This window comes from Candidatus Villigracilis saccharophilus (genome assembly GCF_016711665.1).
Genome location: NZ_JADJSO010000021.1, coordinates 57,672 through 98,579, shown reverse-complemented (window position 1 = coordinate 98,579; position 40,908 = coordinate 57,672). Strand labels below are relative to the sequence as shown.

Here is a 40,908-nt window from a genome sequence, read left to right as displayed (position 1 = left end):
TTGACCTTTCGGGCGGGGTTTCGATGGGCAACATGTTCGCGGACTTTTACAATATGACAAATAAAAGTGCTAATATGAAAGTGGCGTTGGGTGTTCGCCCGCGCGATTTTATGGAGCTATTTTTGGAAAGGATGGAAAAACTGGCAGAATCCATTACGTGACCTTTGAAATAGAACAGTGTTGTTATCGATAGAAATTCATCAATTAACTCAAAGGAGAAAATAAAATGGAAATAATTTCCCAAAACGTAACCTACTTTATTGTTGTTATAGCAATAATGATTCTTTTATTTGCATGGGCATATGTTACCAAGCGTGCGCAGAAAGATTTCGTTACTATGACATGGGTGCTCATCCCAGTGGCAATTGCAATTAATTTAACAATTGGACAAATAGTATTGGTTCTAAAGTTGCCTGTCTATCTGGACAGTATTGGCACAGTTTTGGTAGGCGTAATATGCGGGCCTTGGGCGGGTGCACTTACTGGTACACTCTCTAACATTATCGCTGGTATCATACTTGACCCCGGGTGGTTTCCTTGGTTCCCTGTTGCCGCCGCCATCGGGGGAACAGCGGGTGCAATGGCAAACATCGGTTATTTCAAAAACTGGTGGAAAGTGGTTGTTACGGGCTTTGTAATTGCCATTGTTGCCACAATCGTTGGAACTCCGATCAGCATTGCTGTTTTTGGCGGTATCTCGGCCAGTGGTTCCTCAATCATTACCGCGTTTTTGCTTGAGACCGGCCGAAGTCTGGTAGCTGCTGTTTTAACTACTAACTTCATTTCTGAGCCACTCGACAAGATAGCGACCAGTCTTTTGGCTTTTGCGATTATTGATGGTCTTTCAACACGATATTTATCCCGATTCCCTCGTGGCGAAAATGCGATGGTTGAAAAGGGGCAAAAACAAACCCAATTGATCATTGCCCTGGTGGTCGTTGTGTTGCTTATTCTATTTGGTATTTTCGTATTACCGCGCATTACCGGCGGTTAACAAGCCGCTTTTGCGGGAGGAGAAAAAATCTCCTCCCGCATTTTTATTTTCAGGTAAGATATACATTAATGAGTCTCAATCGTTCTTTTTTCGTTCCAATAAACAGTCGCTTGCATAAGCTAAATCCATTGACAAAACTCACCTTTGTTTTTGCAATGATAATTCCTGCTTTCATTTCCCTGCCTAAATTGGCACCCGTTCTTGCAATTCCAATTTTTATTGCGGTGGTTGTAGGGAGAGTTCATAAGCAATATCTGAATTTATTGATTAAGCTTGTACTTCCAACCACATTATTTATGTTCATTATGCAGAGTCTGTTTTTACCTGGCGGAGAAACGATTCTTTTCACCATCGGCATTTTTGAGGTCGCCAGGGAAACGATTTTGTCTGCATTTTTAACAGTATCCCGTATTTTTGTAATGATTTCTTCTTTTGCCATATTGTTATTAACCACGCATCCAAGTGAATTAATGTCTGATCTAACCCGTCGCGGTCTGCCCTCTCAATTTGCATACGTCATTATTTCGACCTTGCAGATATTGCCTCAAATGCAAGCCAAAGCACAGACCATCATCTCTGCGCAAAGATCACGCGGAATGGATACAGATAGCACATTCCTCAAACGGGTTGGTTCAGTTCTACCGCTCGTTGGTCCGTTGGTCTTTGGTTCTTTGGCGGAAGTGGAGGAGCGCGCCATCGCCATCGAAGCGCGCGGCTTTACATCCAAGAAAGTCAAAACTTCCCTGTACGAAATCCCCGACCGAAGTTCAGATAAGATCATTCGCTGGGTTCTCATCATTCTTGTCATCATCTCCATTGTGTTAAATCTATGGCCTTTGTAAACCTGCAAAACGTCACGTATAAATATCCGCTCACGAAAACGCCTGCACTGCAAAATATCAATTTGCAGATCAATGAGGGCGAGTTCGTTGCGGTCCTTGGCTCGAACGGCGCGGGCAAGTCCACGCTGTGTTATGCGCTGGCGGGATTCGTACCGCATTTTTTCAAAGGCGAGATCAGCGGAAGCATTGAAGTGGCTGGCATGGAATCCAGCAAGTCCACGCTGGATGAATGGGTGTTGAATGTCGGCCTCGCGTTTCAGAATCCGTTCAATCAGATCTCTGGCGCAAAATATACCGTCTTTGAAGAGATCGCTTTCGGATTGGAAAACAACGGCGTGCCACGCGCAGAAATTCGTCCGCGCGTGGAGAACGCCATGAAATTGACCGACATCACTAATCTGGCAGACCGTTCCCCCTACTCACTTTCCGGCGGACAGCAGCAGCGCGTCGCTCTGACCTCGATCCTGGTCATGCAACCCAAACTGCTCGTCCTCGACGAACCGACCTCGCAAATGGACCCGATCGGCACACGCGAAGTCTTTGGTGTGGTACGCAGAATGGCTGAAGAGGGCATGACTGTTGTGATGGTCGAGCACAAAATGGAATGGATCGCGAACTTCGCAGACCGAGTCATTGCGCTGAAAGACGGGCAGATCCTTATGGAAGGAAAACCCAACGAAGTTTTGACCTCTGATGTTCTGGCGGAAAACGGATTTGGAATATCTCGTTACACATCCACAGCCAGGGAAGCCAGGAAACAAGGCTTGTGGAAAAAAGAAACTTTACCTGTCACATTGGATGAGGCGGTGGCAGGGTTTGCAGGAAACGCACGATGAAAATAGAAATCAAAGACCTCCGTTTCACATACCCCACAGGGCTGGAAGCCCTGCGCGGCATATCGCTCAGCATTGAAGCAGGCGAACAGGTTGCCATCGTCGGTCAGAACGGCGCGGGCAAGACCACCCTCGTGAGACACTTCAACGGGCTGCTGCAACCCACTGCCGGGTCGGTTCTGATCGGTGATTGGGATACGAAGAAAAATTCAGTTGCCAAGCTCGCGTCACGGGTCGGCTATGTATTTCAGAATCCAGATGAACAATTATTTTCAAAGGATGTGGAGACCGAGATCAGGTTCGGCCCGCGCAATTTGGGATATTCAAAAGAGAGAATTGACGAGTTGGTCAAACGTGCGCTGGCATTGACCGAGTTAAGCGACAAGACCGAGACCAATCCCTACGACCTATCCCCCACCTGGCGCAAGATGGTCGCGCTGGCTTCTGTCATTGCAATGGATACGCCCATCGTTATCTTTGACGAACCCACCACGGGTCAGGATGCAGTCAATGTGGCGCGCATCGCGCATGTCATTGCAGAACTGCGCAGAGAAGGCAAGACCGTCATCACCATTACACACGACATTGATTTCTGCGCGGAAAACTTCGAGCGCGTGATCGCTTTTTCGGAAGGACAAGTGTTGTTGGACGGAGGCAGCCCGATGTGTTTGGTCAGGAGGAAATTCTTGCGCAGACATATGTCGATCCGCCGCAGCTGACTCGTTTGGGGAAAAGGCTGGGATTGAAAGAGACGGTCGGAAATCAGGAAGAGTTCCTAACGTCATTGCGAGGAACGAGCGATAGTGAGTGACGAAGCAATCCCCAACTCGACAAGGAGGTTGCTTCGGGCGGACCCGCCCTCGCAACGACATGTTATTTTTTATAAACCACCAATTCTTCATACCCCGAATCATTTTCCAATTGCTCGCGCTTATAGATCACATCATCAAACTCGGCAATGACAATTTCTGCTGTGGTGTAAATTTTGCATCCTGAAACAAGATGCCCGCCGATGGTTACACCGTCGCCGTTTGAGATGGAAATATGAAGGTGTGAACCATTGGTTGAGACCGTGCCCGTCATGGACACGATCTCAAAATATCCGTCATACTCATTGGGCCGAGGGCGGTTTGCAAGGCGCAGGGTCGCATGGGTCAGGCTTCCCACTGAAGAAAGCACACAGCCTGCGTCTATTTTATTTTCTGAGACAAATGCCTCGATGGAATCAAACAGATCCTGCCCGGGTTTGAGACGAAAAGTATATGATTGCATATGAATCTCCTAAATAAAAAAGAAGGTCAGGTTTGAAGCCTGACCTTTGATTTCACCAAAGCACGAAGCCGATCAACCCTTCCAGCCAATCCACCATCGGCGGATAGATTTGCAGGCCGATCAACCCGACGATACTGCCGAGGACTCCGCCCGCAACGACGTCAGATACATAATGCACGCCCATCGCCACACGGGCAAGCGATACCAGCGGCGCCCAAACCCAAAGAAGAATAGCAAGCCAGGGCGGAGCGAGAGCCGTCCCAACGACTGCGATCAAAAACGCGCGGGCGGCATGTCCAGAGGGGAAGGAATGCGGATCGGTGTTGCGGTAAATTCCGCCCCACTCGCCTTGCGGCCTTTCGCGTCGAACCAGAAATTTGATCGCCAGCACCACGCCAGCCAATCCAAGAATGCCAAAGAATTCAACCACTTCCCAATGTTTCCAGCCGGAGGTGCTGAAGAACCAGGCTATGATCAGCGCGGCCCACCAAAACCACGAGTCACCGGAGTGGGCGAAGAAGACCGCCAAAGTACGCAAAACGCCCGGCTTTTCGGCCACGCGTAATCGGTCGGAGAGCCGGGCGTCGAGTTCAAGCAAAGACCGTAAACTCATTTTTCCTTGGCCGCTGAATTCAATTTTTTATTTAATCTTTTCTCAGCCGCGACGGCTTTCTTTTTTTGACGGGCAAGGTCTTCGCGCATGATCTCCAACTGGTGGGGTTTATCCACATCCATGCACGGTTCAGCCTGCGACCAGAAAATGGCGCGCCCCTTGAGCCCGATCCTGGCTGATGCTTTTTCCACCAACTCCTGCAATGTGATCTGGCGTATGAACATCCTGAACAGAATGTCAAAACCAATGACTGCAGCCGAACGCAGCGGACTCTTGCGGCTTCCGATCAATTGTTCCCATGTATCGAGATGCGTGGTCGCCATGCTGACGTGGATCACATTCATATCGGCACCGCAGACTTGCGCATCTTTCAATTTGGTGTAGGTGCGATGAGATTCGGGATAACGAGTCTCCATCACTTCCTGCGGACAGACACCGTAATACAGATCATCCTTCGTTTCCATGGCGGTCTCTATCAGCCAATCCACCATTTCGCCTTTAATGGCGGGAATATCGGAAGACACGATCAATACATATTCGCTCTTCTTATTCAACTCAATGCATTTATTAACACCCGCGACAATGTTCGCGAGCATACGACCCTGATTGGAGATGTAGTGAAGGGGTTTTGTGCAGGTCAATCCGCTCTTTGGCGAAACGCCGATCACAATAACATTATCCACTTTTGTGGAATTGCCCAAAGCATCCAACACCCATTGGACCATGGGCTTGCCAGGCGACATCGATCAAAGCCTTGGAACTGCCATTGGAAAATTCGTATAAAGGGTCGCCGGGCTGTGGGATTCCACCGGCAGTCACGATCGCATCCATAATTTAATTCAACTCCTGTAATTGCGGCTCGAAGCCAAGTTTATCCAACATCTCGGTTAATTCAGGCCAGGTGAGGGCGCGTCCCTTTCCAGAGAGGGCCACCAACGCGGCTTCCATCATATTCGTGCCAAAGGAACGTCCGTCCAGAACGGGGGTGGTGGTGACAAGATATTTCACGCCCGCTTTTTTAAATTGAGCGACATCTTCAGGGGTGGTGGTATTGGTCACGATCACTTTGCCTGTCAGGTCATCCGGCATAAAACGTTTGATGTAATGACAATCGCCGGCAATGACAGTCGCCCAGGCGTAATATTTTCCAAACTTGGGCGTGCGCTTCTCCTGTTTTTCACCAGTGGGATAGATCCATGCAAAAGGCAATCTGCCCACAATCGGCATCATCAACGCGGCCACAGTCTTAAGCTGGCTGATCTTGCGAATGGCCATCGGCAGATCCAGGCCGAACATGAGATCACCAAAGATGGTTTCATAACCGGCATCAGCAAAGGCCTGCGAGAGTCCCCAACGATCAACACCCACGGTGACCAGTACCTTGCGGCCGTGTGCCTTAATATAATCGCCAATTTTTTTATCTAAAAATGCGGGGGCTTTGTTTTCAAGTGTGTTCTTTAATCCGCCGCCATCAACGAGAGGAGTTTTCTTTACATACCTTACCATCGGGGATACGGAATGCAGGGTGTACCATTTTCCATCCGCCATCACGCCCAAATCCGCGCCGCCTACACCAAAGGCATCCACCGTGCCGTCCAGTTCTTTGTATTTCAACGCGGCGGCTTCCATGTCTCCATCTGTGCCGATCCGTTCGATGCTTATCTTTTCGCCAAGTAAAGTGACCTCAACAGCTTTATTGCGTTTGGAAGAACCAATGCTTATGCTGACTGCTCGTTTCATAAATATACTCCTCTTCGGGTGGATTTCAGGCGAAAGTATACCCCGAAGTCTGGGGCATGAGAATAAAGTCATAAGTGAAAATAAAAAACATGGGATTGCCGCTTCTGGTAATCCCATGTTTCAATATGATTATCTAAAATTTTAGCGGGTCATCAACTCTTCCAGAACCTTCTTTGAAGATGCATCAACCACAGCGTGCTGACTGCCGCCATGCGAATCCATGGTGACCACTACCGGGAACTCTTTTACTTCAATGACCCAGATCGCCTCGGGAACACCGAAATCCATTTTGAACACACCATGAACTTTTGTAACGGTCTGGGCGATGTAGGAAGCTGCGCCGCCGATGGCGTGGAAGTAAACTGCGGGAGTTTCTTCACAGCCCTTGAGGGTCTTGGCGCCCATGCCGCCCTTGCCGATCACACCTTTGAGGTTGAAGTGTTTCATCACATCGGCTTGATACGGTTCCTCGCGGATGGACGTGGTCGGCCCGGCCGCCACGAATTTATATTCCTTTGTATCCAGCCCGGAGACGACCGGTCCGCAGTGGTAAATGACCGAGCCGTTCAATAGTTTTTTCAATTCCTCATAGACCTGCAGATCATCGCCCTGCGGCGCGCGCGTCTTTTTGATGAAAGTTTCCATCATCCATTTGTGGACTGCGTCGCGCCCGGTTACCATCATGCCGGAAAGCGCAACCGCATCCCCAACTTTCAGGTCGCGGATGACATCATCAGTAATTGGAGTAGTTATCTGTTTCATCATAGTCTCCTTAATCGTAAGTGATCTCTTCGCCTCTCACCGTCATCTTGCGACGGCGATATGCCCAGCACATATATGAAACAGAAACAAAATACGAGGCGGGCAGGCGGCTCAAGCCAACGATCTTGGTATCCAGCACAGTGGTTTTGCCGCCAAATCCCATTGGGCCAATTCCCATTTCATTGGCTTCACTGGTCAGCCGTTCTTCTAACTCGGCGATCTTCGGGTCGGCATTGCGTGTGCCCATTTCACTGAACAACACTTCTTTGGATTTGATATAAGAAGAGCCGCGGTCACCGCCGATGGAGACGCCCAAAATACCGGGCGCGCATCCCTGTCCCTGCGCCTTTTGCACCGCATCCAAAACCACTTTGCGCACACCAGCCAGGTCACGCCCCGCGCCGACCGTGTTATCCGGCAGGGAATATTGACGGCCAACATTTTCACATCCGCCGCCCTTGAGCATCAACTCGATGGTGAGATCATCGCCTTCCACTTCTTCAAAATGGACATACGGGAAGTCGTCGCCGCCGAGATTGTTGCCTGTGTTTTTGTCATAGATGGCGTCCACAGCATTCGGTCGCATATAGGACCGTTTGGTGGCTTCCGCCATCGCAGAGCGGATCTGCTCTTTGAGCTTGATCGTGGACAACCCGACCGGATAATGCACATAAAAAATAGGCGTGCCCGTATCCTGGCAGATCGGCGTGGACTGGGCACGGGAGAGATCAATATTCTTGAGAATGGTCTCCAACGCCCCGCGCGCCGGAGAGCCTGGTTCTTCCTTTTCGATGGACGCGCGCAAGCGCTTCTCCACATCCGGCGGCAGGCTGGACGATGTGCGGCGGATCAATTCCAAAATTTCATTTGTCAAATCTCGCATGGAACCTCCATTTTGACAAATATTTTCCCGGCCCCTTATCGCATCCATCCTGAAGGGTCCCCTACAGATTGATTCAATATATTCTATGTTGTTTGACGGAATTTGGCCAACCCTTCCTTATCTCGGGGATAAAAGCATGACAAATTATGCAGGACTGATCTTTACCCCGTTAGCGTTGGCACTCAACCGCCCGGTCCCTTTTTGTCGCTGACTAACTTGTGTGTAGCGGCCGCATTATAACTCTAGGCCATTCTGCAATTCTTACTTTACCTAATTGTTTTCTAGTTGCCATGTTTCTGTGCCAGTACAAGACGGGACCCGCCCAGGCACCTGTTCTGTAGTATTTGACATACCTCCACAAGCATTAATCTAAACTCTATCAGAATTATTTAGACCATTTCCCCATTTGGCTGTTCTGGGGATCTGCCCATACAATCTTGGCCCTTTCCGAACCTTCTTTTCAGTCAAGTGACTTTTGGTCGCTTTACTTCATCTTTATAACTGACATCGCATTTGATTGAAATCCCATCGATTCGACTTGCCTGTGATTGTCTTTAGGATAACAGTTTCATCAGCCATTCCAATTTTTCCCTGTGCCATTATCACTTATAGGTCCCATAAGGTTTCTTCGATCCTTTGTTTTGTTTTGGCCAGGTATTTCAGCCAGTTCCATGGTAGTCATCAGTTGGCTATCGCCTCGTTAATTTGTGTAATAAAGGTGGCTCATTTTCAAACCAGGTTGGATGGCATCAGTCTCCAGGCAACTCCATCTCTCATCAAATCGCCACATTTTGCTCCGCCCACAATTGCTGGAGCTTTCACCACCACTTCATAATTGTGTTTTCGTAACCCTTTACTTGCACCCGCCCTCGTCACAATATCCACCTTGTCCGCATCAACGACTCCTCCCTTTACCATGATGGTATCCCTGGTTCTGGGTTTAGTTTCAGACCCCACGTGCTATCAGTTTGCCTCTATATCCCATTCCCATAATGGTGTAGTTCTGTCTCACCCACTGTTCCTGTATGGCAGGAATTGGGATAAAGTTGGGTGGAATAATTGTCCCATTTGGCGGCAGTGTAGCAGGTCCTTCGCTCCCCCAATTGGGCTGCAGATGGCTGATACAAAAGAAAAAATTAGAAAGAACGCGCGCCCGATAAACCTCCCGCGCGTCAACTTCACCCGCATTACATACTTATTCACCGCGCCGAAGCGGTATTTGTATTCTTCATCGCCGCGCATGAAGTCGAATTCATGGCGTTTGTTTTCGCAGGCCCACTGTAAAACGTGACCGAGCAAGACCCAGCCGGGAGAAAGATCCATAAAATCGCGGTTGACGCCGGCGTTATAGCCCCACAACTTGCCGTTGTAATCAAAATTAAGCGCGGCCGCGATGCGTTGACCGTCCGCTTCGAGGAAGGCCAGCCAAAGCCAGCCGTTCTCCTGTGCGGTGCGGATCACGGCCCGCATTTGGTTGCGCATGGGCTCACGTAAAAAGCCCGCCTTGCCCTGGTCCTGTTCCATCAAACCGAGAAAGGCGTCTATTTCAGCATCCACATCGGCCATGTCCGAGATGAACCAGCGCACGCCGCGTCCGCTTTCTTCGGCGCGGCGCATTTTACGGCGGATCTCGTGGCGTTGTTTCTTTTCGACGCGCGAGAGATATTCTTCAAAGTCACCGTTCAAGGCAATGCGCGGCGTGGGGCGGTAGATCTCTTCGAGATGAGTCCAGCCGCGTTTGGCGGCTTCATCTCGAAGGGCGGTTAATGTGGTGGATGAATCGGGTATGTTATACCAATCGACAGCGCGCCATTTATCGGTTAAGGTTGAGGCGAGAAAATCAAACAGTCCGCAGAGGAAGCTGGCATGGTCATCAGCATGCACGATCAGGTCAAGATAATCGGATATTTCAATACTGCCGTTCAGCAAAAGCGCCTGATGGCCGTCGTATTCCGCGATGAAGAGCGGTGCGATACCAACCAGCTTTTCATCCTCGCGGGCGCTGACGAGCACCAGTTCAGCCTGAGTCCATTCGCCGCCGCCGCGATGCTCCCACCAGACGCGTTGATATTCATAACGTAAAAAAGGGTTATCGCTGACCGAACCTGTTAACAGGTTATTCCATTCCTGTGGATCAATTTCAGAAAAATCGTTGTGAAGTGTATATTTCATGGCCGCCGAATTTTACCAGTTATAATGATGTGAAAATGCAAAAAACCTGACAGGTTTCCATTATGCGCCTGCAAATCAATTCGCGTTCTGCAAAAACCCGTCAGATTTGATATGCGCTCAGGGATTATTCTTACATGACTCTCGATCTAACACTATCGCCGCTTTATCGAATCAACGGGCAGGAAATCGCCAGCCTGCCTGGTTTGCTCGTGCAATATCCCCCGCGCAACCCCGCGCGCGGGCGCGAGCAGGACCGCCTGGTTGTGTATTTGCTGCTGACGGGCACGGCTGTTTTTTCCACATCCGAATATATGCAGGTCGCGCAGGATGCCGCGAACATATTTTTCCAAACTCCGCGCACACTGACAGGCGCGTTACGCGCCGCAACCGAATCGGTAAATAAGACTCTGCTTGAACGCAACATGAAGTCCACCTCGCGCGGTCAATACGCGGTTGGCTGGCTCGTACTAGGCGCACTGCGCGATTCGCAGTTGACCCTCTCCATGAGCGGCCCCATGCACGCGTATGTGTACGGTCAAAATGAAACACGTCACATCCACGAGCCGAACGTATCGGGTAAAGGGCTGGGTACGAACCAGACCATTAATATCCATTACACACAAACCCAATTGAGCGCGGGGGATCGTTTGATCTTTTTTGGGAGAGCGCCCAGCGCCTGGGACAGTACCCTTGGCGCGCTGACACAATCTTCATTGGCAGCCCTGCACCACCGATTAAAGTCCCTGACCAGCGCCGATCTTAACGCGGTCCTGATTCAGGCATCGGATGGCAACGGGAATTTAAATCTCCTGAAAGCGGATGTCCAATCAAAAGCAGATGTCAAGTTGGAAACGCCAGCGCCTGCGGACTTAAGCCCGAAGCAGACTGTGCAAAATGAAACACTCCCCACCCCTGAAGAAGATCCCGCTCCCGCGCTGGACGCGCATCTTGTTCAAGCATCCGCGTACACCATCCCTCCGCAAAAGGAAGAAATCATTGCTGCGGAAGAGGGTCGCGCAAACCCATCAAAAGATCAGCCGCGCGTCACCGCGCCGCGCGCATTCCCAGCGTCCATTCCAAGAGCCCAGGCGCCGAAGCAACCCGCCGCGATCGAATCAGAGACCGAAGGACTTGAACCGTCCGCGGAAGTGGAATTGCCCGCGCTCGAAAAAATCGTCGAGCCGGTAAGAACAAGGCAGCCAAGAACCCGCCGCGAGACCCCCGCGTGGACACGGCAAACAGCCAAGCTGGCCGCAAACGGCATTCAGTCAACACGCCGTTTAAACACGAATCTCGGCAACAGACTCATGAATTTTCTGCCGCGTTTATTACCCGGCAGTGAGGATGGTACTCAGACCAACGCGCCATCCACAACCATCATGATGTTCATGGCCATCCTGATCCCATTGATGGTGGTTACGATCGCCAGTGTGGTTTACCTGCGCTATGGCAGAAGTCAGCAATACGAAACCTACCTCGCGCAGGCAAATGAGATGAAGAATCAAGCCCTTGCGCTGACCGACCCGGTGGAACAACGCAATGCCTGGGAAAATGTGATCAACAGCGTTAATATTGCAGAGTCGCACCGCGAAACCTCAGACACGATCACGCTTCGCCAGGAAGCCGACACCAACCTTGACCGATTATTAGGCATCACGCGCCTGCAATTCAACCCGGCTTTCAGCAGCAGGATCGGCATAGATATCAGCCGCATGGCCGCCAATGAAGTGGATCTGTATCTGCTCAACGCTGTGAACGGCGAAGTTCTGCGCGCTGTGCCGGTAAAAAGCGGCCACGGGTTTGAAGTGGATACCAAATTCAATTGCAAGCCAGGCGTGTATGACCGCGTAACGGTCGGTCCGCTGGTGGATATTCTTGCGCTGCCAAATCTAAACTCGATCAATGCCACGGTACTTGGCGTTGACGCAACCGGCAATCTTTTATACTGCGCCCCGGAACAAGTGGCGCAAGCCATTCCCCTGCCCATCCCGGATACCAACTGGGGACGTGTCACAGCCTTCGTTTTGGATGCGGGAAATCTTTATGTACTTGACGCGCCTGCCCGCGCAGTATGGGTATACACCGGCGAAGACACCGCATTCATTGACCAACCATACTTCTTCTTTGGCGGACAAACTCCCGAGAAACAGGATGTGATCGACCTGGTTGTCAGCGGCGATAATCTGTACATGCTGCACGCGGACGGGCATCTTTCAACCTGCTCATACAGCCGTATCCTGTCTGTCTCCACCCGTTGTCAGGATCCAACCCCTTACATTAATACCTTCCCGGCTTACGGTGACAATGACCTGTTCGCCGGCACGAATTTCACGCAATTGCTGTTCACAGCACTGCCAGATCAATCAATTCTCCTGCTCAATGCAGATGCGACTCAGACACAGGGCGTTTTCCGTTTTACTCCGCGCTCCCTCGAATTACAGAACCAATTCCGCCCGACAACAGGAAACGCGAATCCAATCCCAAGCGGGCAGCCGATCGGGGCGATCACGGTCGGCACAAATCATGTCTTATATCTGGCAGTTGACGGTCAGGTCTATTTTGCGAACGACATGCCTTGAGTTTGACCAGCAGGGAAATATTTATGAACAATTTCTTTGGCGCGCTCTCAAAACTTTTTAAACCAAAATATCCGCCAGACAGCATCTCTGAACCCGCCCAGATCACAAAAAGCAAGGTGCTGGTGATCGTGTACGACCCTGTGATGGATAAGACCACAGGCAAGACGCTCTCACAGCAGATGACATGGTACCGCACCACAGACCTGGTCAACGGATTTATCGCCGACCTGACTCAGATCAGCGGCGGCCTGGCGCGTTATGAGATCGTTCAACGCGTACACGTTGACGAGTTCCCCGCAAAAACAGACGGCTACCGCTACACCCCGGAAATTTATATGAACGTCCTGCGCGGTACAGTCCCGCCGCACATGCCCCAGGAAGTGGATTACAACGCCATCCTCAGCCAATTCAATATCTTACAGCGCGTGGCAAGGAATGAAATTGATGAAGTCTGGAGCTTTGGTTTTCCGCACGCGGGTTTTTACGAATCCACCATGGGCGGGCCGGGCGCTTTCTGGTGCAACGCGCCTCCGTTGAAGAACACTGAAGCCAGCAAGCGCCGTTTCGTGATCATGGGATTTTCATTTGAAAGATATATCGGCGAAATGCTGGAGGCGTACGGCCACCGCGCAGAATCGATCATGGATAAGACCTTCAGCAAATTAAGCGGCGATGCGAATTTATGGAAACGCTTCATCCGATATGAAAAGTCCGCGCCCGGTAAAGCCGCGTGCGGGAACATCCATTTTGCACCCAACAGCCAGCAGGATTACGACTGGAACAATCTGACTCAGGTCAAAAGCGAATGCTATGACTGGCAATTGAACTTCCCGAACTTCAAAGGGGATGTGCGTGTGGTTGATTCATCCGAATGGGGCAGCGGTGAAATTCGAGCGCACCACAAGTGGTGGTTCAATCATTTTCCGCGCGTCGCAGGGCGCAAGAATGGGATCCACAACAATTGGTGGCAGTATGTGGTTGCGCCGCAAAATGTGATTCTATAAAGGCTGCCAGATCTGATACAGACCCAAGTTCCCGCCATCGCCATCGGATAAGAACGAATCGATCACGCGCATCTCAGCCTGCTCTGCCAACCCAAGCAGTTCCTCAACTGAGAATTGATGCGCGTATCGCAAGCCCTCTCCTCCACTGCGCCAATCCAATAAATAATCACCGGCATCCAGATCTTCTATCCTGATACCCACTGTATCCCAAGGTTGGATACGTGACTTGAGTTTTTCACTATTCAAGAACTGCCAATTGGACAGAATAAATTTCCCGTCTTTGTTCAACAATTTACGAACTGTTTTCAAAATATCCAAACGTATTTCAGTGGATGGAATATGATGCAAAGTTGCAAACATGGTAATGACCGACCACTGTCCACTGTCCACTACCCACTCCTAACTGAGAAAGATCAACTTCACGGAACTCCACTCCCGGCGCTGATTCTGCATCTCGAAGCAGGGGCAGGCTAAAGTCCACGCCGAGAAGCGCTGCTTTGTGACCACGCACACTCAACTCGCGCAGAAAATTCCCATTACCGCAGCCCAGATCCAATACTGAGACATCATCTGGAATCGTTTCAAGAATTTTCTTTACGCCGGGCTGTAAGCGCTGGCGCGTGGCTGAAAATGACTCTCCAAAATGATTATAAAATTCATGATTAAGCTTAAGTAATCGTTCGGTGGCGGCGGAATTCATAGCCACATTATAAAGGTATAATCCACGCACGTTATCGGTATAAGGTCTACTATCTCATGGAAATCTCTGAAAGAAGACAACGCTGGAAAAAATTTAACATCCTCACGCCGGAGAAACTTGCGCTGGCGCATATTGTGCTGGATGAGATCCGCGAAGGCAGTGACGTGATGCGCGCGCTGCGAACTCATCCGCTGGAGAGTGGCGAAGGCTATCTGACGAAAGCCGCGCTGGTTGCCGCTTATAACCAAATGGTGGAAGCTGGCACGATCAAACCTGATCAAGTTCTGCTTGAACGCATCCGCATGAAACCTATGCGCACCCTTTCAGGCGTGACCACGGTCACAGTTTTGACGAAGCCATATCCGTGCCCGGGCAAATGCATCTTCTGCCCCACCGATGTGCGCATGCCCAAGAGTTATCTGCCTGATGAACCCGGTGCGATGCGCGCGCTTGAACATCAATTTGACCCGTATGAGCAAGTCCACGCGCGGATTCGGGCGTTGGAAAATTTGGGGCACCCAACCGATAAGATCGAGTTGCTGATCCTCGGCGGCACATGGTCATCATATCGGCGTGATTATCAGGAGTGGTTTATCAAGCGCTGTTTTGATGCGATGAACGAACCTGAAAGAGGCGCGCTTCGAGATCATGCTGATAAATTGGAAACTGCCGGTGTTGATATTGCCCAAGCGCAGGCTGTTAATGAAACAACATCCCATCGCAATGTCGGCCTCGTGATCGAGACCCGTCCCGATGAAATTAATCCAGATGAATTGCGCTGGCTGCGTCACTTGGGCGTGACCAAAGTGCAGATGGGCGCGCAAAGTTTTGACGACCATATTCTGGAGATCAACAAACGCGGACATGATGTCGAATCCACACGCAAGGCCACAGCCTTACTGCGCGCCGCTGGATTCAAGATCGTTCTGCATTGGATGCCGAATCTGCTGGGTGCGACTCCTGAATCAGACCGCGCGGACTTTGCCAAACTGTGGACTGATTTTTGTCCCGATGAAATCAAGATCTACCCGAATCAGTTGCTTGCCAATGCCGAGTTGTACGAATACTGGCAGCGCGGAGAATTTCATCCATATACGACAGACGAATTGGTTGATCTGATCGCAGACATCAAGCCGACCATTCCGCGCTATTGCCGAGTCAACCGCGTCATCCGCGATATTCCTGGCAACAATGTTGTGGAAGGAAACACACGCACCAGTCTGCGGCAGGATATTCAGGCGATCATGAAGACGCGCGGCACGCATTGTCAGTGCGTGCGCTGTCGTGAAGTGCGCGGCAAAACAGTGGAAGCGGAATCCCTGCGCCTCGATGACCTCACGTATCAGGCAGGCACAGCCGAGGAACATTTCATCTCCTTCGTCACACCGGAAGACGGACTCGCGGGTTTTATCCGCTTGTCACTGCCCGCCAAAGATGCGACCCTGACAGGCATGTCTGACCTCGACAATGCAGCACTCATCCGCGAGGTGCATGTGTACGGACAATCCCTCGAAGTCGGCTCAGAAAAAACTGGTGCCGCTCAACATGCAGGTCTTGGTACACGTCTGCTCGAGGAAGCGGAGAATGTGGCACGCGCACAAGGCTTCTCTCGAATGGCTGTCATCTCCGCCATTGGGACTCGTCACTATTATTTAGATCGCGGTTTTGAACGCGGTGAGTATTATTTGGTAAAAAAGATCTAAACTCATTTACCACGAAGTGTCACTAAGGTACACGAAAGAAAAACTTGAAAAACTTTGAAACCCTTCGTGGTTAAAGATTTAGGAGTAATTTGAAAACCAAACACTGGATCATCTTCATCACCCTTGGCATTATCTGGAGTTCATCCTTCCTGTGGATCAAGATCGCCATTGAAGAAATGGGACCGATGACTCTGGTTGCCTATCGGGTGTTGTTTGGACTCTTATTTGGTATTGCAGTCATCCTTATTCAACGCGAGAAAATGCCTCGTACTTTAAAAGCATGGACTCCCCTGCTCGTATTAGGATTGACCAATGTCGCCATTCCATTCTTCCTGATCTCATGGGGAGAAAAAACGATCGACTCGGGTGTCGCTTCCATTTTAGATGCGACTGTTCCGCTCTTCACCATTGTCGTTGCGCACTTCCTTTTGCATGATGACAAAATGACCGTGCAAAAAGTTGTCGGACTGCTGATCGGCTTTGCGGGCGTCGTGGTTCTCATGAGCAAGGACATCGGTGCTTCGACCGGCTCCATACTTGGACAGGGTGCCGTCATCCTGGCATCGGCATTCTACGCAGGCAGTTCGATCTATGCCCGTAAATTTACAGAAGACACACCTGGAATTTTCAGAAGCATGGGACCGCTGGTCTCCGCCACCGCAGTCATGTGGCTGGCCTCCTTCTTTTTTGAAGCGCCTGTAAAAGTCCCCGATCAATCCATTATATGGATCGCCCTGCTCTGGCTGGGTATTCTTGGATCAGGTGTTGCTTTCGTAATGGTTTTCTATCTTATCCACGAGATCGGCCCGACCCGCACGACCATGGTTACCTATCTATTCCCATTAGGCGGCGTGACACTTGGCGTGATCTTCCTGCATGAAACACTAACCTGGGAAATCGTCGTCGGAGCCGTCCTCATCCTCGCCAGTCTTGTTGTTGCAAATTGGAGTTCTAAAGAATCATGACCGAACATCGCTCAGGTTTTATCGCCATTATCGGACGCCCCAATGTGGGCAAGTCCACTCTGCTCAATGCACTGCTTGGGCAAAAGTTGCCGCCGTTTCGCCGCGCCCGCAGACCACCCGCAAACGTCAGCTTGGGATTCTCACGATTGAAAACGCCCAGCTTGTTTTTGTGGATACGCCCGGCATTCATCACGCCCGTCATAAGCTGGGTGAATTCCTAAACTATGAAGCTGAAGAAGCCGCAGACGGCGTGGATATTATTATGTGGCTGGTGGATTCTTCCGACGAACCGACAGAAGATGACATCCGCATCGCTGACCTGCTTAAAGCTTCCGCTCCGCGCGCAACGATTGCTGGTCCTGAACAAAATTGACACACTCAGCGCTGACGAAGAATCCGCCCGGGCTGAGACATTCTCGAAGATGCTGAATCATGCCGAGGTTATGAAAGTGTCCGCCACGAAAAGACTTGGGCTGGATGAACTGCGCGAGAAACTGATCAGCATGTTGCCCCAGAGACCTCCCGATTATCCCGAAGAACAAGTGACCGACTCTTACGAACGCGACATCGCCGCTGACCTCATCCGCGAATCATGTTTGAAAATTTTGCGCGACGAAGTGCCACATAGTCTGGCCGTCCGCATTGACGAATTCAAGGAACGCGAGAACGGCATGGCTTACATTGCCGCGACGATTTTTGTGGAACGCGAATCACAAAAAGGAATCGTCATCGGCGAAGGCGGCAAGATGTTGAAGTCCATCGGCAGCGCCGCGCGCAAAGAGATCGAAGAAATGGGCGGACGAAAAGTTTTCCTCGAAGTGCGCGTAAAGGTTTCAAAAGACTGGCGCGATAATCAGAATATGTTGAATCAGTTTGGGTATATAAAACGGAAATAGTAACACTTCGCGGTTACGGCAAATTTAAACGGAAGCAAATAGACATTTCAGATACGCCCCTTCTTTAAATCCGATCGGATGATCGAGAGCGTGACCAGTACGCTCGATCTCTGTTAACCTGCGTCCCGCTTCCCTGGCGGATCGGTGGATGGATTCGAAAAACGAGTCAGCATCCACACGGCTGGAACAGGATGCCTGCACCAGCGTGCCACCCTGCCGCAAGACGCTCAATCCCAAGCGGGTCAATTTTCGATAGGCAGATAATGCCCCTTCGATCTGCTTTTCACTTTGAGCGAACATGGGCGGGTCAATGATGACCAGGTCAAAGAGACGTTTTTGCGACTCCATGCGCGCCAAGACTTCAAAGGCATCATCAGCGATGGTTTCATGAATGGCTGGGGACAGTTTGTTGTATGCCATGTTGCGGATCGCGGCTTCGATGGCGGGCGCGCTGATATCCACGCTGACCACTTGCTTCGCACCGCCGCGCGCGGCATAGACGGAGAATCCGCCAGTGTAGGCGAATACATTTAACACAGATTTATCTTTGGATAATTTCTCAACTCTGGCGCGGTTGTCACGCTGGTCTAGGAAGAAACCTGTCTTCTGGCCGTGAATGGGATCAGACTCAAAGGTCAGTCCATTTTCTTTGAACAGGATCAGGCTCGGGGGCGTGTGAGGCGAGAGCGTCATCCCGTCAGTGAGTCCGTATAAATATTCTGTCTGCTTTTGCAGGGAGCGGTTGAGGCGCAGGATCAAATGAGTGGATGGGCTGACCTGCGCCAGCGCTTCGCAAAATTCTTTGAGGTGCGGAACCCAGGCGGGTGTGTAAAGTTTTAGAACGAGGGTATCGGCGTAACGGTCAATGATGAGACCGGGCAAGCCGTCGTTCTCGCCGTGGACAACCCGATAGCCTGTCGTGTTGGTTTGCGCCAAAGATGCGCGCACAAGGGCGGCGCTGGCGAGTTTGTTTTTGAACCAATCCGCGTTGATAGTGGCGGAGTCACGCGATTGCAAAATGCGCACGCGGATCGCGGATAACGGGTCATACAGACCGATGGCGAGGAAGCGGCGCTTGTCGTCGAAGATGACAGCCAGGTCACCGGGCGCGCCTTTGTGGCTTTGCTCGGTGATGGATTGATCGAAGACCCAGGGATGCCCCTGCCGCAAAGCGCGCTCCGCGGGCGGGCTGATGCGTAGAGCAATTCGTTTCGCAGAAGGGCTGGGAAGTTTGTGGAAGTCCATGGTGCGTGGGATTATACAGTAGGCACGATGAAGAAGACCTCGGAGATTCGTTTCGCGAAAATCTTCGAGGTCTATGAATGATTATTATCTTTAACCTGACTCACCCCTTCTTTTCCTCATCTTCCAACTCCACCAGCAACAGATCCAACGCGCCGACCGAGATCTGCAACTCGCGCAGGGAGATCAACATCGAAACGATCATGAGCAGTAATGCGATGGCAAAGCTCCACTGTCCGCCCGTGACCCAGCCCGCGAAAAGCGCGAACATGCTGATCACACAAAAGAGCAGGCTCAGCACGCCGAAGATCTGCATGTTGCGGATCAGATAGACTCGATAGCGCAGGTTCGCGATCTGCCCAAGCAGGTTGTCATTCTGATCATTCTTGTATCGGTCGTGTAAATTGCGGATAATGGTCGCCAGGGTAAGGAAACGATTTGTATAAGCCAGCATCAACAAAGACACGGTCGGGAATAATAAAGCGGGAGTTGTCAGGGAAATATCCATTACACCAATCCAAACGTCACCTGGGTGGGATTCACCAAAAGCATCGGCACCTGCATTTTGAACTGCGGCAGGTTCGGGTTGCTGATGTCCGCGTCATAGATCGACAACCACGTGGAGCGCATCACATCGAGACTGGCGGCAAAATCCATTTGTGTAGAGATGCGGGCTTTGCCCTTGAACACAAAAGTCCCGATGACCACATCCACAGCCTGCATCATACGCATGGCCTCGCCTTCTTCATAATCCAACGGTTCATCCGCTGGCGGAACGAGATGGAATCCCAGCACTTGAGCAGCCGGCAGGAACATTTCGGAGAAGGAGGAATTCCGCGGCGGCGCGCCAATAAAAGAAATCACCTGCGCCTTATGGATATGGATGTAATTCGGAACGCCCAGTGAACGCAGCCAGATATTGACACGCTGATTTATTTTTACAACGATCTCCCCCCGTATCAGCGCAGTAGCGGTATAGAACATCACCAAGGCGGTCTTTTCATCGGATTCAAGTGGTTTCATATTTTTTCCTTTTGATATGAACAAATTATACAACACCCTTCCAAGCCATCCATTGAACGTTTATACTCCACGAACAAAATCATGATCAATAACAAACGCTGGATCGTTCCGCCCCTCATCACGCCCGAAGCTGATACCGCGCTTTCAGCATTTCCCCCCATCCTGCGGCAGATCCTCTTCAACCGCGGATACACAACAGACGCCGAAGCACGCGCCTATCTCAACGCCAAGCCCGACTTCAACACCGATCCATTCCAAATGAGCGGCATGAAACAATCGGTGGACAGGATCCAAACCGCCATTCAAAAGCATGAACCGATCGCCATCTATGGCGATTATGATGTGGACGGCGTCACCTCCACCGCGCTGCTGGTGGAAACACTGCAGCAATTGAATGCGAATGTGCGCGGATACATTCCCAATCGGTTCGAAGAAGGCTATGGATTAAATAACAACGCGCTGGATGAACTCAAAGCGGACGGCGTGCAGCTGGTCATTACCGTGGACTGCGGGATTCGATCCCCGAGTGAGGCGCTTCACGCGCAAACCATCGGGCTGGATCTGATCATCAGCGACCATCACCACCCCGCAGAAGGTGACCTGCCCCCCGCATTTGCCGTGATCAACACCAAACAACCTGGCGATGTCTATCCTGACAAAGACCTGGCTGGCGTGGGTATCGCCTACAAAATAGCGGAGGCGCTCTTAAGTATTTACCCTTCAGCTTTCAGCCTTGATTCCCTGCTCGACCTTGTCGCACTAGGGACCGTGGCAGACCTCGCGCCGCTGGTCGGCGAAAATCGTATTCTGGTCCGCAGGGGACTCAGGCAAATGCGTCAAACCGCGCGGCAGGGATTATCTTCGCTTGCGGCGGTGTCAGAGATCAAGCTGGCGAAAGTCAACGCGGGGAATATCGGTTTTTCGCTGGGTCCGCGTTTAAACGCGGCAGGCAGATTAAAAGAAGCTCTGGCAGCATTCGAATTATTAACCACAAAGGATGTCTTTCGCGCGGGCGAACTGGCGCAGGTCCTGGACATGCAAAACCGGGAACGGCAGCGCATTACAAAAGATATGCAAAAAAGAGCCGAAGAGATCGCGATCGGCGAAGACCCGCATGCCTTCCTGCTTTTTGCCGCCCAGGAGGATTTCAATTCAGGCGTGATCGGCCTCGCGGCATCCCGCCTGACAGACACCTATTACCGCCCCGCCATCGTCGCATCTAAAGGCGAGACGGAGACCCGCGGCTCGTGCCGCTCCATCCCTGAGTTCCACATTACCGAGGCGCTCGATCATTGCGCCGACCTGCTTGTCCGTCACGGAGGTCATGCCGCCGCCGCGGGATTTACCGTCAGGAACGAGAATCTGTCAGAACTCGTATCGCGGCTAAAAGCCTACGCCAAAGAAAAACTGTCGAACGAAGATCTCAAGCCGACGGTCACAGCCGAGGCGTATGTCTCGCTGGCAGATTTCCGCGCAGACCTGTTCGAAAAATGTTTGAAATATCTCGAGCCGACCGGTTATGGAAATCGCGAGGCGGCATTTGTTGCGCGCAACGTCAAGGTAAAAAGTGCGCGCACGGTCGGCGCGGATGCAAAACATTTGAAATTACTGCTCGAAGAAGAAAAAAGCGGCTACACTCACGACGCGATCGGATTCAGGCTGGGTGAATGGCAAAAGAAAATGCCGCCGCGTGTGGATATATTATTCACCTATGAAGTGAATGAATATAACGGCCGCATCGGGTATCAATTAAACTTGAAGGATCTAAAACCAGCGGGGTATGTAGAGTAAATCAGGAGGTTGCAACCGCACTGGCGGTACGGCGCAAGTGTCGTCGCATTCACTCCTCGCAACGACAGAAATAATCTTGATCATTTCTGTACAGGCAGTTTTGCCCTGCGCCAGGCTAGCATACCGCCCCGCAAATCAAAAACAACATATCCTTCTTTTATTAATATTTTCGCCGCAGACGCGCTGCGGCTTCCGCTAGCGCACACACAAACGATATCACGTCCCTTCGGCAATTCCTTCATGCGGCGATGCAGTTCATTGAGCGGGATCAACTTGGCGCCTGTGATATGTCCCTGACGATATTCATCGGGCTGGCGCACATCCAGGATCATTGGATGTTTACCAAATTTCAGTTTTTCTTCAACCTCAGCCGCAGTCAAGCTTGGTGTGGCCGCCCCAAACAACCTGGAAAAGAATCCCATATCTGTCCTCCGAAATGTATTTTGTCTATTTTCAATCGTACACCAATAAATTTTATGTCGTTGCGAACCGCCGCTCTTTTACATCGGTGGTGAAGCAATCTCATTGGAAACATGGGATTGCTTCGGGCGGAACGCTTCGCGCACCACCCTCGCAATGACGTGAGATCATGGTCCCCAGCGGGGTTGATAATCGCAATAGTCATTGCTGGTTAAACGACGCAGGTCCGTGCCGTCAATCCGCATGATATAGATCTCGCAGCCGTGATCGTCACTGGGGTGATCAAAATATGCGGTGAACGCAATCCATTCACTATCCGGTGAGAAGGATGCGCCTTGAGAATTCCCACCTTGCGGCGAGACGATATGCGCGTTGCTTCCATCAGCAGTCATGAGATAGACTTCGTGCTCCCAGGGAGCACCGGAATAGGTCACAATATATTTTCCATCGGGTGACCAATCGCTCCGCCCGCGGATGGCAGGCAGGTCACTGACCTTATGCAGCCCCTTGCCATTGGCACGGACAGTAAACAACTGCACCGCCCCATCGCGGTTAGAGGCGAACAGGATTAATTTTCCATCCGGCGACCAGGTCGGGTCCCAACCGCTGAGGGCGGGGATATTGTTCGGGTCAGCTCCATTGCGTTCCATCAAAAAGAGTTGATTTTCATCAGAGTTTGGCCGCGCGCGTTTAAAAACGATGGATTCCCCATCCGGTGAGATCTCAGGCGCGTTCAGGTTGCCCAGCCGATTCGTCAATTGCACAACCGCGCCCGAGGCGATATTCATTTCATAAATTTCGTAGACATTCGATTCGCGGAAGGCAGCGTAGATCACGCTTCTTCCATCCGGAGAAAGGGACGGATAGTAATGCTGTTTTGAATCATCGGTTGTCAGGCGGCGAAAACCTGTCCCATCGGCGTTAATGATGCAGATCTGGTTGCCAGCCTGGACTTTAAATATCTGGCAGGTGTAAACGATCTTGCCTGTCGGCTGACCTGTGGATGCGGAAGTCGGCACGGTCAATGTGGAAGGGATCGGCGTGGGCAGAGTGACAGATGATAATGTGGGAGACTCGGTCGCCTCTCCAGACGGCGCGGCGGGACTGCCTGTCAGCGGGGTGGAAGCCGCCAGTGTGGCAAGCAGGTCAGAGGTCTGGGATTGAGGCGGATTTCCCAAAGTGCAGGCAAGCATAATGAGCAGGAATCCGCTCAAAAAAACGATGCGCTTATTCATTTTCTTCCTGAGTGGATTCAAGGTGGAACTCCTCCCCCGCGATGATCTTCGCTCCGGCGCTCCCGCACTGCGGACAGGAGATTTCCCGATCGAGCGGGTGATATTTGTGAAAACACGCCATGCACTGCTGTTCGGCGCGGACGAGTCGAATGGTCAGCGCGGCTTTTTCGAGCGGCGAATTATTTACAAGGGCTGACCACTCACCACGGATCTCTTCGGTCGTAAGTTGCGTGAGTTCACCGACTGCGATCTTGACCAACACAGGCTGACCTGGGCGTTTGAGGAGTTGGGTAACAATGGCGGATAAACGTGTTTTTGGCGATTTCGAAGAACTTAAATTTACTATCATCACAAAATTATATCAGGCCAAGCGGACAAAAAGTTCTCCACACTTTTGTTTATAAAATCCCGTCCATATGGACTGCCAAAACAAACAATAACTGGCACAAAAACCATCCTTTTTTCATCCTTCTGGGTAGTGTTTTTTTTATAAATTATGCTATGCTAACCGCAAATGGCCGTGTTAACTTACGACCTATCGCTTTGTTTAAGTACAATATGGCACAAAATAAGTGACAAGGGTAAAATAAAAAATAGTTATGCGCCGCGTCTTCATGTACCCGCCTGCATTCACAACCAAGCCAGCACTTCTTCCAGAATAAGCAAGCCAGGGCGGGATTTGAAAACGCTGTTCAATATTAAGTTATTAAACAGAGTGATCGTATGATCAAATCACAACCAGACAAAATCCAAAAAAAACATGCCCAAGCAATGGTTGAATTTGCATTAGCACTTCCAATCCTGCTAATTTTAGTTTTCGGTTTAATGGAAACCGGGCGGTTAATCTTTATTTACGCATCAACGGTTTCGGCAGCCCGTGAAGCAGTCCGCTATGGGTCGGCGATGGGAAGAAACGCAGATAATGTACCTTTATATCAGGATTGTGAGGGAATAAGGCGGGCAGCGCAAACCGTTGGTTTTATTAATAGTTTTGACGATGCAGACATTCAGATTACCTATGATGGCGGAATAGACGATGATACTGGTGCTGAAATACCGCTAAATCCAGCCAACCCCTCTTGCGGAAGTTTTTCCAGTGTAAAAAATGGAGATAGAATCAAAATCAGCGTCTCTACTCAGTGGGAACCGATCGTTTCCATCGTACCCTTGGAGCCGTTCACCATCACATCTACCAGCGAACGCACCATCATCGCATCCATTTCCATTTCTGCCCCCAAGATACTGACCAATGCTGAAAAAACAGCAACTGCTGTCGCAGCTCAAACAGCAACAGCTGCAGGTGTCCAGACTGCCACCGCCGCCGCAGCTCAAACAGCAACAGCTGCTGTCGCTCAAACAGAAATAGCGGCAGCCGCTCAAACAGCAACCCAGGTTTCAGTTAATTTAACCAGTACAGCGCTCGCGACACCGCAACAGATCATCTTAAGTGTTGCGGTCACCGATCCCATTACCAACCCAGCACCCCTAAAAGCAGGCGATCTAATCAGGTTTGATTACACAATAACGAATATCGGTTTTTTTCCGGTTACTGGAGTTTCAATTAAATCTGCCGGCGTTAACGGCGTAACCTTAGATGCGGCATGCGCTACCACCCTCATTGGAAAAAGTTCAATCACATGCAAAGGAATAAGATTTGTCTCACAAGGTGATATAGATACAGGCGCAGCGCTTACCAACACGTGGATCGCCAGCGCCGACTTTATATCTGATTCGAATGCGATCACAACGACTGTGAATATCACACAGACCAAAGGGTTATCCATCTTTTCAATTACCGGAACCGTCAACGGCAGCAATATCGATTATGTTTATAAAATCGTAAATGATGGGAATATCACCCTGAGCAACCTGTCAATCACGGATGATAAGGCAACCATTACCTGTGATTCAACAAGCCTGCCACCCAATGTTGCCCGCACTTGCAGCGGTTCGCATCCCGTGTCGCAGGCCGAAATTAACGCGGGCAGTGTCACAAATAGTGGCACGGCAAAAGCCCAATTTGGAGGAATTGATTACTTCAGCGCGCCAGCCGGCACCACGGTTGCCACAGGAAAGTTCACACTTACCGTGGCACAAAATAAAACAAATATCACACCAAGCGACCTTACCATCATCTATACATATACAATTACGAACACCGGTAATTTTGCGCTTTCCAAGCCTTACAATATTTCATCAACATTAAGTTCCTCTCCGCTCTTTACAGGCTCTGGCAGTTCGATTCCATCCACCCCGATCACCGCAAATTGCGCGAACGCCGCCGCGAGTATCAATCCCGGCCAATCCACTTCCTGCACCTATACTTATTCCTATGCTTCGTCAACAGGCTCCTCCACACTTTTTAATAATTCATTTACTGCCAGTATAGGCTCAATCACAGCATCATCTGTTACACCGACCTCCTTATCAGCCAATGCTTATTCCTGCACAGCAACCAACTTTGCCGTGGGTTCTCTCACTAAAACGGGCTCTCAAACAACCTGGGTAATCACCAACAAGGTTGGGATCGATATTCCCATTACTTCTGTGAAGATTGGATGGTCAAATGCCGGCTCAGGCAGTAATAATGTTCAATTGACCGCTTTATCAGTCAATAATTCCTCAACCCTAAATCTGGGGTCGACATTGCCAGCTACAACAAGCCCATATACATCCGGGACTGGCACTCTCAAAGGTAATGTGATCAGCCAAAGTGTAACCACCGTTACATTTACATTCTCGAAGAACAACCACTCTGCCTCAAACCCCGTGCTAAACATAGCCGCTCCTTATTCCACCTGTAGCCGGCCTTAATATATTTATGAAGACATTTGCAAAATTTACAAAAGAATCTCGCGGTCAAAGCTTGGTGGAACTTGCCATTAGCCTGACGGTTATCCTGCTCCTGTTACTTGGCGCGGTTGATTTTGGCATTGCGCTTTTCCAATATGTTGCGATTCGCGACGCTGCAGCAGAAGGCGCGATTTATGGTTCCTTTAAGCCAGATAAAGTAGACGGCATGAAATACCGCGCAATCGCAGCATCTTCGGATGTAATGACCCTGACTCTGGACAATGTGGGAGTCATCATAAACGGGTCAAATTGCCAGGGGTTATGATGCTTCCACACCGCCCAAGCCGAACTCAGTTACAGTATCAATCAATTACGACCACTTATTGATTTTCCCGATGGTTGGTTCCATGATAGGCACGAACAAAATCACGCTTAGGGCAAACGCTACCAATACCATACTTACTCCAAAGTGTAGTCCATAGATAAAATGAGGTAAAAATGACAAAGCATAATAAAACTTCCAAAACAGAACGCGGACAGGCACTGATCATCATCACATTCGCAATCATCGGCTTGATCGGATTGGTTGGTCTGGCAGTAGACGGAGGGATGGCATACTCAGATCACCGTCACGCTCAAAATGCGGCTGATTCAGCCGCCTATGCCGCCGCACTGGCGCATGTGAGCGACCCAACTCACAGCACGGATATAACACTAGCCGCAAAAAATATTGCTTTGAACAATGGTTACGACAGTGATCTCGTCAGTAATACGGTAACAATTACGACAACACCATCTGCAAGCGGATGCCCCGCAGCGACAGGACCCGGGGTAGAGAACCTAGACATAAGGGTCGAGATCGAATCCCATATAAACACCACCTTTGCAACAGTAGTGGGAATTCGCCAGATGACGAATAGAGTCTTCGCAACTGCCCGCGCTTGTGATATGAGCGGCGGCGGCCCATTTTATGCCGGCAGTTCCGTATTCGCAACAAAATTGGGAAATTGCGGGAACGGTCAGAAAGATAAAGCCCTATTTATCCAAGGAAGTTCAAAACTTCAAGTTTGGGGAGGGGATTTGGGCACCGCATCATTGGACGGGAATTGTATTGACTTTACAGGGGGCGAGGCTCAGTTGAAAAAGGCGGAATCGGGAACCGAGTGTGCAGATGTTATAACAGCCGCGCCGTCTTCAGAAAGCAGCGATGCAGATTGGAGTTCCCTTAAAGGTCAGGATGGCTGCGGTAAAAAAATATTCAACCAAACCATCGCTGCCCCACCTGCCGACCTTGGAATTACTTGTTCAAGCACTGCTGAGCCAGTATCCCTAGGCAGCAGCACTTTAAAACCAGGCAATTGGACAGGAGATTTTCCTCCTTCAGGAATTTCCACCCTTAATCCCGGTGTTTACTGCGTAACAGGGGATTTCAAGGTTAATAACAACGCCAAACTCACCGGAAATGGTGTTACCATTGTTTTAAAAACAGGGGAACTGAAGTGGAATGGTGGTGCGGAGGTTAAGTTGTCGGCTCCAACCAGCGGTGACACAAAGGGTTTATTAATCTACATGCCCCCGGGTAATTCAAGTGATCTTGATGTCAATGGAAACAGTAATGCAAAAATTACCGGAACTATTTTGGCACAAGATTCAAATTGCTATTTTGCTGGAAGCGGCCAACTCCAGAAACAAACACTTCAATTTATTTGTTACACTTGGGGAATGAATGGAAATGGACAGGCTGAGATCATGTATGACTCCAGTTTGTTTTATGGGCCATTAAATGACCCTGCGATCATCTTGATCCAATAATTCGCAGAATTATTTTTGAACCAATAGCGGCGCATCTTGATGATGCGCCGCTATTATTTTTCAAATGCAATTGGAAATCCACATACAATAATATCCGGTTATTTATCCTGAACCTTGATCGCCTGCTTTGAGATTTCAAAGGCGGCTTGTTTCAGCATAATACTGACCGTATCATTTGGGAATTTTAATCCGATGGGAGTATTTTGATTATTGGCAAGCGCAAAATTACCCATCATGTATGGAATGGTCAGCTTGATCTCAAAACCCAGGAAATTTTCCGCTTCGGCTTTGGTGAGACCTTCAAGCCCAACGGCACGGTTAAGGATCGGGAATAATTTATGCTTTTGAATACCCTGATCAAGCAGGTAGTTCCAGGCTTTTTTTGTCAGATGCACCGTACTCTGGTTCGTCCCCACGATCAGCACGATCAAATCCGCTTCATGAATGATGGGCAGGCTGATCTTCGACAGGGTGCGCCCCAGATCCACAAAGGTGTAATCATAGGTTTTCTTTAAGGCATAAAAGATACCCGAGATATTCTCCACCACCAAATGATTTGACATGGCCGGGTCCGGTGAGCCTGGCAGCAAATGCACCAACCATTGCGGCGGGACCAGCATTTTGCTTTGAAAATATCCGGGTGTCATCGCCTCAGCAGGCATTTCAGAAACCTTGATGATATTAAAATCCGTATCGTGCGCGCCCACGATCTCGGCAAGAGATCCCATCGGCAGTACCAAATCCACGACACCCACTGTGGAAGGATGGATCTGCTGCGCGACATTCATGGCGATATTAGCGCACAGGGATGAAGTCCCGATCCCGCCGTTCGCGCTCAGAAAAACGATGATCAACCCATCCTTTTTTTCAGGATGCTCGCGCTTCTTTTCCAACAAGATCTTGGGAATGGCATTGACCAGGGTCAGCGTCACCATGCCGGATTTGACATAATATTCCGCGCAGCCGGCCTGCATACATTCCTGCATCTCATCCGGAGTGGACTGACTGCTCAAAACAACGGCTGGTATCAGGGCGGTGGACGGCTTTTTCTGCAGCATCTCGATCAATTCTTTCGCCGCAAGATCGTCGAGGTTGGTATCAAAAATGATCAGATCCGGCTGCTCATGGGCCGCTTTCTCAACCCCATCCCTGCCGGTATCCGCATGGATGACCTGATAATTTTTTTTAATCAGCATTTGAGCCAGGAATTTTCGGCTGGTTTTATCCTTGTCGATCAACAGTATCTTTATATTATCCATTCTCATACCCTTTCTGAAAAAAAATGGGGCAGGTTTTCACCTTGCCCCTGGTCGGTTTAATTCTTTGTCAGCTTGAGCAGCTTATGGGATCGCCGTAACCACCCAGCGGGTCTCGGAATCCTTATTGACCAAGATCAGCAGCAGACTGGGCGTATTTCTATTCAAGGTGGAAATCTCATCAACCGGCACATTTTCTATTGAAAACACCTTGAATTTCAACGTATCCGTATTACTCATGGTCAACTCGATCACATCTCCGGATTTAAAGGAACGAACCACGGCTTCCAATTGCAAACTCCACGGCAGGGCCACCCATTTACATATTTCTGTGCCCTGCAGCCATTCAGCCCAGGTGGGAGACCATTTGTCATCCACCACCGTCCCTGTGACAAGGTTGAATGCCCAACCGCCTGGCAGAGTCACCCGGACCGGATACGGCAGATCCTGCGCGGGTACAGCAGGGGCGTTCGCGACCTGCGCCTTAATCACCATAAAGCCCAGGCTGAGCATGCCCGCGATAATGATCAGGCTGATCACGCCCAGTATCAAAGTCCGCTCAAACGGTTTCAGTCCTCTGACGAAAGACTTGAAACCTTGCCGCCAGGAAATGGCTTGCTTCTCACCCTCTGCAAGAAACGGCGCATCTTCGTAATTCTCCAACGCCACATCTCGAATAGCCTCAAACCTTTTGTTACTTTCCTCGGCATTTGGATCAACCTTTAAAACCTCAGCGCCACGAGATTTGATTTCCTCCAGCTGGGTCGGAGACTGCTCTGTGATGACTGGAGTCTCTCCAAATTCAGGAATAAAGGTTGTATTGTCCCAATCCATGGGAAGATCGGCATCGTCAACACGTTCCGCATCAGAGCCTGACATTGGAGTTGTTTCAGAACCTGATGCAGTTTCCTCCCAGGAAGATAAGGCGGCAATCTCATCAAAAAAATTTTGTACATCTTCAAAGACAGGCGCTTCTTCAACCTCCTCAGGTTGTGATCGATCCCGCTCCTGTTCAATGTTAGCCGCAGGATTAATCAAACGGGTGACGCGCTGAAAAATTCCCTTATCCGTTTTTTCCCTCTTTAAGCTATCTTCCTCAACCAGAGAACGACGGATATCCGCAAGCAGATCATCCTCAACGGAGTCGTTATCTTCGGTTTGCGAAGCCGTTTGATTCGGACGGTTTTGATCCTGATCGGATGGAAGAGGGTCCGGTCTGTGTTTTTGTTTGCGTTTAGAAAAAACACGTCCAGTTTCCGCGGAAGAATCCTGGTTTTCAGGTTCATCCGTGGGGTCGGACGGGGTTTGTTTATCACTCATATTCACTCCATGCCAGCAATTATCACTAAGGAAGCGTATTCGGGATTTCAGGAGACGCGAACACAAAATCTACCTGCACAACTCCATCTTCAGGCAGGCTGAATAACTTCTCACGATACAGACCCGGCAGGCTGGCGATAACCTTCAAGCCGGGCGGATAGCTGCTCATATCAAACAGAACCTCGCCTTTAATTGTCACGCCTGAGAGTTTCACCCCGTTTTCCAATGAAAGGTCCGCAGATATCCCATCCAATAATTCAATATTCTCAGGCAAGCCATTCCCATTGGAATCCAAATATACCCGCACCAGCACTTTGGCTTTGGAAGTGATCTGGGTGGGAATTGGGATCACGAACGGGGTGCGCGTGGGAAGATAAGTGGGAGCAACCTGCAACAGGCTGGAAGAATCCGAGTCAGCCAAATAAGTATCAAACGAAAGCAGGGTACCCCAAAAGCCATCCACGTATTCCCTGGCTCCTTTGCAATCCAGATTCTTAGAGGCTGAATCCCAATCCAACGACTCATTGTTCTTTCTGGTTAAAACCACCGCATCCCGCACGCAACTAAAGCCACTGTGATAAGCAGCCATGGTGTATTTCCACAGATCCTCATACTCAACATCAGGCTTGCCAGCCACATTCAAAAAATCAACCATTTCACAATTCGCGCGCAAAAGCTGCGCGATCAAGGGGATGCTTTCGTTCGCCCTTTCCAGATCTATACCATAGGCGCATTCCGGGCAATTGGCATCGACTGAATTAATAATCGCGCCACGCACCACCGCCTGAGAATATGGATCCAGGCTTAGGTATGGGATCGAACAATCGGAAAACACGGAGGAACAGATCTTATTATAAAAATCCGGACTCCGCCGCAGAAGCACGTCAATACCCAATTGATTAATTTGCCCCAACCCAATTTCATCAAGATAAAAACGCTGATTGGAAGGCCAATATTGCGATTCGTATTCAATTAATGATTTTAATATCCTGGGCGGTACCCCCACCTCCAGGCTGGTTGACCAAATCTTAAAATCATACTGGTTCTGCCACTCGGTCATGGCCGGTCCTGCGCGTTCAATGCCGCAGCCATTTGGAAAATCCAAATCCCCTCCCATGCCTCCGCCCGGGCAGTCCTGCGCATCCACGATCTTGTTGGTAATCAGCCGCGCCGCCAATAAATGCAGGGTCTTGTCTGTATTTAATTGAAAGGGGGATGCAGGGAACTTAAGCCACGACTGCAGGGTTTCATCTTTAACATTCCAGATATTCGAACACGAATCCCGATACACTGATAGTTGGCTCACGGAATCTATTGTGACAGTATACCCGCCGTCCCTGCTTTCCACCCGCACATGGGCGATGACCTCAGGGCTTTTTTTACCAGTGGCGCTGTAGGCGGTAAACCTGATCGTTGAACTATCCGTCAGGAACAATGCACAAGGGGAAGCGGTACACACAAATTCCCTCAAGTTTTCAATCCCTCTGATCTCAACACCAACGCCCGGTATCGCCTCGATGGCAGTCAAAACAACGTACGGCTGAGCCAGAAGGTCTGAAGGAGCATGGATAAAAGCTTTTAAATCATTGGCTGAATTCACTGCAGATAGTACAACAGGCGTAGTTACACCAACCGGTTCCACAAATAACGTGGCGGTTGGTGAAGGAGTTGGAAATAAAATGGGGGTTGGCTGCAAAACTGAAGGATCACCAACCACATAAACAGTGGCAGGAAAATCCCGGGAATGTTGTCCATCCAGTGACAAATCGCTCAGAAGAATACGCGCATCCACGCTGGAAATTCCAATCCACAGCATACCAAAAAAACTCACCCCAAGGATGAGAAAAAAAACAAACAGGGAGCGAACTGAAAAATATTTCAAGAACAATTCCTAAAATCACCGAATTGCCATTATTCGTAACATATTCACTTTTCTCCGCTGCCTGGCGCAATCCATACGAATTTAAAAAAAGATCAGCGGGTTATTTTTTGAGCAAGCAATCGTTTCGATCTTACTACGAATGAATGTTTTTATATCCTGAGCCAAAGGGCTCTGGCAAGACAGATATCAGTATTATTTTTTCTTCGCCGCAAGGCGATTGGTCACCCGTTTCCATGTCGCAGAGGGTATGGCAGGAGGAAGATTTGTATATGTCTTATCGCTTAAGGCATAAGCCATATCCTCAATTTTCACAGAAATGGGCAGTTCGGGGTTGCTCAGGATGAACGGCTCTCCAAAATTTATCGCCCGAATCACCTCCTCAGGGTCATAAGGAAGAGTGAATGAAATAGGAAAACCAAGCGCTTTTTCAAGCTGCGCCTGTTTAATACCACTATGATTGGAGATCATGTTCAGGACAATCTTGACCTTCGTCTCTGGAAAACCAAGTTTATCGTAAATATTTAATGCATTCGATGCGGCCCGTAACGACGACAACTCCGGCGCCATTAATAACAGGATATGTGTCGATGCATTTAATAATTGAATTGCATTATCAGAAAAATCATGCGGAGCGTCAGCAACAATAAATTCATTTTGTCCGATAAACTTCTCCAGCAATTTACTCCAGAACTCATTCGAATATGTATCCATTGCAATCGGCAGCTTGGACGCGGCCGCATAATAAATGCCGCTTTTGTGGAGAATGGCAAGGTCATCGGCAACGTTGGAATCCAAGTCCGCGATCGGGAGGTTTGCATAACTTTCCAGAGTGACCCGCGGAGAAGTATTTAACATCATGGCCACCTGCCCGGCAGTAATGACAGGGTCTATGATCAATGTCCGCCTCGACCATAGCTGATTCAAGGCCAGCCCAAGATTCACCGCCAAAGTTGAACAACCCACGCCACCCCTTAGGCTATGCACGGAAATCAGTGTTGTTTTTTTATCCTGGTCAGCTTCCAGTTTGCGTACATATTTGATGGCATTTCCGCGCCGCGCGAGGTTTCCGAGGCGGGCAATCAATTCTTCGAGGTTAAATGGTTTTACAAGGTAATCGTCCGCCCCTAAAGAAAAAGCCTTTAACTTATTGTCGATTTCATGTCTGCCGGTGATGACAAGAATCGGGATATGACCGAAGTCTGCAGTGGCGCGTAATCGTTCAATGATCTCAAAACCAGTCATATCTGGCAGCTGCAAATCAACAATGACCACTTCCGGACTCTTGGATGTAACAGCCGCCAGGCCCTCATTGCCAGTGCGGGCATATTCCAATTGGTAGCCGGACTTTTCCAAGTCCTTCACCATCATTTTATAGTACATTGACTCGTCGTCTATCAGTAATACTCGCATGGACGTTTCCCTAAATAATACGTTAATCGTTGGTTGTTTTTTCCAGGTAAGCCTGCACTTCTGAGCGCAGATTGTTTAAACTGATATCCATTTCGTCAAGTTTCTGGCTTGCGCGGTCAAATTGTCCCTCATTGACATACTGTTCAAGCTCAAAGGTCTTCCTTGAAAGTTCCATAAAACCAAAATTCGAACTCAGCCCTTTAAGCCGGTGCGCGTGACTGGAAAGTCTCTGCCAATTATTGGATTCCCAGGCGGTCAATAGTTCTTTAAATCTTTCAGAGAAGGATGAAACGAATTCTTTCAAGAGGATCTCATAATTTTCACGGTCACCACCAAAACGTTTTATCCCGCCTGCCACATCGAAGACGGGAAAATCTTCGGGCTGATCGCCAGCATGAGTGTCTGTTTTATTCATTTTTCGATTCGCGCAGGCTGTGATCATGCCTTGAAATTTTTTAATATCAATAGGTTTTGGGATGATATCATCCATACCGGCCTGCAGACACCTTCCATAGGCAGAATCAATTATAGCGGTCATTCCTATAATTAAAAGATGCTTTTCTCCCTTTTCCCATTCGCGGATTCGGCGGGTTGTCTCCAGGCCATCCATCTGGGGCATCTGGATATCCATGAAGACGAGATCAAAATCTTCTGATGTAATACTTTGAATGGCATCGATCCCATTGGATGCAAATTTGATGATGTGATTGGTATTCCTTAACATAATATTAATCATTCTCTGGTTAAGATCATCATCCTCAACGATCAATATATTCAATCTGGCTGCGACTGACCGCTCCGGATTGAATGGATCGCTGCCCTGATTTTGAATTCTCAATAGATCGGATGGCATCAGTTTTACTTATTCCTATTTTTAACAAATGAATACTTACATCGCATTAATTTTGAAAGATCGATGGACTCAATGAAAAACCAGCAGCGTCAAGATCTTGAGAAAACGAAGGACGCAGCCCCGTGGCGCGAAAAGCGCCTGTTATTTTTTTGTTTTCGTTCAAGCCGGCCGGATGGAAGTGGAACAGATCTGTCATGGTAACCACATCCCCCTCCATGCCCATTACTTCAGATATCTGTGTTACCTTGCGTGACCCATCGGGAAAGCGATTCAAATAAACGATCAAATCCAGCGCAGATGAAATTTGCCTGCGAATGGCGGGAATCGGCAGATCAAATCCAGCCGTCAACACCATAGTTTCAAGACGAGAGATCGTGTCGCGTGCGGAATTGGAATGTACAGTTGTCATGGAACCATCATGGCCTGTGTTCATAGCCTGGAGCATATCCAGCGCTTCCCCGCCACGAACCTCACCGACGATGATTCGGTCCGGGCGCATGCGCAGTGAATTTCGAACAAGGTCGCGCACGGTAACTTCTCCCTCTCCACGATAATCCGGTGGCTGCGCTTCGAGGGTAATCTTGTGAAACTGAAGCAATTTCAGTTCAGCGGAATCTTCAATGGTCACGATCCGTTCGCGGTCGGGAATGGAAGCGGCAAGAATATTCAACAGGGTGGTTTTGCCGGAACCGGTATTTCCAGCAACGACAATATTCAAACGGGCTTTGACGCAAATCGACAGGAATTCTGCCATTTGGGCGGTCAGAGACGACAATTGAATTAACTGGTCCAGCGTCAATTTATCCTTTAAGAAACGGCGAATTGTAATACAGGGGGAAAGAGGCGCAGCCGGCGGGATGACCGCATTGACACGCGAGCCATCTGGCAGGCGCGAATCAATGGCTGGATGTTTATGATTTACATACCGGCCCAGCGGATTGATGATATGGTTGATCGTAAACCGGATATGATCATTATTGTTGAATTTGGCATCTGTCAGGATCATTTCCCCATTTTTTTCGATATAAACTTGGTCCGAATCATTTACCATGATCTCATTTATCAGCGGGTCGTCAAAGAATTGAGCTATCGGGCCATAGCTTGCAATATATGAATATATTTCATCGATAAGGGCGTTTTCATCCGGTCTGGTTAGGGTCACCCTCAATTCCTTGACTGCATTTGAAATTATATTTCTTAATAGAAAAGGATATCTTTCCCCTACTGGGGGCTCAACTTCGAGCTTATCATAAATATTTTTGTATAGCGCAGTCCTGTCAAGCTCTTTAAGAGAGATGGTTTCGAGATTTGCAGAGTATTTTTTTGCCATGATCCTCCCAATTCACTTTTCCATTTAGTTAAATGTCGTTATTATAAAGGATTGTGAATATTAAAACAATCCAATCACGAAAGAGGGAATTTCGTACAGGAGTACCTCAGGCCGGTCTATAAGCCGCATTCTGTCCGGCAGATCGCTCTGCCTGGGCAAGTCATCTATCTGGGCAGCACGTCACCGCGCTGCTCGGTGCAGCCTACCCGGGGCTGTGCGGAGACGAGCAGTCTCCCATCGTCCATGGACGATTTCACCCCTGCTTGGCCTTGCTCCCGGCGGGGGTTACCTGGCCGCCTGCATTACTGCAAGCGCCGGTGGTCTCTTACACCACCTTTTCACCATCACCACCCCAAAAGGGGTGGCTGTTTGTTTCTGTGGCCCTATCCGGCGGGTTTCCCCGCCCCGGATGTTATCCGACGCCGTGCTCTATGGAGTGCGGACTTTCCTCGATCCTGACAACGCAGAACCGCAACTGCCCAACCAACCTGAGGTGGCTGCATCATACACGCTGGAGGGACGAGAGTCAACCTTGGCAGGCAGCAACTAGGCCCGAAAGGTGGACATTTCAAGAAAAGACATTAAAATAGAAATACTTTTCATATATTTTCAAAGGGAAACACTTGTGAGCAACCAGCCCGGAAAATTCGTAATTGGCCTGACAGGCAACATCGCTACGGGAAAAAGCGTGGTGCGGCGGATGTTTGAGCACCTTGGCGCATACACCATTGACGCGGACGCATTAACCCACCGTACATATGCCAAAGGCGCCCCGGGCTATCAACAGGTAATTGATAAATTTGGAAAGTGGCTTGTCAACAAAGACGGTGAAATTGACCGCAGTAAACTTGGCAACCTGGTTTTCAATGACCGTGACGCCATGCAGCAGCTGGAAGCCATCGTGCATCCGTTTATTCGCCAGGCAGTGGATATTCTTATGCAACGCGCACCCCAGCGGGTGATCGTGATCGAAGCGATCAAATTGCTCGAGGGCGATCTGCGCAAGATCTGCAACTCAATTTGGGTTACCAATGCCCCGCAGGAAGTTCAGATCGAACGATTGATCCGCAAGCGCGGATTTACACGTGAGCGCGCGCTTGAACGAATCCATATGCAATCGTCACAAAGCGCCAAGGTAGCGATCGCTAATATTGTCATTACGAACACAGGTTCCTATGACTATCTTTGGAGACAGGTAAGCGCGGCATGGAAAGAGGTTGTACCCGGCGCATCCAAGACAGAGCCTGAACCCGTTGTCAAAAAACAGGGTACGACAGGCGCTGACTTTTCAGCCAAACGCGGCACGCCAAAAAATTCATCAGCCATAGCAGATTTTGTCACACGGTTAAGTAAGGGAAAACAAAAGATGACCGCCGAAAACGTGATGGAAGATTTCGGCGATAAAGCCTATATGCTCCTTCACCTGGACGGAAGTTTGGTCGGACTGGCAGGCTGGCAGGTGGAAAATCTTGTCACACGCACGACCGACATATTCCTTGAGGAGAATTTAAACAAACAAAAAGCGCTAGAGACTTTGGTTAAGGAAGTCGAGCGCGCTTCCAGTGAACTACAGAGCGAGGCATCGCTTGTCTTTCCAACAGGAGAGCTTGGGTCACAGGAATCACTCTGGAAACAACTTGGATACGAACGACGCACTCCTGAAACATTAGGTGTGCAAGCCTGGAAAGATGCAGCAAACGAATCGATGCCTTTAGGCGGATCATTTCTTTTTAAGCGATTGCGTCAGGACCGCGTCTTGCGCCCCATATAAGGATCAGGTATAGGTATCAGGTAATTAGGTTTGCCTTGTTCCTGATTACCCCCTTGATCCTACCACCCTGAACCGTGACAGAATTCCTCAACAACCTCTTTTTCATATTTCAACGCATTAGCTGGCTGAGCGTATTTGATATTTTGCTCGTCACGCTGATCTTTTTTGGGTTGTTATATTCCCTGCGTGATACCCAGGCGATGGCATTGCTGCGGGGTATGATCCTGCTCTTCGTCGGCATCATTCTGTTGACCAGTCTGGTGGATCTGCCTGCTTTTTCATGGTTCGCGCAGAATTCCCTGCCGGCCTTGTTGCTTTCCATCCCGGTCATTTTCGCCCCGGAAATCAGGCGGACTTTGGAACGCATCGGACGGGCTGGGAATGTATGGCAGTTCAAAGCGAAACCGTCTGATCTTGCCCTTGAGCAGACCATTCACGCAGTAGTTAGCGCAGCCGCAAGGTTATCCGCCCGCGAGCATGGCGCATTGATCATCCTGCAAAGGCTGGACAGTCTGGAAGAATACATTCAAAGCGGCGTGCAAATGAACGCGCGTGTCACACCGGAATTATTATTGCAGATATTTTATCCGAACACGCCTTTGCATGACGGCGCGGTGATCATTGTAGGATCACAGATCACAGCCGCGGCATGTGTGCTGCCTCTCTCAGCCAGCGGAATTTTGAACCGCTCGCCTGAACGCCAAATGGGACTGCGGCACCGCGCAGCGCTGGGCACCTCTGAAACCAGCGATGCCATCGCGCTGGTTGTCTCTGAGGAAACCGGCGCCATCTCCATTGCACATGCGGGTAGAATGTTAAGACGGCTTGACCCAGACCGCCTGGAAAATATCCTGACCGCGTTCTTCCGCCCGAATGGCAAGGCCGAAAAACTCAATCCATTTGAAAGAATATTCCCGGGTTTATTTCCCCGCAAAGAAGATAAATAATGCTGCATTGGATCAATAGAAATTACCGCACTTTTTTATGGGCGTTCGCGCTGGCAATGGCGGTATGGGTATCCGCAGTCACATCCGCGGACCCGGACGAGACCCGCGTACTGACAAACCCCGTGCCATTGCAGATCGTTGGTCAAGACCCCGGACTGATCCTCAACGATGAGATCCCAACAGCGGTGGAAGTGACTCTGCGCGCGCCGCGCTCCGTTTGGAGTTTGATCGAAGCGGACCCGCAGATCGTGCAGGCGATCCTGGATCTTTCAGGGTTAAGCTCAGGGGTCCATGAACTTGACCTGCAAATTCAAGTGGATGTCCGCCCGGTAAAGATCGAAAGCGTTACACCGCGTACGATCACCTGCACATTGGAACAGCTTGCAACGCAAACTCTGCCTGTAGAGCTAAGCATGAGCGGTGAAGCCGCCATCGGATATCAGGTAGGCGAGATCACCATCGACCCGCTGAAGATCGCAATGGCCGGCGCGCAATCTCAGGTCCAGAAAGTACAGCGCGCACGGGTATCTGTCAACTTGAGCGGTCTACGCGAAAATTTCGATCAGATTATCCCAGTGGAAATCCTCGATCAAAACGGTTTGCCAGTGGATGGGATCACAATATCACCGGAATTGGTTCGTGTGAGCATGCCGGTCAGTCAGCAGGGTGGATATCGTGATGTTGCTGTAAAAGTGATCGTAACCGGCCGTGTCGCGAGCGGCTACCGTCTGACGGACATTTCTGTTTTTCCACCTATTGTGACCGTGTTCGCAGGCAACACCCAGCTTGTCAACGCTTTACCCGGCGTGGTGGAAACCCAGCCGCTCGACCTGCAGAATGCGCAGGAGGATATCAATACAAGGCTGGCACTTAATTTGCCTGAGGGCATTTCCATCGTTGGAGATCAAACCGTCCTCATTCAGGCTGGAATCTCTCCGATCGAAAGCAGTGTTACACTGGCCGGTGAACGTGTAGAGATCATCGGTCTTGGCAGCGGGCTGACCGCGCAGGTATCACCGACAACAGTGGATGTGATCGTCTCCGGTCCCCTGCCTTTACTGGATACGCTCACCCGTCAGGATGTGCGCGTGACCGTGGACTTGAGCGGGCTGGGTGTCGGCACACATCAGATCACTCCCAGAGTGGAAGTACTGATCTCAAATGTTGTTGTAGAATCCATATTACCGAATACAATAGAAGTTGTCATCTCCCCCATCGGCATTCCCACCATTACTGTCACGCCGACGCCTTGATCGTTAATCAGGTCTCGATACATCCTTCGAAAAACGTCGGAACTACCTGACCACCAAATATAAATTGGAAATAAATATAAAATGAAACCTATCGTAGCCCTTGTAGGCCGACCGAATGTCGGTAAATCCACGTTATTCAACCGTTTTGCCGGCGAGCGCATCGCCATTGTAGATGATGTAGCCGGCACCACCCGCGACCGTATGTTCGGCGAAGCCGAATGGAATGGACGCAAATTCAGCATCATTGATACCGGCGGGATCGACCCAACTCATGGCGGCAAAACCCCGCTCTCAGTCGGCTCTGTCGATTTTATTGATGATATCCGCAGGCAGGCAACGGTCGCCATCCAGGAAGCAGATGCGGTTCTATTCATCAATGATGGCGAGACCGGCGTAACCGAACCAGACCGTGAAGTGGCTGAGATCCTGCGCCGCTCACAAAAGAAGTTAGCGGACGGCACGTTCTGGCCGCCGATCTTTGTCGTTGTCAATAAATGCGAATCGCAGGAACGACGCGATTCTTCGAGCGAATTCTATGAATTAGGATTAGGCGACCCGTTCGCCATCTCAGCCATCCATGGCACAAGCACCGGTGATATTCTCGATGCGCTT

The 40,908-nt window shown here is 49.9% G+C and carries 40 protein-coding genes and 1 other RNA gene (1 of these 41 cut by a window edge); 19 read left to right on the top strand and 22 right to left on the bottom strand.

Translation table 11 applies throughout. The features are described from left to right. Positions 1-226: 226 nt before the first annotated feature. From IPL17_RS09085 to IPL17_RS09070, 4 genes are all read left to right on the top strand, one after another. Positions 227-994: an ECF transporter S component gene (locus IPL17_RS09085; protein WP_345306764.1), complete on the top strand. Its 768-nt coding sequence runs from the start codon at positions 227-229 to the stop codon at positions 992-994. A gap of 68 nt (positions 995-1,062) precedes the next feature. Beyond that, entirely contained in the window at positions 1,063-1,836 is a 774-nt protein-coding gene (locus tag IPL17_RS09080) for an energy-coupling factor transporter transmembrane component T (protein ID WP_345306763.1), read from the top strand. After that, a complete protein-coding gene (locus IPL17_RS09075; RefSeq protein ID WP_345306762.1) occupies positions 1,824-2,672 on the top strand; it encodes an ABC transporter ATP-binding protein in 849 nt (282 codons plus the stop codon). The genes IPL17_RS09080 and IPL17_RS09075 overlap by 13 nt, the downstream gene beginning before the upstream one ends. Further along, positions 2,669-3,388: an ABC transporter ATP-binding protein gene (locus tag IPL17_RS09070; protein ID WP_345306761.1), complete on the top strand. Its 720-nt coding sequence runs from the start codon at positions 2,669-2,671 to the stop codon at positions 3,386-3,388. The genes IPL17_RS09075 and IPL17_RS09070 overlap by 4 nt, the downstream gene beginning before the upstream one ends. Positions 3,389-3,542: 154 nt before the next feature. Here IPL17_RS09070 and IPL17_RS09065 read toward each other — a convergent pair whose 3' ends face one another. From IPL17_RS09065 to IPL17_RS09035, 7 genes are all read right to left on the bottom strand, one after another. Beyond that, on the bottom strand, positions 3,543-3,941 hold the full coding sequence (locus IPL17_RS09065; RefSeq protein ID WP_345306760.1) for a PPC domain-containing DNA-binding protein: 399 nt from the start codon (positions 3,939-3,941) through the stop codon (positions 3,543-3,545). Between the two features lie 52 nt (positions 3,942-3,993). Then, positions 3,994-4,554: a phosphatase PAP2 family protein gene (locus IPL17_RS09060; protein WP_345306759.1), complete on the bottom strand. Its 561-nt coding sequence runs from the start codon at positions 4,552-4,554 to the stop codon at positions 3,994-3,996. Then, the gene (locus IPL17_RS09055; RefSeq protein ID WP_345306758.1) at positions 4,551-5,297 is read right to left on the bottom strand and encodes an NTP transferase domain-containing protein; all 747 of its coding nucleotides are present in this window, start codon (positions 5,295-5,297) and stop codon (positions 4,551-4,553) included. Before IPL17_RS09055 ends, IPL17_RS09060 begins: the two co-directional genes overlap by 4 nt. Positions 5,298-5,388: 91 nt before the next feature. Next, positions 5,389-6,294: a quinate 5-dehydrogenase gene (locus tag IPL17_RS09050; protein ID WP_345306757.1), complete on the bottom strand. Its 906-nt coding sequence runs from the start codon at positions 6,292-6,294 to the stop codon at positions 5,389-5,391. 141 nt (positions 6,295-6,435) lie between these two features. Then, complete coding sequence (locus tag IPL17_RS09045; protein WP_345306756.1) at positions 6,436-7,056, bottom strand: FumA C-terminus/TtdB family hydratase beta subunit; 621 nt, start codon at positions 7,054-7,056, stop codon at positions 6,436-6,438. A gap of 10 nt (positions 7,057-7,066) precedes the next feature. Then, complete coding sequence (locus IPL17_RS09040; protein ID WP_345306755.1) at positions 7,067-7,939, bottom strand: fumarate hydratase; 873 nt, start codon at positions 7,937-7,939, stop codon at positions 7,067-7,069. Between the two features lie 1,008 nt (positions 7,940-8,947). Next, positions 8,948-10,111 carry a GNAT family N-acetyltransferase gene (locus IPL17_RS09035; protein ID WP_345306754.1) on the bottom strand — a complete coding sequence of 388 codons (1,164 nt, stop codon included), beginning with the start codon at positions 10,109-10,111 and terminating at the stop codon, positions 8,948-8,950. Between the two features lie 134 nt (positions 10,112-10,245). Here IPL17_RS09035 and IPL17_RS09030 point away from each other — a divergent pair, with 134 nt between their 5' ends. Together IPL17_RS09030 and IPL17_RS09025 are read left to right on the top strand one after the other, a co-directional pair. Next, the gene (locus IPL17_RS09030; RefSeq protein WP_345306753.1) at positions 10,246-12,690 is read left to right on the top strand and encodes a hypothetical protein; all 2,445 of its coding nucleotides are present in this window, start codon (positions 10,246-10,248) and stop codon (positions 12,688-12,690) included. A gap of 23 nt (positions 12,691-12,713) precedes the next feature. After that, complete coding sequence (locus IPL17_RS09025; protein WP_345306752.1) at positions 12,714-13,694, top strand: hypothetical protein; 981 nt, start codon at positions 12,714-12,716, stop codon at positions 13,692-13,694. Here IPL17_RS09025 and IPL17_RS09020 read toward each other — a convergent pair. Further along, a complete protein-coding gene (locus IPL17_RS09020; RefSeq protein ID WP_345306751.1) occupies positions 13,689-14,084 on the bottom strand; it encodes a hypothetical protein in 396 nt (131 codons plus the stop codon). The genes IPL17_RS09025 and IPL17_RS09020 overlap by 6 nt on opposite strands. Continuing rightward, positions 14,020-14,394 (bottom strand): methyltransferase domain-containing protein, encoded by a 375-nt coding sequence (locus IPL17_RS09015; RefSeq protein ID WP_345306750.1) that lies wholly within the window; start codon positions 14,392-14,394, stop codon positions 14,020-14,022. The genes IPL17_RS09020 and IPL17_RS09015 overlap by 65 nt, the downstream gene beginning before the upstream one ends. A gap of 56 nt (positions 14,395-14,450) precedes the next feature. On the opposite strand from IPL17_RS09015, the gene IPL17_RS09010 reads away from it, so the two are divergent. The 5 genes from IPL17_RS09010 to era all read left to right on the top strand — a co-directional run bounded on the left by IPL17_RS09010 (position 14,451) and on the right by era (position 17,958). Continuing rightward, complete coding sequence (locus IPL17_RS09010; protein ID WP_345306749.1) at positions 14,451-16,097, top strand: tRNA uridine(34) 5-carboxymethylaminomethyl modification radical SAM/GNAT enzyme Elp3; 1,647 nt, start codon at positions 14,451-14,453, stop codon at positions 16,095-16,097. An 89-nt stretch (positions 16,098-16,186) separates the two neighbouring features. After that, positions 16,187-17,062, top strand: a complete 876-nt coding sequence (locus IPL17_RS09005) for a DMT family transporter (RefSeq protein ID WP_345306748.1) — start codon at positions 16,187-16,189, stop codon at positions 17,060-17,062. Beyond that, positions 17,059-17,283, top strand: a complete 225-nt coding sequence (locus IPL17_RS09000) for a GTPase (protein WP_345306768.1) — start codon at positions 17,059-17,061, stop codon at positions 17,281-17,283. The genes IPL17_RS09005 and IPL17_RS09000 overlap by 4 nt, the downstream gene beginning before the upstream one ends. Next, the gene (locus IPL17_RS08995) at positions 17,199-17,435 is read left to right on the top strand and encodes a GTPase (RefSeq protein WP_345306767.1); all 237 of its coding nucleotides are present in this window, start codon (positions 17,199-17,201) and stop codon (positions 17,433-17,435) included. Before IPL17_RS09000 ends, IPL17_RS08995 begins: the two co-directional genes overlap by 85 nt. Further along, complete coding sequence (gene era / locus IPL17_RS08990) at positions 17,413-17,958, top strand: GTPase Era (protein ID WP_345306747.1); 546 nt, start codon at positions 17,413-17,415, stop codon at positions 17,956-17,958. Before IPL17_RS08995 ends, era begins: the two co-directional genes overlap by 23 nt. A gap of 24 nt (positions 17,959-17,982) precedes the next feature. Here era and IPL17_RS08985 read toward each other — a convergent pair whose 3' ends face one another. The 3 genes from IPL17_RS08985 to IPL17_RS08975 all read right to left on the bottom strand — a co-directional run bounded on the left by IPL17_RS08985 (position 17,983) and on the right by IPL17_RS08975 (position 20,223). Beyond that, positions 17,983-19,203: a class I SAM-dependent rRNA methyltransferase gene (locus tag IPL17_RS08985; protein ID WP_345306746.1), complete on the bottom strand. Its 1,221-nt coding sequence runs from the start codon at positions 19,201-19,203 to the stop codon at positions 17,983-17,985. A 100-nt stretch (positions 19,204-19,303) separates the two neighbouring features. After that, on the bottom strand, positions 19,304-19,708 hold the full coding sequence (locus IPL17_RS08980) for a DUF2721 domain-containing protein (protein ID WP_345306745.1): 405 nt from the start codon (positions 19,706-19,708) through the stop codon (positions 19,304-19,306). Next, positions 19,708-20,223, bottom strand: coding sequence for a hypothetical protein (locus IPL17_RS08975; RefSeq protein WP_345306744.1), 516 nt, complete (start codon positions 20,221-20,223; stop codon positions 19,708-19,710). Before IPL17_RS08975 ends, IPL17_RS08980 begins: the two co-directional genes overlap by 1 nt. A gap of 81 nt (positions 20,224-20,304) precedes the next feature. Here IPL17_RS08975 and recJ point away from each other — a divergent pair, with 81 nt between their 5' ends. Next, on the top strand, positions 20,305-22,014 hold the full coding sequence (recJ, locus tag IPL17_RS08970) for a single-stranded-DNA-specific exonuclease RecJ (RefSeq protein WP_345306743.1): 1,710 nt from the start codon (positions 20,305-20,307) through the stop codon (positions 22,012-22,014). Positions 22,015-22,094: 80 nt separating this feature from the next. Here recJ and IPL17_RS08965 read toward each other — a convergent pair whose 3' ends face one another. The 3 genes from IPL17_RS08965 to IPL17_RS08955 form a co-directional block, all read right to left on the bottom strand. Further along, entirely contained in the window at positions 22,095-22,436 is a 342-nt protein-coding gene (locus tag IPL17_RS08965; RefSeq protein WP_345306742.1) for a rhodanese-like domain-containing protein, read from the bottom strand. A gap of 165 nt (positions 22,437-22,601) precedes the next feature. Further along, positions 22,602-23,669 (bottom strand): hypothetical protein, encoded by a 1,068-nt coding sequence (locus tag IPL17_RS08960; RefSeq protein ID WP_345306741.1) that lies wholly within the window; start codon positions 23,667-23,669, stop codon positions 22,602-22,604. After that, positions 23,662-24,018, bottom strand: coding sequence for a hydrogenase maturation nickel metallochaperone HypA (locus IPL17_RS08955; protein ID WP_345306740.1), 357 nt, complete (start codon positions 24,016-24,018; stop codon positions 23,662-23,664). Before IPL17_RS08955 ends, IPL17_RS08960 begins: the two co-directional genes overlap by 8 nt. Before the next feature lie 374 nt (positions 24,019-24,392). Here IPL17_RS08955 and IPL17_RS08950 point away from each other — a divergent pair, with 374 nt between their 5' ends. The 3 genes from IPL17_RS08950 to IPL17_RS08940 all read left to right on the top strand — a co-directional run bounded on the left by IPL17_RS08950 (position 24,393) and on the right by IPL17_RS08940 (position 28,274). Then, positions 24,393-26,483, top strand: coding sequence for a TadE/TadG family type IV pilus assembly protein (locus IPL17_RS08950; protein WP_345306739.1), 2,091 nt, complete (start codon positions 24,393-24,395; stop codon positions 26,481-26,483). Positions 26,484-26,490: 7 nt separating this feature from the next. Next, positions 26,491-26,787, top strand: a complete 297-nt coding sequence (locus IPL17_RS08945; RefSeq protein WP_345306738.1) for a TadE family protein — start codon at positions 26,491-26,493, stop codon at positions 26,785-26,787. A gap of 173 nt (positions 26,788-26,960) precedes the next feature. Next, a complete protein-coding gene (locus tag IPL17_RS08940; RefSeq protein ID WP_345306737.1) occupies positions 26,961-28,274 on the top strand; it encodes a Tad domain-containing protein in 1,314 nt (437 codons plus the stop codon). 98 nt (positions 28,275-28,372) lie between these two features. Here the strand turns inward: IPL17_RS08940 and IPL17_RS08935 are convergent, their stop codons facing one another. From IPL17_RS08935 to rnpB, 7 genes are all read right to left on the bottom strand, one after another. Continuing rightward, the gene (locus tag IPL17_RS08935) at positions 28,373-29,533 is read right to left on the bottom strand and encodes a response regulator (protein WP_345306736.1); all 1,161 of its coding nucleotides are present in this window, start codon (positions 29,531-29,533) and stop codon (positions 28,373-28,375) included. Positions 29,534-29,614: 81 nt separating this feature from the next. Then, entirely contained in the window at positions 29,615-30,850 is a 1,236-nt protein-coding gene (locus tag IPL17_RS08930; protein ID WP_345306735.1) for a hypothetical protein, read from the bottom strand. A 25-nt stretch (positions 30,851-30,875) separates the two neighbouring features. Further along, positions 30,876-32,666 carry a hypothetical protein gene (locus IPL17_RS08925; protein WP_345306734.1) on the bottom strand — a complete coding sequence of 597 codons (1,791 nt, stop codon included), beginning with the start codon at positions 32,664-32,666 and terminating at the stop codon, positions 30,876-30,878. Between the two features lie 258 nt (positions 32,667-32,924). Continuing rightward, a complete protein-coding gene (locus tag IPL17_RS08920; RefSeq protein ID WP_345306733.1) occupies positions 32,925-34,142 on the bottom strand; it encodes a response regulator in 1,218 nt (405 codons plus the stop codon). Between the two features lie 22 nt (positions 34,143-34,164). Beyond that, positions 34,165-34,995 (bottom strand): response regulator, encoded by an 831-nt coding sequence (locus IPL17_RS08915; protein WP_345306732.1) that lies wholly within the window; start codon positions 34,993-34,995, stop codon positions 34,165-34,167. A 46-nt stretch (positions 34,996-35,041) separates the two neighbouring features. Then, positions 35,042-36,325 (bottom strand): CpaF family protein, encoded by a 1,284-nt coding sequence (locus IPL17_RS08910; RefSeq protein ID WP_345306731.1) that lies wholly within the window; start codon positions 36,323-36,325, stop codon positions 35,042-35,044. A gap of 103 nt (positions 36,326-36,428) precedes the next feature. Continuing rightward, an RNA gene (gene rnpB / locus IPL17_RS08905) (RNase P RNA component class A) lies at positions 36,429-36,816 on the bottom strand. A 134-nt stretch (positions 36,817-36,950) separates the two neighbouring features. On the opposite strand from rnpB, the gene coaE reads away from it, so the two are divergent. The 4 genes from coaE to der form a co-directional block, all read left to right on the top strand. After that, a complete protein-coding gene (coaE, locus tag IPL17_RS08900; RefSeq protein ID WP_345306730.1) occupies positions 36,951-38,096 on the top strand; it encodes a dephospho-CoA kinase in 1,146 nt (381 codons plus the stop codon). A gap of 74 nt (positions 38,097-38,170) precedes the next feature. After that, positions 38,171-39,043: a diadenylate cyclase CdaA gene (cdaA, locus tag IPL17_RS08895; protein ID WP_345306729.1), complete on the top strand. Its 873-nt coding sequence runs from the start codon at positions 38,171-38,173 to the stop codon at positions 39,041-39,043. Beyond that, complete coding sequence (locus IPL17_RS08890) at positions 39,043-40,296, top strand: CdaR family protein (RefSeq protein WP_345306728.1); 1,254 nt, start codon at positions 39,043-39,045, stop codon at positions 40,294-40,296. Before cdaA ends, IPL17_RS08890 begins: the two co-directional genes overlap by 1 nt. Positions 40,297-40,377: 81 nt before the next feature. Further along, a protein-coding gene (gene der, locus IPL17_RS08885) for a ribosome biogenesis GTPase Der (RefSeq protein WP_345306727.1) crosses the window boundary here: on the top strand, positions 40,378-40,908 show its 5' portion. Its footprint extends 834 nt past the window's final position; only the first 531 of its 1,365 coding nucleotides appear in the window; its start codon is at positions 40,378-40,380; its stop codon lies beyond the right edge, outside the window.

Coding starts and splice junctions, on each gene's coding strand:
- IPL17_RS09085 (WP_345306764.1), top strand. CDS start 227: ATGGAAATAATTTCCCAAAACGTAACCTACTTTATTGTTGTTATAGCA.
- IPL17_RS09080 (WP_345306763.1), top strand. CDS start 1,063: ATGAGTCTCAATCGTTCTTTTTTCGTTCCAATAAACAGTCGCTTGCAT.
- IPL17_RS09075 (WP_345306762.1), top strand. CDS start 1,824: ATGGCCTTTGTAAACCTGCAAAACGTCACGTATAAATATCCGCTCACG.
- IPL17_RS09070 (WP_345306761.1), top strand. CDS start 2,669: ATGAAAATAGAAATCAAAGACCTCCGTTTCACATACCCCACAGGGCTG.
- IPL17_RS09065 (WP_345306760.1), bottom strand. CDS start 3,941: ATGCAATCATATACTTTTCGTCTCAAACCCGGGCAGGATCTGTTTGAT.
- IPL17_RS09060 (WP_345306759.1), bottom strand. CDS start 4,554: ATGAGTTTACGGTCTTTGCTTGAACTCGACGCCCGGCTCTCCGACCGA.
- IPL17_RS09055 (WP_345306758.1), bottom strand. CDS start 5,297: ATGTCGCCTGGCAAGCCCATGGTCCAATGGGTGTTGGATGCTTTGGGC.
- IPL17_RS09050 (WP_345306757.1), bottom strand. CDS start 6,294: ATGAAACGAGCAGTCAGCATAAGCATTGGTTCTTCCAAACGCAATAAA.
- IPL17_RS09045 (WP_345306756.1), bottom strand. CDS start 7,056: ATGAAACAGATAACTACTCCAATTACTGATGATGTCATCCGCGACCTG.
- IPL17_RS09040 (WP_345306755.1), bottom strand. CDS start 7,939: ATGCGAGATTTGACAAATGAAATTTTGGAATTGATCCGCCGCACATCG.
- IPL17_RS09035 (WP_345306754.1), bottom strand. CDS start 10,111: ATGAAATATACACTTCACAACGATTTTTCTGAAATTGATCCACAGGAA.
- IPL17_RS09030 (WP_345306753.1), top strand. CDS start 10,246: ATGACTCTCGATCTAACACTATCGCCGCTTTATCGAATCAACGGGCAG.
- IPL17_RS09025 (WP_345306752.1), top strand. CDS start 12,714: ATGAACAATTTCTTTGGCGCGCTCTCAAAACTTTTTAAACCAAAATAT.
- IPL17_RS09015 (WP_345306750.1), bottom strand. CDS start 14,394: ATGAATTCCGCCGCCACCGAACGATTACTTAAGCTTAATCATGAATTT.
- IPL17_RS09010 (WP_345306749.1), top strand. CDS start 14,451: ATGGAAATCTCTGAAAGAAGACAACGCTGGAAAAAATTTAACATCCTC.
- IPL17_RS09000 (WP_345306768.1), top strand. CDS start 17,059: ATGACCGAACATCGCTCAGGTTTTATCGCCATTATCGGACGCCCCAAT.
- IPL17_RS08985 (WP_345306746.1), bottom strand. CDS start 19,203: ATGGACTTCCACAAACTTCCCAGCCCTTCTGCGAAACGAATTGCTCTA.
- IPL17_RS08980 (WP_345306745.1), bottom strand. CDS start 19,708: ATGGATATTTCCCTGACAACTCCCGCTTTATTATTCCCGACCGTGTCT.
- IPL17_RS08975 (WP_345306744.1), bottom strand. CDS start 20,223: ATGAAACCACTTGAATCCGATGAAAAGACCGCCTTGGTGATGTTCTAT.
- recJ (WP_345306743.1), top strand. CDS start 20,305: ATGATCAATAACAAACGCTGGATCGTTCCGCCCCTCATCACGCCCGAA.
- IPL17_RS08965 (WP_345306742.1), bottom strand. CDS start 22,436: ATGGGATTCTTTTCCAGGTTGTTTGGGGCGGCCACACCAAGCTTGACT.
- IPL17_RS08960 (WP_345306741.1), bottom strand. CDS start 23,669: ATGAATAAGCGCATCGTTTTTTTGAGCGGATTCCTGCTCATTATGCTT.
- IPL17_RS08955 (WP_345306740.1), bottom strand. CDS start 24,018: ATGATAGTAAATTTAAGTTCTTCGAAATCGCCAAAAACACGTTTATCC.
- IPL17_RS08950 (WP_345306739.1), top strand. CDS start 24,393: ATGATCAAATCACAACCAGACAAAATCCAAAAAAAACATGCCCAAGCA.
- IPL17_RS08945 (WP_345306738.1), top strand. CDS start 26,491: ATGAAGACATTTGCAAAATTTACAAAAGAATCTCGCGGTCAAAGCTTG.
- IPL17_RS08940 (WP_345306737.1), top strand. CDS start 26,961: ATGACAAAGCATAATAAAACTTCCAAAACAGAACGCGGACAGGCACTG.
- IPL17_RS08935 (WP_345306736.1), bottom strand. CDS start 29,533: ATGGATAATATAAAGATACTGTTGATCGACAAGGATAAAACCAGCCGA.
- IPL17_RS08930 (WP_345306735.1), bottom strand. CDS start 30,850: ATGAGTGATAAACAAACCCCGTCCGACCCCACGGATGAACCTGAAAAC.
- IPL17_RS08925 (WP_345306734.1), bottom strand. CDS start 32,666: ATGCTGTGGATTGGAATTTCCAGCGTGGATGCGCGTATTCTTCTGAGC.
- IPL17_RS08920 (WP_345306733.1), bottom strand. CDS start 34,142: ATGCGAGTATTACTGATAGACGACGAGTCAATGTACTATAAAATGATG.
- IPL17_RS08915 (WP_345306732.1), bottom strand. CDS start 34,995: ATGCCATCCGATCTATTGAGAATTCAAAATCAGGGCAGCGATCCATTC.
- IPL17_RS08910 (WP_345306731.1), bottom strand. CDS start 36,325: ATGGCAAAAAAATACTCTGCAAATCTCGAAACCATCTCTCTTAAAGAG.
- IPL17_RS08890 (WP_345306728.1), top strand. CDS start 39,043: ATGCTGCATTGGATCAATAGAAATTACCGCACTTTTTTATGGGCGTTC.